Source organism: Bacillus sp. 220_BSPC, from assembly GCF_001054655.1.
In the GTDB taxonomy this organism is placed as follows: domain Bacteria; phylum Bacillota; class Bacilli; order Bacillales; family DSM-1321; genus Peribacillus; species Peribacillus frigoritolerans.
In genome coordinates, this window is sequence record NZ_JVPL01000185.1 from 57,672 (window position 1) to 108,312 (window position 50,641).

At 42.8% G+C, this 50,641-nt stretch carries 50 protein-coding genes (1 of these 50 running past the window's edge); 48 read left to right on the forward strand and 2 right to left on the reverse strand.

The genetic code is table 11. The annotated features are described in order from the left end of the window. From ADA55_RS13410 to pyrE, 27 genes are all read left to right on the forward strand, one after another. Nucleotides 1-523, forward strand: partial view of a DUF881 domain-containing protein gene (locus ADA55_RS13410; RefSeq protein WP_048684597.1) — the 3' portion only. It extends 188 nt beyond the left edge of the window; only the last 523 of its 711 coding nucleotides appear in the window; the start codon falls outside the window, past its left edge; its stop codon occupies nucleotides 521-523. Next, nucleotides 523-888: a small basic family protein gene (locus ADA55_RS13415; RefSeq protein WP_034313884.1), complete on the forward strand. Its 366-nt coding sequence runs from the start codon at nucleotides 523-525 to the stop codon at nucleotides 886-888. Before ADA55_RS13410 ends, ADA55_RS13415 begins: the two co-directional genes overlap by 1 nt. A 255-nt stretch (nucleotides 889-1,143) precedes the next feature. Continuing rightward, on the forward strand, nucleotides 1,144-2,442 hold the full coding sequence (gene ftsA / locus ADA55_RS13420; RefSeq protein WP_034313882.1) for a cell division protein FtsA: 1,299 nt from the start codon (nucleotides 1,144-1,146) through the stop codon (nucleotides 2,440-2,442). Nucleotides 2,443-2,486: 44 nt separating this feature from the next. Then, nucleotides 2,487-3,644 (forward strand): cell division protein FtsZ, encoded by a 1,158-nt coding sequence (ftsZ, locus tag ADA55_RS13425; protein ID WP_034313879.1) that lies wholly within the window; start codon nucleotides 2,487-2,489, stop codon nucleotides 3,642-3,644. Nucleotides 3,645-4,016: 372 nt separating this feature from the next. After that, nucleotides 4,017-4,943: a sigma-E processing peptidase SpoIIGA gene (gene spoIIGA, locus ADA55_RS13430; protein WP_048684599.1), complete on the forward strand. Its 927-nt coding sequence runs from the start codon at nucleotides 4,017-4,019 to the stop codon at nucleotides 4,941-4,943. 58 nt (nucleotides 4,944-5,001) lie between these two features. Further along, the gene (gene sigE / locus ADA55_RS13435) at nucleotides 5,002-5,721 is read left to right on the forward strand and encodes an RNA polymerase sporulation sigma factor SigE (RefSeq protein ID WP_034313874.1); all 720 of its coding nucleotides are present in this window, start codon (nucleotides 5,002-5,004) and stop codon (nucleotides 5,719-5,721) included. 150 nt (nucleotides 5,722-5,871) lie between these two features. After that, the gene (sigG, locus tag ADA55_RS13440; protein WP_034313871.1) at nucleotides 5,872-6,651 is read left to right on the forward strand and encodes an RNA polymerase sporulation sigma factor SigG; all 780 of its coding nucleotides are present in this window, start codon (nucleotides 5,872-5,874) and stop codon (nucleotides 6,649-6,651) included. 228 nt (nucleotides 6,652-6,879) lie between these two features. Next, a complete protein-coding gene (locus ADA55_RS13445; protein ID WP_034313870.1) occupies nucleotides 6,880-7,149 on the forward strand; it encodes a YlmC/YmxH family sporulation protein in 270 nt (89 codons plus the stop codon). A 55-nt stretch (nucleotides 7,150-7,204) separates the two neighbouring features. Continuing rightward, the gene (pgeF, locus tag ADA55_RS13450; protein ID WP_048684601.1) at nucleotides 7,205-8,032 is read left to right on the forward strand and encodes a peptidoglycan editing factor PgeF; all 828 of its coding nucleotides are present in this window, start codon (nucleotides 7,205-7,207) and stop codon (nucleotides 8,030-8,032) included. A gap of 2 nt (nucleotides 8,033-8,034) precedes the next feature. Then, nucleotides 8,035-8,706, forward strand: coding sequence for a YggS family pyridoxal phosphate-dependent enzyme (locus ADA55_RS13455; RefSeq protein ID WP_048684603.1), 672 nt, complete (start codon nucleotides 8,035-8,037; stop codon nucleotides 8,704-8,706). A gap of 21 nt (nucleotides 8,707-8,727) precedes the next feature. After that, the gene (locus ADA55_RS13460) at nucleotides 8,728-9,192 is read left to right on the forward strand and encodes a cell division protein SepF (protein WP_034313864.1); all 465 of its coding nucleotides are present in this window, start codon (nucleotides 8,728-8,730) and stop codon (nucleotides 9,190-9,192) included. Nucleotides 9,193-9,198: 6 nt separating this feature from the next. Continuing rightward, a complete protein-coding gene (locus tag ADA55_RS13465; protein ID WP_034313862.1) occupies nucleotides 9,199-9,465 on the forward strand; it encodes a YggT family protein in 267 nt (88 codons plus the stop codon). A gap of 133 nt (nucleotides 9,466-9,598) precedes the next feature. Next, the gene (locus ADA55_RS13470) at nucleotides 9,599-10,372 is read left to right on the forward strand and encodes an RNA-binding protein (protein ID WP_048684605.1); all 774 of its coding nucleotides are present in this window, start codon (nucleotides 9,599-9,601) and stop codon (nucleotides 10,370-10,372) included. An 85-nt stretch (nucleotides 10,373-10,457) separates the two neighbouring features. After that, nucleotides 10,458-10,973, forward strand: coding sequence for a DivIVA domain-containing protein (locus ADA55_RS13475; protein WP_034313857.1), 516 nt, complete (start codon nucleotides 10,458-10,460; stop codon nucleotides 10,971-10,973). A 394-nt stretch (nucleotides 10,974-11,367) separates the two neighbouring features. Continuing rightward, nucleotides 11,368-14,136 (forward strand): isoleucine--tRNA ligase, encoded by a 2,769-nt coding sequence (gene ileS / locus ADA55_RS13480; protein WP_048684607.1) that lies wholly within the window; start codon nucleotides 11,368-11,370, stop codon nucleotides 14,134-14,136. Nucleotides 14,137-14,342: 206 nt separating this feature from the next. Beyond that, entirely contained in the window at nucleotides 14,343-14,813 is a 471-nt protein-coding gene (gene lspA, locus ADA55_RS13485; protein WP_048684609.1) for a signal peptidase II, read from the forward strand. Beyond that, nucleotides 14,806-15,723, forward strand: a complete 918-nt coding sequence (locus ADA55_RS13490; protein ID WP_034313849.1) for an RluA family pseudouridine synthase — start codon at nucleotides 14,806-14,808, stop codon at nucleotides 15,721-15,723. Before lspA ends, ADA55_RS13490 begins: the two co-directional genes overlap by 8 nt. Nucleotides 15,724-15,919: 196 nt before the next feature. Beyond that, nucleotides 15,920-16,462 carry a bifunctional pyr operon transcriptional regulator/uracil phosphoribosyltransferase PyrR gene (gene pyrR / locus ADA55_RS13495; protein ID WP_048684666.1) on the forward strand — a complete coding sequence of 181 codons (543 nt, stop codon included), beginning with the start codon at nucleotides 15,920-15,922 and terminating at the stop codon, nucleotides 16,460-16,462. A 176-nt stretch (nucleotides 16,463-16,638) separates the two neighbouring features. After that, nucleotides 16,639-17,928, forward strand: coding sequence for a solute carrier family 23 protein (locus ADA55_RS13500; RefSeq protein ID WP_082162855.1), 1,290 nt, complete (start codon nucleotides 16,639-16,641; stop codon nucleotides 17,926-17,928). Nucleotides 17,929-18,125: 197 nt separating this feature from the next. Further along, nucleotides 18,126-19,061 (forward strand): aspartate carbamoyltransferase catalytic subunit, encoded by a 936-nt coding sequence (locus ADA55_RS13505; protein WP_048684612.1) that lies wholly within the window; start codon nucleotides 18,126-18,128, stop codon nucleotides 19,059-19,061. Next, complete coding sequence (locus ADA55_RS13510) at nucleotides 19,024-20,310, forward strand: dihydroorotase (protein ID WP_048684614.1); 1,287 nt, start codon at nucleotides 19,024-19,026, stop codon at nucleotides 20,308-20,310. Before ADA55_RS13505 ends, ADA55_RS13510 begins: the two co-directional genes overlap by 38 nt. Continuing rightward, nucleotides 20,307-21,413 (forward strand): carbamoyl phosphate synthase small subunit, encoded by a 1,107-nt coding sequence (locus ADA55_RS13515; RefSeq protein ID WP_048684617.1) that lies wholly within the window; start codon nucleotides 20,307-20,309, stop codon nucleotides 21,411-21,413. Before ADA55_RS13510 ends, ADA55_RS13515 begins: the two co-directional genes overlap by 4 nt. Beyond that, nucleotides 21,392-24,598, forward strand: coding sequence for a carbamoyl-phosphate synthase large subunit (gene carB / locus ADA55_RS13520; protein ID WP_048684619.1), 3,207 nt, complete (start codon nucleotides 21,392-21,394; stop codon nucleotides 24,596-24,598). The genes ADA55_RS13515 and carB overlap by 22 nt, the downstream gene beginning before the upstream one ends. After that, the gene (locus ADA55_RS13525) at nucleotides 24,595-25,374 is read left to right on the forward strand and encodes a dihydroorotate dehydrogenase electron transfer subunit (RefSeq protein WP_048684621.1); all 780 of its coding nucleotides are present in this window, start codon (nucleotides 24,595-24,597) and stop codon (nucleotides 25,372-25,374) included. Before carB ends, ADA55_RS13525 begins: the two co-directional genes overlap by 4 nt. Further along, on the forward strand, nucleotides 25,371-26,312 hold the full coding sequence (locus ADA55_RS13530; RefSeq protein ID WP_048684624.1) for a dihydroorotate dehydrogenase: 942 nt from the start codon (nucleotides 25,371-25,373) through the stop codon (nucleotides 26,310-26,312). The genes ADA55_RS13525 and ADA55_RS13530 overlap by 4 nt, the downstream gene beginning before the upstream one ends. Beyond that, the gene (gene pyrF, locus ADA55_RS13535) at nucleotides 26,284-27,000 is read left to right on the forward strand and encodes an orotidine-5'-phosphate decarboxylase (protein WP_048684626.1); all 717 of its coding nucleotides are present in this window, start codon (nucleotides 26,284-26,286) and stop codon (nucleotides 26,998-27,000) included. Before ADA55_RS13530 ends, pyrF begins: the two co-directional genes overlap by 29 nt. After that, nucleotides 26,994-27,629 (forward strand): orotate phosphoribosyltransferase, encoded by a 636-nt coding sequence (gene pyrE / locus ADA55_RS13540; RefSeq protein ID WP_048684628.1) that lies wholly within the window; start codon nucleotides 26,994-26,996, stop codon nucleotides 27,627-27,629. Before pyrF ends, pyrE begins: the two co-directional genes overlap by 7 nt. 46 nt (nucleotides 27,630-27,675) lie before the next feature. Here the strand turns inward: pyrE and ADA55_RS13545 are convergent, their stop codons facing one another. Continuing rightward, the gene (locus ADA55_RS13545) at nucleotides 27,676-29,397 is read right to left on the reverse strand and encodes an Rqc2 family fibronectin-binding protein (RefSeq protein WP_048684630.1); all 1,722 of its coding nucleotides are present in this window, start codon (nucleotides 29,395-29,397) and stop codon (nucleotides 27,676-27,678) included. Nucleotides 29,398-29,684: 287 nt separating this feature from the next. Here ADA55_RS13545 and ADA55_RS31020 point away from each other — a divergent pair, with 287 nt between their 5' ends. The 19 genes from ADA55_RS31020 to ADA55_RS29405 all read left to right on the forward strand — a co-directional run bounded on the left by ADA55_RS31020 (nucleotide 29,685) and on the right by ADA55_RS29405 (nucleotide 47,985). Further along, a complete protein-coding gene (locus ADA55_RS31020; protein ID WP_262869245.1) occupies nucleotides 29,685-29,813 on the forward strand; it encodes a hypothetical protein in 129 nt (42 codons plus the stop codon). Next, on the forward strand, nucleotides 29,813-32,491 hold the full coding sequence (locus tag ADA55_RS13550; RefSeq protein WP_048684670.1) for a calcium-translocating P-type ATPase, SERCA-type: 2,679 nt from the start codon (nucleotides 29,813-29,815) through the stop codon (nucleotides 32,489-32,491). The genes ADA55_RS31020 and ADA55_RS13550 overlap by 1 nt, the downstream gene beginning before the upstream one ends. Before the next feature lie 157 nt (nucleotides 32,492-32,648). Continuing rightward, nucleotides 32,649-33,524 carry a YicC/YloC family endoribonuclease gene (locus tag ADA55_RS13555; protein ID WP_048684632.1) on the forward strand — a complete coding sequence of 292 codons (876 nt, stop codon included), beginning with the start codon at nucleotides 32,649-32,651 and terminating at the stop codon, nucleotides 33,522-33,524. Between the two features lie 53 nt (nucleotides 33,525-33,577). Then, nucleotides 33,578-33,841 carry an extracellular matrix/biofilm regulator RemA gene (gene remA, locus ADA55_RS13560; protein WP_034313813.1) on the forward strand — a complete coding sequence of 88 codons (264 nt, stop codon included), beginning with the start codon at nucleotides 33,578-33,580 and terminating at the stop codon, nucleotides 33,839-33,841. A 10-nt stretch (nucleotides 33,842-33,851) separates the two neighbouring features. Further along, nucleotides 33,852-34,466 (forward strand): guanylate kinase, encoded by a 615-nt coding sequence (gene gmk / locus ADA55_RS13565; protein WP_034313809.1) that lies wholly within the window; start codon nucleotides 33,852-33,854, stop codon nucleotides 34,464-34,466. A 3-nt stretch (nucleotides 34,467-34,469) separates the two neighbouring features. Beyond that, nucleotides 34,470-34,673, forward strand: coding sequence for a DNA-directed RNA polymerase subunit omega (gene rpoZ, locus ADA55_RS13570; protein ID WP_034313807.1), 204 nt, complete (start codon nucleotides 34,470-34,472; stop codon nucleotides 34,671-34,673). A gap of 226 nt (nucleotides 34,674-34,899) precedes the next feature. After that, the gene (gene coaBC / locus ADA55_RS13575) at nucleotides 34,900-36,108 is read left to right on the forward strand and encodes a bifunctional phosphopantothenoylcysteine decarboxylase/phosphopantothenate--cysteine ligase CoaBC (protein ID WP_048684634.1); all 1,209 of its coding nucleotides are present in this window, start codon (nucleotides 34,900-34,902) and stop codon (nucleotides 36,106-36,108) included. A 6-nt stretch (nucleotides 36,109-36,114) separates the two neighbouring features. Continuing rightward, on the forward strand, nucleotides 36,115-38,526 hold the full coding sequence (gene priA, locus ADA55_RS13580) for a primosomal protein N' (RefSeq protein ID WP_048684636.1): 2,412 nt from the start codon (nucleotides 36,115-36,117) through the stop codon (nucleotides 38,524-38,526). Nucleotides 38,527-38,621: 95 nt separating this feature from the next. Beyond that, nucleotides 38,622-39,107, forward strand: a complete 486-nt coding sequence (gene def, locus ADA55_RS13585; RefSeq protein ID WP_034313798.1) for a peptide deformylase — start codon at nucleotides 38,622-38,624, stop codon at nucleotides 39,105-39,107. Further along, entirely contained in the window at nucleotides 39,104-40,063 is a 960-nt protein-coding gene (gene fmt / locus ADA55_RS13590) for a methionyl-tRNA formyltransferase (protein WP_048684638.1), read from the forward strand. The genes def and fmt overlap by 4 nt, the downstream gene beginning before the upstream one ends. Further along, the gene (rsmB, locus tag ADA55_RS13595; RefSeq protein ID WP_048684640.1) at nucleotides 40,050-41,402 is read left to right on the forward strand and encodes a 16S rRNA (cytosine(967)-C(5))-methyltransferase RsmB; all 1,353 of its coding nucleotides are present in this window, start codon (nucleotides 40,050-40,052) and stop codon (nucleotides 41,400-41,402) included. Before fmt ends, rsmB begins: the two co-directional genes overlap by 14 nt. Next, on the forward strand, nucleotides 41,402-42,496 hold the full coding sequence (gene rlmN / locus ADA55_RS13600) for a 23S rRNA (adenine(2503)-C(2))-methyltransferase RlmN (RefSeq protein ID WP_048684642.1): 1,095 nt from the start codon (nucleotides 41,402-41,404) through the stop codon (nucleotides 42,494-42,496). The genes rsmB and rlmN overlap by 1 nt, the downstream gene beginning before the upstream one ends. Before the next feature lie 4 nt (nucleotides 42,497-42,500). Further along, nucleotides 42,501-43,250: a Stp1/IreP family PP2C-type Ser/Thr phosphatase gene (locus ADA55_RS13605; protein ID WP_034313784.1), complete on the forward strand. Its 750-nt coding sequence runs from the start codon at nucleotides 42,501-42,503 to the stop codon at nucleotides 43,248-43,250. 5 nt (nucleotides 43,251-43,255) lie between these two features. After that, on the forward strand, nucleotides 43,256-45,289 hold the full coding sequence (gene pknB / locus ADA55_RS13610; RefSeq protein ID WP_048684643.1) for a Stk1 family PASTA domain-containing Ser/Thr kinase: 2,034 nt from the start codon (nucleotides 43,256-43,258) through the stop codon (nucleotides 45,287-45,289). 23 nt (nucleotides 45,290-45,312) lie between these two features. Beyond that, nucleotides 45,313-46,194: a ribosome small subunit-dependent GTPase A gene (gene rsgA, locus ADA55_RS13615; protein ID WP_048684646.1), complete on the forward strand. Its 882-nt coding sequence runs from the start codon at nucleotides 45,313-45,315 to the stop codon at nucleotides 46,192-46,194. Between the two features lies 1 nt (nucleotide 46,195). Then, on the forward strand, nucleotides 46,196-46,843 hold the full coding sequence (gene rpe / locus ADA55_RS13620) for a ribulose-phosphate 3-epimerase (protein WP_048684649.1): 648 nt from the start codon (nucleotides 46,196-46,198) through the stop codon (nucleotides 46,841-46,843). A gap of 102 nt (nucleotides 46,844-46,945) precedes the next feature. Next, a complete protein-coding gene (locus ADA55_RS13625; protein WP_048684650.1) occupies nucleotides 46,946-47,599 on the forward strand; it encodes a thiamine diphosphokinase in 654 nt (217 codons plus the stop codon). A 122-nt stretch (nucleotides 47,600-47,721) separates the two neighbouring features. Then, nucleotides 47,722-47,802, forward strand: a complete 81-nt coding sequence (gene spoVM, locus ADA55_RS13630; protein WP_034313769.1) for a stage V sporulation protein SpoVM — start codon at nucleotides 47,722-47,724, stop codon at nucleotides 47,800-47,802. 45 nt (nucleotides 47,803-47,847) lie between these two features. Then, the gene (locus tag ADA55_RS29405; RefSeq protein WP_153246132.1) at nucleotides 47,848-47,985 is read left to right on the forward strand and encodes a hypothetical protein; all 138 of its coding nucleotides are present in this window, start codon (nucleotides 47,848-47,850) and stop codon (nucleotides 47,983-47,985) included. 2 nt (nucleotides 47,986-47,987) lie between these two features. Here ADA55_RS29405 and rpmB read toward each other — a convergent pair whose 3' ends face one another. After that, complete coding sequence (gene rpmB / locus ADA55_RS13635) at nucleotides 47,988-48,176, reverse strand: 50S ribosomal protein L28 (RefSeq protein ID WP_034313767.1); 189 nt, start codon at nucleotides 48,174-48,176, stop codon at nucleotides 47,988-47,990. A gap of 253 nt (nucleotides 48,177-48,429) precedes the next feature. Here rpmB and ADA55_RS13640 point away from each other — a divergent pair, with 253 nt between their 5' ends. Both ADA55_RS13640 and ADA55_RS13645 read left to right on the forward strand, forming a co-directional pair. Next, nucleotides 48,430-48,792, forward strand: a complete 363-nt coding sequence (locus ADA55_RS13640) for an Asp23/Gls24 family envelope stress response protein (RefSeq protein ID WP_048684651.1) — start codon at nucleotides 48,430-48,432, stop codon at nucleotides 48,790-48,792. A gap of 18 nt (nucleotides 48,793-48,810) precedes the next feature. Further along, the gene (locus ADA55_RS13645) at nucleotides 48,811-50,481 is read left to right on the forward strand and encodes a DAK2 domain-containing protein (protein ID WP_048684654.1); all 1,671 of its coding nucleotides are present in this window, start codon (nucleotides 48,811-48,813) and stop codon (nucleotides 50,479-50,481) included. The last annotated feature ends 160 nt before the right edge of the window (nucleotides 50,482-50,641 follow it).

The following is a 50,641-nucleotide window of genomic DNA, read 5'->3' on the forward strand; positions in this document are numbered from 1 at the left end:
AATAGCATCTTATGAAACAAAGAAAAATGAGAGTAAGGAAGAAGTCTTGCGTGATACCCTGATCGAATTGAAGACTGACGCAGGTTTGACCGAAATAAGAGGTAATGGGGTAGTCATATCTATACAGCCTATCAAGGCCGATATCCTTCTCGGTGAGAAGGTCGAGTATATTTCACCAGTATTGATCATTCGGCTCATTAATGAAATGTATAGGTATGGCGCTGACGAAATTTCCATTTCAGGACAAAGGTATATATCAACATCGGTTATTCGTGATATTAATGGGCAGCCGAAAATGGACGGATATCCTCTGGTTCATTACCCGGTCGAAGTGCAGGCAATAACCGTTAATCCAAAGAAACTGAAGCAGCGCATTGAAGGTTCCGAACTTATGGATGATTTCTTTATAGACAATTTTGAAGTGCAGATTAAGGTGCCTTCCGGCGAGTTGACATTGCCGGCTTATCAAAATGCTATTAACGTGGAACATATGGAACCCATTATGAATGGGGGGGAATCGTGATGTGGCTTTCAGTTTTTGGTCTGTTGATTGGAATCACCCTTGGTTTTTTGGTGGATTTTGATATTCCCCATGAATATTCAAATTATCTCTCCATTGCCGTGCTTGCTGCTTTTGATACCTTATTTGGGGGAATACGGGCTCATTTGCAAAATCTTTATGATGAAGTTGTATTTGTAACAGGATTCTTCTTTAATATTATTTTAGCCGCAGGTTTGGCTTTTCTAGGTGTACATCTTGGTGTAGACTTATATTTAGCCGCAATCTTTGTATTCGGTGTCAGGCTCTTTCAAAATATTGCCCTGATTAGAAGGATCCTGATTGAAAAATGGTCCATTTCCCGGAAAAAGCAGAAAAAAAATCTATAATTTTAAAGGGAATTAAGTTATAAATGACGAATAGTTTATGGCAGTATCTAGTTTTTTTAGTAAATCAGTCTCGTAGAGAAGCGAACAATATACACCATAAAGTACGAGTTTTGTTCGGGAAATACAAAATGAAACGCTTATCTATGTAATTCGTCAGTTGTTGTAAACAGTTCTGTTATTCTATAATGTATAAGTCTTCGATATAAAGATGTTATTCTACTAATACATGTATAAAACTGAAGGAGGTGCCATGGAATGAACAGCAACGAAATATACGTAAGTCTTGACATCGGTACATCCAGTGTAAAAGTTATCATTGGGGAAATGGTCAATGACACATTAAATATAATCGGTGTAGGAAATGTTAAATCAGAAGGGCTCAAAAAGGGTTCGATCGTCGGTATAGATGAAACCGTCCAATCCATTCAAAAGGCTATAGAGCAAGCAGAACGGATGATAGGGATGGAGATAACAAAAGTAATCGTCGGCATAAGCGGAAATCATGTGACGCTTCAGCCGTGTCATGGGGTAGTAGCGGTATCCAGTGACAATAAAGAGATTACCGAGCATGACGTTTTCCGTGTCAGGGAAGCAGCGGAGTTAATAACGATACCATCCGACAGGGAAATCATCGACGTGGTGCCGATTCACTACAAAGTTGATGAACTTGATGAAATCAGTGATCCACGGGGCATGATAGGTGTCCGGTTGGAAATGAGAGGGATTTTAATCACAGGTCTTCGGACAATTTTACATAATACGCTGCGCTGTGTGGAAAGGGCAGGATTGGAAATAACCGATATCGCCCTTCAGCCCTTAGCCGCAGGTTCCCTTGTTTTATCCAAGGATGAAAAAGAACTTGGTGTGGCACTTGTCGATATTGGCGGGGGTTCCACGACCCTGGCAATTTTCGAACAAGGCTATTTACAATATACGTCTGTGATACCTATAGGCGGGGAAACACTTACGAAAGACCTTTCCATCGTTCTAAGGACGACTATGGAAGAAGCTGAGAAAATAAAAGTGAAGCATGGACATGCCTTTTATGATGACGCGTCTGAAGATGAAGTATTCCAAATACCGATCATCGGCAGCGATCAGCAACAGACCTGCAACCAGTTAATGCTTTCGGATATCATTGAAGCGCGGGTGACCGAAATATTCGAGTTGATTCAAGATGATTTGAAGAGACTTGGCTTCCAGGATATACCGGGTGGTTTCGTGTTGACCGGGGGCGTCGTCAAGATGCCGGGTGTCCTGGAGCTAGCTCAATATGTGTTCCAAAACCGAGTAAGGACAGCTGAACCCAATTACATCGGTGTTAGGGAACCCCAATACACCACGGCTGTTGGTTTGATTAAACACGCATGCAAGAAAGAGAGAATGCAAAAAAACACCGCTAATAAAACTCCTGTAGCAGCTGGACAAGCTCAAGAAGATAACGACCAGCGCAGCCAGAAGGTTTCTCAGAAAAATAAAGAGAACACGGCTAAAAAACAAGGTGAAAAAGGTGAATCTAAATTCAAAAAAATCCTGGGTTACTTTTTTGAATAACAATCATTAAGAATCGGGAATTTCGTCAAAATAGGAGGATTGTCATGTTGGAGTTTGATTCTAATCTAGAACAATTAGCAACGATAAAAGTAATAGGTGTTGGCGGCGGCGGAAACAATGCGGTAAACAGAATGATCGAGCATGGTGTACAGGGTGTTGAGTTTATTTCAGTCAATACTGACGCACAGGCTCTTAATCTATCAAAAGCAGAAATCAAAATGCAAATCGGTGGGAAGCTTACACGCGGTTTGGGTGCAGGTGCCAATCCAGAGGTAGGAAAAAAGGCTGCTGAAGAAAGCAAAGAGCAGATTGAAGAAGCGCTTAAAGGTGCCGATATGGTATTCGTAACGGCTGGAATGGGCGGCGGTACGGGAACGGGGGCAGCTCCTGTCATAGCGGGCATTGCTAAAGATCTAGGGGCCCTTACAGTGGGTGTAGTTACACGTCCATTTACTTTCGAAGGCCGAAAACGTGCAACACAGGCACAAGGCGGCATTTCATCCATGAAGGAATCGGTTGACACACTGATCGTCATTCCGAACGACCGCCTCCTTGAAATCGTCGATAAAAGCACGCCAATGCTTGAAGCATTCCGTGAAGCGGATAATGTACTTCGCCAAGGTGTACAAGGGATTTCAGATTTAATTGCTGTTCCAGGTCTTATTAACTTGGACTTTGCCGATGTGAAGACGATCATGTCCAACAAAGGTTCAGCTCTTATGGGAATCGGGATTTCCTCCGGGGAAAACCGTGCGGCGGAAGCGGCGAAAAAAGCCATTTCCAGTCCGTTGCTTGAAACATCGATTGATGGCGCCCAAGGCGTACTGATGAATATTACCGGTGGTACGAACCTAAGTCTTTTTGAAGTCCAGGAAGCGGCAGATATCGTGGCTACAGCATCCGATCAAGACGTCAACATGATTTTTGGTTCTGTTATCAATGAAAACCTTAAAGACGAAATCGTCGTTACGGTAATTGCTACAGGATTTAACGAGGTTGAAGCTTCAATTCGGCCTACTGGACGTCCAACACTCGGACAGCAGCAGCAATCAAGACCTCAGACACAACAAACGCCACAGTCTAACGTGAAGCGTGAAGTGAAGAGGGAAGAAGTCAATGAACAGCCTGCACGTAATGCCAATCAAGGTGATGAGGCTTTGGATATTCCAACATTCCTCCGTAACCGTAACAGACGCCGTTAATACCGACGTTATATGCCGTTCCCATTTGGGGACGGTTTTTTGTCGTTAATAAAATGCATTCCTAGACGGAATTGTGCTGGATGTTGCCTGGGCAGAAGGGAGCTTCCGTCTTTTGTTCACTTCCATTCATTAATGTAAAAAGATGAGAGAGAAATTATTAAACTTTTATAACATAAATCGACAGCAGTAAAAGGGAGCAGGATAGTCTCTAAGACAGTATTGAAAATATCAATAGCTGATTTTCTACAAAAAGGGTAAAAATGACTGAAAAACTCTTAAGTTTTCAGTACAAAAAGTGACACACTTTCTTAGGGCAGGTACGCTATACTTTTTGCTAGTGGAAGGTTAGTTCATATAAGGAGGGGAGGGTGTTTGACTTTATATTTAGATGTGATCTGGTTATTGAATTGGTTATTTGACTGCCTCCTTTTATATTGGACCGCAATCATTCTCAAACGAAGGGTAGCTCTTTGGCGGGTATGCATCGGCGGATTGATTGGTTCCTTCATTATCGTATTGGCATTCACTCCTTTTTATGCAATTGCCGACCGGGTATACATGAAGATTTTAGTATCCATGGTCATGGTGCTGGCAACCTTTGGGTTTAATAGGTTAAAACTATTCGTGAAATCGGTGGCCACTTTATATTTTGTGACATTTTTATCGGGAGGAATCCTTCTGGGACTTCACTACCTATTTGAATTCCAAATCGTGTCCAAGGACCCTGGTCAATATGCCGGAATCAATCGTTTTGGCGACCCTGTCAGCTGGATATTCGTCATGATCGGGTTCCCGCTCGCATGGCAATTTTCCAAGCGAACACTAGAAGGGATGGAAATGACCAAGCTCACACATGAACAAATGGTTTCGGTCTCGGTTAAAATTTCTGACTTTGAAGGAACGTTTCATGGATTGGTGGATAGCGGCAATCAACTATATGACCCGATTACACGTTCCCCAGTAATGATCATTTCTCTTTCAGGCGCGGAAACAGGAATTCCGAATGATATGCTAGAGCTCTTTAAAAACCCCGATACCCTGATTAGTCAGGAAGTGCAGCCTGAATATTCATGGACAGGAAGAATGCGTGTCATCCCTTATAAAGTCGTAGGGCATGAACATCAGCTGTTAACCGCAATCAAACCGGATTATATTAAAATCGTTCAAGGAGAAAAAGAATTTCATGTCAAGCAGGGTCTCATTTCGTTTACCTTTCAACAACTCTCTCCCAACAATAGCTATCAATCTATCGTTCACCCGAAGATGTTAACCGGCATACCGGTGCAAACTGCCTCCTGAACCACCGATTCACTCTTAAATTTGACCCATAATCCGTTTATTAGAAGGGAGAATTATTTTGAAGAAATTCATTCTTCGGCTTACTTACTTTTGGTACAAACTATTGTTCAAGCTCGGATTGAAAACGGACGAAATATTTTATATAGGAGGGAGTGAGGCACTGCCGCCGCCCCTTTCAAAGGAAGAAGAGGCAATACTGATCAATAAATTACCAAATGGCGATGAAGCTGCACGCTCGATCTTGATTGAACGTAATTTAAGGCTGGTTGTTTATATTGCCAGGAAATTCGAAAATACAGGCATCAACATTGAAGATTTAATCAGCATAGGCACCATAGGTTTGATCAAAGCTGTGAATACATTCAATCCTGAGAAGAAAATAAAACTGGCTACATATGCATCGAGATGCATCGAGAATGAAATATTGATGTATTTACGCAGAAATAACAAGATCCGCTCTGAAGTTTCTTTTGATGAACCTCTGAATATTGATTGGGATGGAAATGAACTTCTGTTATCCGATGTACTGGGAACGGATGATGACATTATCACGAAAGACCTTGAGGCAAACGTTGACCGTAAGTTGCTGACAAAAGCACTTACACAGTTATCGGAACGTGAAAAACAGATAATGGAACTCCGTTTTGGACTTGCAGGAGGAGAAGAAAAAACCCAAAAGGACGTTGCCGACATGCTGGGCATTTCCCAATCTTACATTTCGCGTTTGGAAAAACGGATTATTAAGAGGCTTCGTAAAGAATTTAATAAAATGGTGTAAAAAAATAAAGTGCTTGAATGTCAATCAAATCAATACTTCGGTAGCTATATTGAAAAATAATCGGGATTTTCTGTTCTAGCCATGTGCATATTTTTTCCTCCCGCGGAAATACTGTTTTTTGTACAGCGCTCCTGTGAGGAGGGAATAATTTTGTCTCGTAATAAGGTTGAAATCTGCGGTGTGGATACATCAAAATTACCGGTTTTAAAGAATGAAGAAATGAGAAAACTCTTTAAAGAACTGCAAGATGGCGATATTTCAGCAAGAGAGAAACTGGTAAACGGGAATCTTCGACTCGTTCTAAGCGTCATTCAACGCTTCAACAATCGGGGAGAGTATGTAGATGATCTATTTCAGGTAGGCTGTATAGGGTTGATGAAGTCGATAGATAACTTTGACCTAGGTCAAAATGTTAAGTTTTCAACGTATGCTGTACCGATGATTATTGGGGAAATCAGAAGATATCTTCGTGACAATAATCCGATTCGGGTATCCCGTTCTTTAAGAGACATCGCTTACAAAGCTTTGCAGGTAAAAGAAAAGCTCATAAGCCAGACCCTTCGTGAGCCGACAGCTGAAGAAATCGCCAAGGTGTTGGAAGTACCTCATGAAGAAATTGTTTTTGCACTAGATGCTATACAAGATCCAGTTTCACTTTTTGAACCGATTTATAATGATGGCGGGGATCCGATTTATGTACTCGACCAACTGAGTGATGAAAAAAATAAAGATAGTACCTGGATTGATGAAATAGCTATAAATGAAGGCATGAGACGGTTGAATGACCGGGAAAAAATGATCCTTCGCAAACGGTTTTTCCAAGGGAAGACGCAAATGGAGGTAGCCGAGGAAATCGGCATTTCACAAGCACAGGTCTCCCGCTTGGAAAAAGCGGCAATCAAGCAAATGAATAAAAATATCCAACAGTAGAAGCTGAGCATGAGAAAAAGTTAGCTGAAGCGGGCAGGGCAAAAATGTCGATACCCGCTTCATAGCTACTTATCCATTGCGGCTTTTTTATTTTGTTGAAAATCCCTTCCGGAAGGGATCGTGAATCGGGGACGTTTATTTATCGTAATCTTCATCCTTGAGCGCATCTTGTCATATACATAGGAATAGGACCTTCATCTATGATGAATTTTTGAGGAGCTGAGTGATGTGACCAGGATTTCAGAATTTCAAATAAAGGATATCGTCAATATAGCGGATGGAAAGAAGTTGGGCAATATGTCAGACCTTGAAATAAATACGGCCACGGGGAAAATAGAGGCCATCGTCGTTTCAAATGGTACCCGATTAATGGGTTTTTTTGGAAGAGAACAAGACATTGTGATTCCATGGCGCAAAATAAAAAAAATCGGTGCGGATGTCATACTTGTTGAACATCAGACGGTATTTCAAGGAGAACTGAAAGATGAACGTTTTTAAAGGTGCATGGCGCAAATATATGATACACTAGACTAAAAATAAAGAGGTTTTTAGCATGAAAGAGCCATTTGTTTTAATAAAAGACCAATATATGCTCATTGACAGCTGGAGACAAAAAAATCTCCAGCTCGTAGCGGGCTTCACCACAAAAAATGGGGGAGTCAGTACAGGTGAATTTCAAACATTGAATACCGGTTTTCATGTCGGGGATAAACTTGGTGATGTCCAGGGAAACCGCAGGATTATAGCCGATAAGCTGATGTATCCGCTTAATGAATGGATAGGGGCCGAGCAGACACATGAAACGAATATCCATCAGGTTACCAGCCGCGATTGCGGGAGAGGTGCTGCGGATTATGATTCAGCCTTTAAAGCGACTGATGGATTCTATACGAAGGACCCAAACGTTCTATTGACCCTTTGCTATGCAGACTGCGTGCCCTTATACTTTCTTGCTCCGGCACATGGTATGATTGGGGTGGCACATGCTGGCTGGAAGGGCACGGTTAATGGGATTGCACGAAAAATGGTTGAGGCATGGCTGAATGAGGGTATAAAAGCAAGTGAGATATTTGCTGTTATTGGACCTTCGATTTGTTCGAAATGCTATGTAGTTGATGATTATGTCATGGATTTAGTGCAGAATTTGCTGGTAGATATTGACGAAAAGCCCTATAATTTAATCAGTGAAGGACAATATCAGTTAGACCTTAAGCAACTTAATGCATTGATTCTTCAAAAATCAGGAATTCCAAATAGTCAGATCGACGTTACATCATACTGTACAAGCTGTGATCATGAATTGTTTTTTTCACATCGCCGTGATAACGGGAAGACAGGCAGATTGATGAGTTTTATCGGTTGGAAGGAGGATTTAGAGTAACAGTGAAAGTAGTGGACAATTTAAAAAACATCGAAGAAAAAATAAATATAGCATGTGAAAATAGTGGTAGGGACCGTGAAGCGATAAAGTTGATCGCAGTGACGAAATATGTTTCGGTCGAGAGGGCGAATGAAGCATTGGAAGCGGGAATACTTGATTTGGGCGAAAACCGTGACGAAGGTCTATTGGCTAAATATGAAGTGCTGAAGGACAAGCCAAACTGGCATTATATTGGTTCCATGCAAACACGCAAAGTTAAGAATGTCATCGGTAAAATTTCATATATCCATTCATTGGATCGAATTTCTTTGGCAGAAGAAATTCAAAAACGCGCAAATGAGCCGATAAACTGTTTAGTGCAGGTGAATGTATCTGGTGAGGAATCAAAACATGGTCTGAATCCAGAGGCGACTATTGATTTCATCAAAGGGTTATCTGCTTTTGATAAGGTGAATGTTGCAGGATTGATGACGATGGCTCCATTGACCGATGATGAACGGATTTTGCGGGAATGTTTCCGGAAACTGAAAGGCATCCAGGTCGAAGTACAAGCTTTGGAGTTGAAGCATGCCCCCTGTACTGAATTGTCCATGGGTATGTCCAATGATTTCATGATTGCCATTGAGGAAGGCGCTACAATGATCCGGATTGGTACAGCACTTGTAGGCGAATAATTTTAAGGAGGTACGCTAAAGATGTCGTTCGTATCAAAATTTAAATCTTATTTCGCGCTGGATGATGAGTATGAGTACAGGGATGAAGTGGTGGAAGAAGAGGAGGCTGAACCAAAAGTCGTGAAGTCAGCTAAACAGCAGCAGTCCGCTTCTGCAGGGAATAATACCAATCAGAATATCGTAAGTTTGCAAAGCGTACAGAAATCTTCTAAAGTAGTATTATTGGAGCCGCGTGCTTATGCAGAAGCCCAGGAGGTAGCTGATCATTTGAAAAACAGGCGCGCAGTAGTCGTGAACCTTCAACGAATCCAGCATGACCAAGGAAAGCGAATCATCGATTTTCTAAGTGGGACTGTCTATGCAATCAGCGGGGATATCCAAAAAATCGGAACAGATATATTCTTATGTACCCCGGACAACGTCGATGTTTCCGGTAATATTACCGGCTTCGCCGCCGAAGAGGAGTACGAAGAAGCGAGGTGGTAATGGTTAATGGGTCTAGTGCTTCAGGGTTTATATTATTTAATTGAAATTTATTCAATGGCATTAATCGTTTACATATTGATGTCATGGTTCCCCAATGCAAGGGAGACATCAATCGGTCAATTTTTGGAAAAAATTTGCGAACCGTATTTAGAACCGTTCAGAAAGTTCATTCCGCCACTTGGCATGATTGATCTTTCACCTCTTGTGGCCTTACTGGTTCTTAATTTTGCCAGCGGTTATGGAATCTATTACTTACAGACATTAATTGGATGATCAACAATTAACCTGACATGCATATTACTACACAGTCGGAACATTTCCGCTGTGTAGTTGCAACGCAGAATGAGTTCAATCAATTCCTTATGATCGACCATTAATTTGATAACTAAGGAGCATTTATTCAATCATGAGTATTTATCAGCATTTCAGGCCGGAGGAAAAAGATTTTATCGACCAGGCTATGAATTGGATTGATCAGGTTAAACATTCCTACGCTCCGAAACTATCTGATTTTCTTGATCCGCGTCAGCAGGAAATCCTTACTTCCTTAATAGGGAATGATCCGGAAGCGAAACTGCAATTCAATGGCGGGAGCGATTTCGTAGAGCGAAAACGTGTGCTCATTTTCCCTGATTATTACTCTCCTGAACCATCTGATTTCAATATCTCCTTATACGATATCTCCTATCCAAAAAAATTTGTAACGCTTGAACATAGGCAAATACTTGGAACCTTGATGTCACTAGGGGTAAAACGTGAAAAATTTGGTGATATAATAGTGACGGAAGAGCATATTCAATTTATAGCTGCCGAAGAGATGGATTCATATCTCACTGGGAATCTGGAGAAAATAGGGAATGCTTCCGTTTCCATCAAACGGCTTCCAATCGAGAATATCGTCCAAGTTAAGGAAAAATGGGAAGAGCAAGTAACCACCGTCAGTTCTCTTAGGCTTGACAGTGTGCTATCGGCCGTCCTGAATTTGTCCCGTCAAAAAACCCAGTCCTTGATAACGTCAGGCAAAGTAAAGGTGAATTTCAAGCAAACGGAAAACGTCTCGGAAGAATGCCGTGAGGGTGACACACTTTCCATCAGAGGTTTTGGAAGATGTAAAATAACTTCAATCGATGGGAAAACCAAGAAGGATAAGTGGAGAATCTCGTTAGGCAGACAAAAATAATTCAAGAAAAAGCAGGAATCATAAATTTATTGTCGAATATAGAGTTTTAACATACTAGAGTAGAAACCGTTCTGGAGGTGCCGTAATGCCCTTAACCCCGATAGATATACATAACAAGGAATTTAACAAAGTATTTCGAGGGTATGATGAAGATGAAGTAAATGAATTTCTCGACCAGGTCATTAAAGATTATGAACTGATTTTGAGGGAGAAGAAGGAACTTGAAGATAAACTGAACGAGACTTTCGATCGTTTGGGACATTTTACTACAATTGAGGGTACACTTAACAAGTCGATTATTGTCGCTCAGGAAGCAGCCGAAGAATTAAGGCGCAATGCCCAAAAAGAAGCGAAACTGATCATAAAGGAAGCAGAGAAAAATGCTGACAGGATCGTAAATGAGTCACTTGTGAAAGCAAGGAAAATAGCGATGGATATTGAAGATTTGAAAAAGCAATCCAAAGTATTCCGGACACGTTTCAAAATGCTTGTCGGTGCACAGCTGGATTTGCTGGACAATGACGATTGGGATCATCTTCTGGATTATGAAGTGGATGCGACTGAAATAGAATTAAATGAGAGAGTGGAAGAGGAAATTTAAACGATTCCTTGACTTTGAACACTTTTTTCGCATATAATTTTTTAACAATACAATTCATTATGAAATTAGACGATGACAGGGAAAGTAAATTCTTCACACACTTATTTTTAGCGAACCGGGGATGGTGAAAGCCCGGAATAAGCGAAGATATTGAAGATCACCCTTGAGTTCTGAGTTGAACCTGCTTTTGCAGTAAGTAAATGAAGCGTTTCATTCACGTTACGAATGCTCGAGAGGTTGGATTCACTTCGTGAATCTTTCTAGCCAGGGTGGTACCGCGGGAAGCAAAGCTTTCTCGTCCCTTTTTTAGGGATGAGAGGGCTTTTTATTTTGGCCGGATATCAAGTCATCGGTTCGAATGAATTTTTTTAAAAGACGGATGGAGGATTTTATGATGGAATACAAAGATACCTTATTGATGCCTAAAACTGAATTTCCAATGCGGGGGAATTTGCCGAAGCGTGAACCGGAAATCCAAGAAAAATGGAAAGAAATGAACATCTATAAAAAAGTGCAAGAACAAACGGAAGGACGTCCTTTATTCATTTTGCATGATGGACCTCCATATGCCAACGGCGATATCCACATGGGCCATGCAATGAATAAGGTTTTAAAGGATTTCATTGTCCGATTTAAATCGATGAGCGGTTTTCAAGCACCGTATGTACCTGGCTGGGATACACATGGGCTTCCAATCGAAACGGCATTGACGAAAAAAGGCGTGAAACGGAAAGAAATGAGCGTTGCCGAATTCAGAAAGCTTTGTGAAGAGTATGCTTATGGCCAGATTGACAATCAACGTGAGCAGTTTAAGAGAATAGGGGTCCGTGGTGATTGGGAAAATCCTTATATCACATTGAAGCCTGAATATGAAGCACAGCAAATCAAGGTATTCGGTGAAATGGCGAAAAAAGGCTACATTTATAAAGGGAAAAAACCTGTTTACTGGTCCCCTTCAAGTGAATCAGCGCTAGCCGAAGCTGAAATCGAATATCAAGACAAACGCTCTGCTTCGATCTATGTTGCTTTTGAAGTCACAGATGGCAAAGGTGTAATCGATGAAGGCGTCAAGATCATCATCTGGACGACAACTCCATGGACGATTCCGGCTAATCTTGGTATCTCATTGCATCCGCAATTAAATTATGTAGTAGTGGCTGTCGAAAATGAAAAATTCTTAATTGCTGAGGCACTGCTTGAATCGGTTACGGAAACATTAGGCTGGGAAAACCCGTCCATCCAAAAAACAGTAAAAGGGAGCGAGTTGGACCGTGCTGTTGCCAAACATCCTCTTTATGACCGTGAATCTTTAGTGATGTTAGGTGAGCACGTAACGACTGAAGCTGGAACGGGCTGTGTTCATACTGCGCCAGGCCATGGTGAAGATGACTTTATCATTGGGCAAAAATATGGCTTGGACGTACTTTGTCCTGTAGATGAAAAAGGGGTCATGTCGGAAGAAGCAGGGGAATTTGCCGGATTATTTTATGATCAAGCGAATAAACCGATTACCGAAAAATTAACTGAAGCAGGCGCGTTATTGAACTTGACGTTCATCACGCACTCTTATCCACATGACTGGCGGACGAAGAAGCCAACGATCTTCCGTGCAACAGCACAATGGTTCGCGTCAATCAAGGACTTCCGCAATGAACTTCTGGAAGCGATTGAAGAAACGAAATGGGTACCGGCTTGGGGCGAAACGCGCCTATTCAATATGGTCCGTGACCGTGGGGATTGGTGTATTTCCCGCCAACGCGCTTGGGGCGTGCCAATTCCAGTGTTTTATGCAGAAAATGGCGAGCCGATCATTACGGATGAAACCATCGACCATATTTCAAACCTATTCCGCGAACACGGTTCAAACATCTGGTTTGAGCGTGAAGCGAAAGATCTTCTGCCTGAGGGCTATACACATGAAGGCAGCCCGAATGGTATCTTCACGAAAGAAACGGACATCATGGACGTATGGTTCGATTCCGGTTCTTCTCATCAAGCTGTACTTGAAGAAAGAGACGACTTGCAACGCCCTGCTGACCTTTATTTAGAAGGGTCCGATCAATATCGCGGCTGGTTTAACTCATCACTTTCAACGAGCGTTGCCGTTACAGGCAAAGCACCATATAAAGGTGTACTTAGCCACGGATTCGCATTGGATGGCGAAGGCCGTAAAATGAGTAAGTCGATTGGGAATGTTGTCCTGCCATCCAAGGTCATGAACCAACTGGGTGCAGATATCTTACGCCTTTGGGTAGCTTCGGTGGATTACCAATCGGATGTCAGGGTTTCCGATCCTATTTTAAAACAAGTTTCGGAAGTTTACCGTAAGATCCGTAATACTTTCCGCTTCCTGCTAGGGAACTTGGATGGATTCAATCCTAAGACCGATAAAGTGGCTGTTCAAGAATTGCCTGAAGTCGATCGATACATGCTGGTTAAATTAAATAAACTGATCAAACAGTCGAAGCTAAGTTATGAAAATTATGAGTTTGCTACCATTTATAATATGGTCAATAATTTCTGTACACAGGATTTAAGTTCGTTCTACCTTGATTATGCAAAAGACATTCTTTATTGTGAAGCACCAAATGGGAAAGAGCGTATGGCCATTCAAACGGTCCTTTACGAATCGTTGGTCAGCTTGACTAAATTGGTATCACCGATCCTCTCTCATACAGCTGATGAAGTATGGGCGTTCATTCCGGGTGTAACGGAAGAAAGTGTACAGTTGACATTGATGCCTGAAGAAATTTCCATTGATGATGCTGAAGTCATTGAAGCAAAATGGACGGCGTTCATGGATGTCCGTGATAATGTTCTGAAAGCATTGGAAGAAGCCCGTAACCAGAAGGTCATCGGAAAATCACTGAATGCTAAAGTGACGGTATATGTTAATGAAGAAACGAAAAACCTGCTTGATGGCATCAAGGAAAGCTTTGAACAGCTATTCATCGTATCTGAATTTGAAATCGCTGGAGATGTGGCAAGTGCCCCAGCCGAAGCGGTTAAACTTGAGGATATAGCAATCCTTGTTACAAAAGCAGAAGGTGAAACGTGTGAACGTTGCTGGAATGTTTCGAAGGAAGTAGGTCAAGTGGAGGATCATCCAACACTTTGCCCTCGTTGTGCTACAGTCGTGAAAGAACATTACGTGAATCAATAATTCCTGCAAAAAAGCCGGTCCCTATATGAAGGGCCGGCTTTTTGTGTGAATGAAAGCTAAAGCCCCAATCGGGAATTTTGCCTTTATCCAATCTTCCCGATATTCTTAAGGAACAGTTAGCGGACTTCTGTTTTTCGGATTAGTCATTATTTCTAGTTTATGCTACAATTCAAAAGTGAAGATTTGATTAGTTTGGGGGAAAAAATGTGTTTTATTATTTGATTGCCCTTTTGGTCATAGCTCTCGATCAGCTGACAAAATGGATGATTGTGAAAAAAATGGAGTACGGAGAAAGCATTGAAATTATTGAAAACCTTCTATATATCACCTCGCATCGTAATCGTGGGGCAGCATGGGGAATTCTACAAGGTCAAATGTGGTTTTTCTACATCATCACCATCGCTGTCATTATTGGACTTGTCTATTATATTCAGAAAATGGCGAAGGAAAGCATTTTACTCGGAGTTGCACTTGGTCTCATGCTAGGCGGTGCGATTGGTAATTTCATCGATCGTGTTGTTCGTCAGGAAGTAGTGGATTTCGTTCATACCTATATTTTCAGCTATAGTTTCCCGGTATTTAATGTTGCTGATGCTGCGCTTTCAATTGGTGTCGGACTGCTCGTGATTCATATGTTTTTAGAAGAAAAAAACGCTAAGGAGAAAGATAATGGATAAAAGGTTATACAGCATCGATGAAACACTAAAAGGAGTTAGGATTGATAAGGCCCTTTCCACTTTAAATGAGGAATGGTCTCGCACGCAAGTCCAGCAATGGATCAAGGAAGATCACGTTTTGGTAAATGGCGCGGTTATTAAGACGAATTACAAAGCCGTTCCTGGCGATACAATCGAAGTGACGATTCCAGAACTTGAGGAATTGGATGCGGTAGCAGAGGAAATGGATTTGGATATCTATTATGAAGATGCAGATGTACTCGTGGTTAATAAACCGAGCGGTATGGTCGTCCATCCGGCACCGGGACATGTATCTGGCACGCTTGTAAATGGATTGATGGCTCACTGCAAGGATCTTTCTGGAATCAACGGTGTCATGCGTCCTGGAATCGTCCATCGGATTGACAAAGATACATCAGGGCTATTGATGGTTGCCAAAAATGATATGGCACATGAGAAACTGGTACAGCAGCTCGTTGACAAAACGGTTACCCGTAAGTATCAAGCTGTAGTTCATGGTGTGATCCCTCATGATTTCGGAACGATCGATGCACCGATCGGCCGCGATAAAAAAGATCGCCAAAGCATGACTGTCACAGATTCGAATGCCAAAAATGCTGTCACGCATTTCCGTGTCATCGAACGCTTCAAAGATTTCACTTTGGTGGAATGCCAGCTTGAAACAGGAAGGACACATCAAATCCGTGTTCATATGAAATACATTGGCTTCCCACTGGCGGGAGATCCGAAATATGGTCCGAAAAAGACCCTGAAATTGGATGGACAAGCGTTGCACGCCGGTCTTCTAGGTTTCATTCATCCACGAACAAATGAGTATATGGAATTCGAAGCGCCGATTCCGGAGGAGTTTGAAAATCTAATTAATCAATTACGTAGAAGTAAGGATTGACAAATTCATTTTTTTGATATATTATAATAACAACTTAATAAGAACCTTTAACACAGTTCAGAGAGACTGAGAAGGAAACGGATACGCAAAGTGGGATAATTATGCCCATGGCGATAAAATCCTCATGCCTTCTTGGCATGAGGATTTTTTTGTTGAAATTGACTTATCAGAAAAAAGAATCGGGGTGGCCGACGTGTTGAATGAGAAAGCCATAGTACTTGATGAGCAGGCCATTAGCAGAGCCTTGACGAGGATTGCCCATGAAATCATTGAGAAAAATAAAGGGATTGAGGATTGCGTCTTAATCGGGATACGTACACGCGGGATTTTCCTCGCTGACCGACTTGCAAAGCGCATCAATCAAATAGAAGGCAAGGAAATAGAGCTGGGTGAACTGGATATTACACTTTATCGCGACGACCTTTCGAAAAAGACCAATGATGGGGAACCCATCGTAAAAGGTTCGGACATTCCGGTCAATATCACTGACAAGAAAGTGATTTTAGTGGATGATGTTCTTTTCACAGGCAGAACCGTTAGAGCGGCAATGGATGCTCTGGTGGATTTGGGAAGACCTTCGCAGATCCAGCTTGCCGTATTAGTGGATAGGGGACACAGGGAACTGCCGATTCGCGCGGATTTCGTCGGTAAAAACGTTCCGACTTCCCAATCTGAAAAAATTACAGTTACTTTAACAGAAGTAGATCAAGTAGATCAAGTTACTATATTAGAAAACTAAACACCATGAAAATTTCATATTACCCTTTTAAAGACAGTCCAGAGAGGCTGGCAAAGGGGAGTCAATCGGAAGAGCTATGCCCATGTATAGGCATTTACCTTCTGAGAAACCCTCTTTGTATACTGCAAAGAGGGTTTTTACAGTTTTGATGGAATTTTCATGAGGGGGATACGGAAATGGAAGAAATGAAAAGGGACATCGTACTGGATGTCGAGGACGTGCCAAAGGCTGGACAGTGGATTACGTTAAGCATCCAGCATTTGTTCGCCATGTTCGGCGCAACGGTGCTGGTGCCATTCCTGGTAGGTTTAAGCCCGGCGGTAGCACTGGTTTCAAGCGGGTTGGGAACACTTTCGTACTTATTGATAACGAAAGGTCAGATACCAGCTTATCTCGGTTCATCTTTCGCTTTCATTACGCCAATCATCGCGGCTAAGGCTTTGGGAGGTCCGGAAGCGGCCATGATCGGCTGTTTTGCGGCAGGGTTCATATATGGGATTGTAGCTTTGATCATCCAAAAAGTCGGTTTGAGCTGGTTAATGAATATACTTCCTCCGGTTGTGGTGGGTCCGGTGATTATCGTAATCGGATTAAGCCTTGCCGGAACGGCAGTGGACATGGCAATGTATGATCCGCAAGATAAATACAGCGTCACTTATATAATTATAGCGCTGATCACTTTAGCGGTAACAATCATCTGCAACGTATTCTTTAAGGGATTCATTAACTTGATCCCCATTTTAATGGGAATCCTAGTGGGCTACGGCTGTTCGGCTGTAGCAGGTATAATAGATTATGAACCAATCAAGGCAGCAAAATGGTGGGAAATGCCTGAATTCATGTTTCCGTATGTAACCTATACACCGACCTTCTCATGGGAAGTCATTGCCATCATGGTACCGGTTGCCATCGTAACTTTATCAGAACATATCGGTCACCAGATGGTACTGAGCAAAGTAGTCGGCAGAAACTTTTTGGGAAAGCCAGGTTTGCATCGCTCGATTTTAGGAGATGGCGCAGGAATCATGATTGGGTCCTTCATCGGTGGGCCGCCGCTGACTTCGTATGGTGAAAATATTGGGGTCCTGACTATGACGAAGGCGTACAGTGTCTATATCATCGGAGGGGCGGCATTGACTGCAATCATCTTTGGCTTTAACGGTAAGATTTCAGCAGTCATCAGCTCGATACCTACAGCTGTGATGGGCGGCATTTCCATCTTGCTCTTCGGTATCATCGCCTCAAGTGGATTGAGGATGCTAATTGATAATAAGGTCGACTTTGACAAGAAAAGAAACCTGATGATAGCTTCAGTCATCCTGGTGTTAGGAATCGGAGGGGCGTTCGTACAACTATCGGAAACGGTATCGCTTTCCGGAATGGCACTTTCAGCCATCGTCGGAATCCTTCTTAACTTGATTCTTCCTGACAGGGAAAAAATATCCGGAGATATATTTGGAAAATAAGATATTGCATCAAAACAATAGATCACCTTTTAAAAGAAGTCCAGAGAGGCTTAAAAGGGTGTTGCTGTAAAGATGAATGAGAACGGAGAAAAGTGTAAACCATTCCGTGTCCTCACAATCTTTATGACCTACACCCTGTCCTTAATGGCGGGGTGTTTTTTATGCCCCGCATCACAAATGTGAGAGGAGCAGGATCGATGAAAAAATTATTGACCATGAATGAATTGACAATAAGTGAGATTGAAGGGATTTTACATGAGGCAGAGTGTTTTGCCAACGGAACCAGCTGGATTCCAAAGCAGCTGACCACAGTTGCCAATCTCTTCTTTGAACCAAGTACACGTACAAAATCAAGCTTTGAAATGGCTGAAAGAAAATTGGGACTTGAGGTCATTCCTTTTGATGCGGGTACATCATCCGTGTTAAAAGGCGAAACCTTATATGACACAGTTAAAACGTTAGAAGCGATAGGTGTAAATGCCTTGATCATCCGTCATGAACAGGATAATTATTTTGACGAATTGAATGAGAAGATCGGGATTCCAATAATCAATGCAGGGGATGGCTGCGGAAATCACCCAACCCAATCATTACTGGACTTATTGACGATTAAACAAGAGTTTAAAAGTTTCAAAGGTCTGAAGATTGCGATAATCGGTGATGTAAGGCATAGTCGGGTTGCGAATTCGAATGCAGAAGCACTGACTCGTTTAGGAGCGAATGTCGTATTTTCGGGTCCGCCTGAATGGTTTGACAGAACAAACAGTTTGGGAAGGTATGAAGACATCGATCATGCGGTAGCTACATCGGATGTGGTCATGCTGCTCAGAATACAGCATGAAAGGCATATTGATAAATACGATCAGGCAAATGGAGATTACCTGGAAAAATTCGGCCTGACCAAACAACGTGAAAAAAATATGAAACCGGATGCGATCATCATGCATCCTGCACCAATAAACCGCGGTGTTGAAATAGACAGTGATTTAGTCGAATGCAGCCGCTCGAGAATTTTTAAACAAATGGAAAATGGCGTGTTCATTAGAATGGCCGTATTAAAAAATGTGCTTGAACAAACCGAAGGGGGAAACATCCATGAAAACAGTAATCAAAAATGGAGTATTGCTAGATAATCAAAACTCATTCAAAAAAGCGGACATTGAGATAGAAGGCAAGGTCATCACAAAGATCGGCGAGAACTTGGCGACGGAAAATTGTAACGTAGTTGACGCTGGAGGATTACTGATTACACCTGGGCTTGTTGACCTGCATGTCCATTTACGCGAACCGGGCGGTGAACATAAGGAAACAATCGCAAGCGGGACGCTTGCAGCGGCAAGAGGCGGTTTCACTACGGTAGCGGCGATGCCTAATACAAGGCCAGTTCCTGATACAGTGGAGAACCTAGAAGCGCTTAACAGGAAAATTGAAGAAACGGCTCATGTCAGGGTACTCCCATATGCATCCATTACGATTAGGGAAGCTGGCAAGGAGCTGACCGACTTTGCTTCACTAAAACAAACGGGTGCTTTCGCCTTTACAGACGATGGCGTAGGAATTCAAGAAGCCGGGATGATGCTGGAAGCGATGAAACGGGCAGCCGCTCAAGATATGGCCATTGTTGCTCATTGTGAAGACAATAGCTTAATCAATAAAGGCTCCGTCCATGAAGGAAGATTCTCAAAAGAACAGGGGATCAATGGAATTCCGTCGGTATGTGAAGCTGTACATATCGCCCGGGATATACTTCTTGCCGAAGCGGCAGACTGTCATTATCACGTGTGCCATATATCCACAAAGGAATCGGTAAGGACGGTAAGGGATGCAAAGCGTGCAGGTATCCGCGTTACCGCCGAAGTAACACCGCATCACTTATTATTATGTGAAGATGATATACCGGGACTTGATACGAATTATAAAATGAACCCGCCATTAAGGGGCCGTGAAGATCGGGACGCGTTGATTGAAGGACTGCTTGACGGAACCATCGATTTTATAGCAACAGACCATGCCCCGCATGCGGCAGAGGAAAAGGCGCAGGGAATGCAGCTGGCTCCTTTCGGAATCGTAGGATTGGAAACGGCCTTCCCGCTGCTTTACACCGAATTGGTTAAAAAGGGCGTCATAACATTAAAGCAATTGATCGATTTCATGACAATCAAACCATCCGAAAGCTTCTCCCTTCCTTATGGAAAGCTAAAAGAAGGTGCTACTGCGGATATCGTACTCATCGATTTGGAAACGGAAAAAGAAATCAATGCTGAAGAGTTTGCTTCAAAAGGGAAAAATACACCTTTTAATGAAAAGAAATGTTATGGCTGGCCGGTCATGACGATTGCAGAAGGAAAAATAGCTTGGGAAAAAGGACGTGTTCAAGGATGAAAAGACAGCTAATTTTAGAAGATGGGACAGTATTCCTTGGGGAAGCATTCGGCGGGGACGTAGAAAAAATAGGTGAAGTCGTTTTTAACACAGGAATGACCGGTTACCAAGAGATTCTATCCGATCCATCGTATTGCGGTCAAATCGTTACACTTACGTATCCATTAATCGGGAATTACGGGATAAACCGTGATGACTTTGAATCCATCAATCCAGCCATAGCAGGATTCGTCGTTAAGGAAACAGCAGAACTTCCTTCCAACTGGCGAAACCAATTATCACTAGATGAATATCTGAAAATGAAGAACATACCTGGAATAAGCGGAATCGATACGAGAAAGCTGACAAGAATCATCAGGAAATCAGGTGCACTAAAAGGGGCGCTTTGCAATATCAATAAAGATGCAAGTGAAGTGGTTTCCCAATTGAAGGCAACAGTGATTCCTTCTAATCAGGTAAAACAGGTTTCAACAAAAGCACCTTATTCCAGCCCGGGCAGAGGCCCGCGGGTTGTTCTTGTAGACTACGGCATGAAGCATGGGATTTTACGTGAGTTGACGAAGCGCGGCTGTGATGTCGTGGTTGTCCCTTATAACGTCACGGCCGAAGAAGTGATGCAATACCATCCGGATGGCGTGATGCTTTCAAACGGCCCTGGAGATCCGAAAAGTGTTCATGAGACGCTCGAAATGATCCGTACAATCCAAACGCAAGTACCGTTATTCGGAATCTGTTTAGGACATCAATTATTCGCACTTGCAAACGGGGCGGATACGGCAAAATTAAAATTCGGCCATCGAGGTTCGAATCATCCGGTTAGGGACCTTCGTACCGGAAAGGTATCCATCACATCTCAAAATCATGGATATACAGTTGAAGAGCTTTCCATTGAAAGTACAGATCTTATTGTGACACATACAGCATTGAATGACGATACGATTGAAGGTCTGCGCCATAAAAAGTATCCAGCTTTCACCGTACAATATCACCCGGAAGCATCACCAGGTCCGGAAGATGCCAACTACCTATTCAATGAATTCTTACAAATGATTGAAGCTGCAACCAACAAGGGGGAAAAAACATGCCAAAACGCAATGATATAAAAAGCATCCTAGTAATTGGTTCCGGTCCGATCGTCATCGGACAGGCCGCCGAGTTCGATTATGCAGGAACCCAAGCGTGTATAGCCTTAAAAGAAGAAGGCTATCGAGTGATCCTGATTAACTCTAACCCTGCGACAATCATGACAGACACTGAAATGGCTGACGCGGTTTATATCGAACCGATCACATTGGAATTTGTCAGCAAAATCATTCGTAAAGAGCGCCCGGATGCACTGTTACCTACCTTGGGCGGACAGACTGGCTTGAACATGGCAGTTGAGCTTGCCGAATCAGGAATCCTGGAAGAATGCAATGTCCAAATTCTTGGGACCAAACTTTCGGCTATCCAACAAGCGGAAGACCGTGACCTTTTCCGTACGCTAATGAACGATCTGGGGGAACCAGTGCCTGACAGCGACATTATTCATAACCTGGAAGAAGCTTATACATTCGTTGAACGAGTCGGCTATCCGGTCATTGTTCGTCCAGCCTTCACGCTTGGCGGAACAGGCGGTGGGATTTGTGATAACGAAGAGCAGCTTATCGAGATCGTTGAGGGTGGCCTGAAAAGCAGCCCGGTTCACCAATGTCTGCTTGAGAAGAGCATTGCCGGTTTCAAAGAAGTGGAATATGAAGTGATGCGTGATTCCAATGATAATGCAATAGTTGTTTGTAATATGGAAAACTTCGATCCTGTCGGTGTCCATACAGGCGATTCAATCGTTGCGGCCCCAAGCCAAACATTAAGTGACAGAGAGTATCAAATGCTTCGAAATACGTCTTTGAAGATTATCCGCGCCTTGAAAATTGAAGGTGGATGTAATGTTCAGCTTGCGCTAGATCCAAACAGCTATCAATATTATGTCATTGAAGTGAACCCAAGGGTCAGCCGTTCTTCGGCACTTGCTTCAAAAGCGACTGGGTATCCAATTGCAAAGCTAGCAGCAAAGATAGCCGTTGGTTTGACGCTCGATGAAATGATGAACCCTGTCACTGGCAAAACCTATGCCAGCTTTGAACCGGCACTGGACTATGTCGTTACGAAAATTCCGCGCTGGCCTTTCGATAAGTTCGAAAGCGCCAACCGTAGGCTCGGTACCCAAATGAAAGCGACAGGAGAAGTCATGGCAATCGGCCGTACATTCGAGGAATCAATCTTAAAAGCTGTGCGTTCCCTTGAAGCGGGTATATTCCATCTTAATTTGAATGACGAGTTTGAGGATGGAAAGATAGAGAAACGGATCAGAAAAGCCGGAGATGAACGGTTATTCTATATCGGTGAAGCGTTAAGAAGGGGAAAAACGATCGAAACCATCCACGAATGGAGCCAGATCGATTTATTCTTCTTGCATAAGTTGAAAAAGATAATCGACTTTGAAAAGCAGCTTAAAGAACATTCTTTTGATTGTGAAGTATTGCAAAAGGCTAAAGAACTAGGGTTTTCTGACAAAACAATCGCAGAAATATGGGGAGTTCCCGAAATTGATGTCTATGAATACCGGAAACAGCAAGGAATCATCCCTGTTTACAAAATGGTTGATACATGTGCTGCCGAATTCGAATCGGAAACTCCGTATTTTTATGGGACATACGAAGATGAGAATGAATCCATCGTCACTGACAAGAAAAGTGTCATTGTTCTGGGATCAGGCCCAATTCGGATCGGGCAAGGAGTAGAGTTTGATTATGCGACCGTACACTCGGTATGGGCCATTAAGGAAGCGGGATATGAAGCGATCATCATCAACAACAATCCAGAAACAGTTTCGACGGATTTCAGTATCTCCGACAAACTTTATTTCGAACCATTGACTATTGAAGATGTCATGCATGTCATCGATTTGGAAAAACCGGAAGGGGTCATCGTCCAGTTTGGCGGACAGACAGCAATCAACCTTGCAGATGGTCTTGTTGAAAGAGGAGTGAAAATCCTTGGTACTTCACTTGAAGACCTGGATAGGGCGGAAAATCGAAATAAATTTGAAAAAGCACTTAAGGATTTAGGCATCCCTCAGCCAAAGGGCAAAACTGCAACATCGGTTGATGAAGCGATCGTCATCGCTGAAGATATCGGGTACCCGGTTTTAGTAAGGCCATCGTATGTCCTCGGAGGAAGAGCGATGGAAATCGTCTATAAACAAGAAGAATTGCTGCATTACATGAAAAATGCCGTGAAAATAAATCCGGATCATCCTGTCCTGATAGACCGCTACTTAACGGGTAAGGAAATCGAAGTGGATGGTATTTCCGATGGCGAAACGGTCGTTATCCCTGGGATCATGGAGCATATTGAGCGCGCCGGCGTCCATTCAGGTGACTCGATTGCAGTCTATCCGCCACAAAACTTAACGGAGAAACAAAAAGAAGTAATCATTGATTATACGACCCGATTGGCAAAAGGCTTGAATATAATTGGTCTCTTGAACATTCAATATGTCATCAGCAATGAAGAAGTGTATGTGATTGAAGTAAATCCACGTTCCAGCCGAACCGTTCCATTCTTAAGTAAAATTACGAATGTGCCGATGGCTAACTTAGCCACGAAGGTCATCTTGGGCCACACGCTTGAAAGCCAAGGTTACAAATCGGGGTTAGTGCCAGAACAAACTGGGGTCTATGTGAAAGTGCCGGTCTTCTCATTTGCGAAATTAAGAGGTGTGGACATCTCACTCGGACCTGAAATGAAATCGACCGGTGAAGTAATGGGGAAAGATAGCACCCTTGAAAAAGCTTTATATAAAGGGCTGGTCGCTTCCGGTTTCAAGATCAAGGGGCATGGTTCGGTGTTATTGACGATATCGGATAAAGATAAGCAAGAAGCGCTGCTTTTAGCAAGGCGTTTCCATAATATCGGCTTCAAGCTGATAGCCACCAGCGGAACTGCTGCCCTATTGGAGCAATCAGGAATCCCGACTGCGATTGTCGGAAAAATTGGCGAAGAAGGTACAAACCTGCTGGATGTCATCCGGAACGGGGATGCGCAATTTGTCATAAATACTTTGACAAAAGGTAAGCAACCGGCACGGGATGGTTTCAGAATCCGACGTGAATCGGTTGAAAATGGAGTGACATGCCTAACATCACTTGATACGGCAGAAGCCATTTTAAGAGTGATAGAATCCATGACCTTCTCGGCAGAAGCAATGGGAAAAACGGAAAAAAGTCGTGAGGTGAGCTATATATGATCAAGAAGGAAAGAATGAAGGTGTTAAATCATAAGGAACTGGCCCCATCCATCTTTGAACTTACCCTGCAAGGTGAATTGGTTTCAGAGATGAATCAACCAGGCCAGTTTGTCCAAGTCAAGACAACAGAAGGCACTGAGCCATTGTTAAGACGCCCGATTTCGATTTCTTCTTACAACAGCAGTGAAAAACAGTTCACGATGATATACCGGGCTGAAGGTAAAGGAACGACATTGTTATCGCAGCGTAAAGAGGCGGAAGCGGTCGATATCCTTGGACCCCTTGGCAACGGATTTCCCGTTCATGAGGCTAAACAGGGTGAAACGGCATTATTGGTTGGCGGCGGGATTGGTGTCCCGCCCCTGTATCAATTATCACAAATGTTGGTTGCGAAAGGTGTTACGGTAATCCATGTATTGGGCTTCCAGACCAAGTCAGCCATCTTTTACGAAAAAGAATTCAGTGAATTAGGTGATACCTATATTGCCACTGTGGATGGTTCATACGGGACAAAAGGATTTGTTACGACTGTAATAGACAATCTGGAGCAAGAGTTTGCAACGATCTTTTCATGCGGGCCTACACCAATGTTAAGAGCCTTGGAAGCGGGCTATCGTGAGAAAAAGCTTTTCCTGTCCCTTGAGGAAAGGATGGGATGCGGCATCGGTGCATGCTTTGCTTGCGTGTGTCATACAGGGGATGATCCAACTGGTTTCAGTTATAAAAAGGTTTGCAGCGATGGACCCGTATTCCGGGCAGGAGAGGTGGTATTATGAGCAGGCTTTCAGTTGAATTACCAGGATTACACTTGAAAAACCCGGTCATGCCAGCATCTGGATGCTTTGGATTCGGCCGTGAATACAGTCAATTTTTCGACTTGGATATTCTTGGGGCGATCATGATCAAAGCGACCACTCCTGAGCCGAGGTTCGGTAACCCGACTCCGCGAGTTGCGGAAACCTCTTCGGGAATGCTGAACGCCATCGGTCTGCAGAATCCAGGCTTGGAAAAGGTGATCAGTGAAGAACTGGCCTGGCTAAGTAGGTATGATGTTCCCATCATTGCCAACGTTGCAGGTTCGCAAATAGATGACTATGTAAAAGTTTCCAGTGAAATAAGTAAGGAGGGGAATGTGAAAGCACTTGAATTGAATATCTCTTGTCCGAATGTAAAAGAAGGAGGCATAGCTTTCGGTACGGTACCGGAAGTTGCCAAAGAGGTAACCAAGGCGGTAAAGGAAGTATCTTCCGTCCCAGTCTATGTGAAGCTTTCACCGAATGTCAGTAATATTGTGGATATGGCCAAAGCGGTTGAAGATGGCGGGGCCGACGGGTTGACAATGATAAATACATTAGTCGGCATGCGATTGGATTTAAAAACGGGCAAACCGATCCTTTCTAACAGAACGGGTGGATTATCTGGTCCTGCAATAAAACCTGTAGCGCTCCGGATGATTTATGAGGTTAGCCAGCAAGTTTCTATTCCAATAATCGGAATGGGCGGCATCGCTACGGCGGAAGACGTCATTGAATTTTTCTATGCGGGTGCCAGTGCTGTTGCGGTGGGAACCGCGAATTTCGTGGATCCCTTTGTTTGCCCGACCATCATCGAAGAATTACCAAAATTGTTGGATGAGCTGGGATTTGACCATATTTCAGAATGTACCGGAAGGAGCTGGAAGCAAAATGAAACAGTCACTAATAATCGCTCTTGATTTCCCTGACCTCCTTCAAACGGAGACATTCCTAAAACAGTTCCATTCGGAAAAACTGGCTGTAAAAGTGGGGATGGAATTATTTTATCAAAATGGTCCATCAATCGTTTCTTTCGTAAAGGAGCAAGGCCACGATGTGTTTTTGGACTTGAAGCTTCATGATATTCCAAATACCGTTAAAATGGCCATGACTGGATTGGCAGCTTTAGGCGCTGACATGGTCAATGTACATGCGGCAGGTGGACAAAAGATGATGGAAGCAGCCATGGAAGGTCTGGATAAGGGGACGTCCGCTGGTAAAAAACGTCCATTATGCATTGGGGTTACCCAACTGACGAGTACGTCACAAGAACAAATGAATGCTGAGCAAAACATTGCCGGGTCTCTGGAAGATTCGGTTCTCCATTATGCAAACCTTACTAGACAGGCAGGATTGGATGGCGTCGTCTGTTCTACCCATGAAGTAAAGAACATACATGAACGCATCGGTCATGAATTCTTAACCGTCACACCTGGAATCCGAAGTGCAGGTGGACAGACGCATGATCAAAAGAGAATTGCCACGCCTGAACAAGCTAGGGATTTTGGAGCGGATGCCATCGTTGTAGGGAGAGCCATTACGGGGGCGGCAGATCCATTAAGGGCGTATTTGGATATGAAAGCAGCTTGGGAGGGAATATCATGTTAAATAATAAGATAGCTGAACATCTATTGGAAATAAAAGCAGTGTACCTACAGCCGAATGACCCCTTTACTTGGGCATCTGGAATTAAATCACCCATTTATTGTGATAATCGCTTAACCCTTTCATACCCAGAGGTTCGCAATGAAATAGCGGAAGGATTGAAAGGTTTGATTGAACAGCATTTTCCTGAGGCTGAACTGATTGCAGGCACAGCAACTGCCGGCATTCCGCATGCAGCTTGGGTGAGTGAAAAATTAAATGCACCGATGTGCTATGTTCGATCCAAAGCCAAGGAGCACGGAAAGGGCAATCAAATCGAAGGCCGCGCAGTTCCAGGACAAAAAGTGGTGGTTGTAGAAGACTTGATTTCAACCGGCGGAAGTGTGATTACTGCTGTTAACGCGCTGAAAGAGGCTGGATGTGATGTTCTAGGAGTCGTTTCGATCTTTACTTACGAATTGGAAAAGGGAAAAGAAAAATTCGAAGCTGAGGGCATTATTAACCATTCGTTGAGTGACTACTCTACTTTGATAAAAGTCGCTAATGATAAAGGGTACATCACGGCAGAAGAATTGGAAAAGCTAAAAAAATGGCGGGAGAATCCGGCTGATACAGCTTGGATTTTGGCATGAAAATAGAGGGGGCCCAATCACTAAGGACTGGGCCCCCTCTATTTTTTTACTCTTTTACCGCTTCCTTTAAGCGTATGACAGTATCGGCATCCGGTGTAATATAAACGGTCTGCTGCTGGTCATAGATTACGAACCCGGGCTTGGAACCATTCGGTTTCTTAACATGGCGAACCTGTGTGAAATCAACGGGCACTGAACTCGATTGCTTTGCTTTACTGAAGAAAGCTGCTAATACGGCTGCCTCTTTTATTGTTTTTTCACTTGGCGATTCATTTCGAATCACAACATGTGAGCCGGGTATATCTTTGGTATGAAGCCATATTTCATCACGGCGTGCAAACTTATTCGTTAAATAATCATTTTGTTTATTATTCTTCCCGACAAAAATGAGATCTCCATCCGTAGCATAATATGTTTCAAGCTGCGGTTTTGCATTTGCAGGCTTTTTCATGCCTTTTTTCTTTTTTTGCCTAATGTATCCTTCTTCCTGAAGTTCTTCCCGAATCTCCTCTATATCCCTGGGTGACGCTGATTGGAGCTGCTGATGCAAGGCTTCGAAGTAGGCCAATTCCAATTTTGTTTTTTCGATTTGTTCTTGGACCACTCCAACTGCATTTTTGGACTTTTGGTATCTGGAGAAGTACTTTTGTGCATTATCTGACGGATTTTTTAATGGGTCAAGCGGGATGGTGACCATACTTTGTTCTTCATCATAATAATTGACGACTTCTATTTCCTTCATGCCTTTTTTCATTTGATATAGATTAGCTGTAAGCAGCTCACCGAACAACTGATACTGTTCTCCGCGTTCCGTATCTTTCAATGTACGTTCGAGCTTGCCGATTTTTTTTGAGTTCTTTTCGATTTCATTAGTAATGAAACGTTCTACATCCTGACTCTTTTGCTTAACCCGATCTCTTTCTGCCTTTCCGAAGTAATAGCGGTCCAGCATCTCGCTCAATGAAGAAAACGTACGTTGATTCCCAGACAGATGCTCTAGTGAAAGCATATAAAAAACTTCTTTATTTCCATCTTGTTTGATCGTGGCAGCATATTTCTGTTCCGAGATTTCCTGGATAATCTTTAAAAAGGCTGTTGGAAGGGTCGTGCTGTTGGCAAGTCCGGCCCGGTAGACGGCTTCCTTTGCAACTAATGGTGAAACTCCTGAAAAATGGGCAACAAGCTGTCGATCCAGCTTTCCTGAATTGAAGTCAATATTCTTCCTGATATCGTCCTCGGTAGCCTTGAAGGGATCATTCTTTTCCTGTGCGGGTGGAGCCTTATATTCCTGGCCGGGCAATATCGCCCGATAACTGTTGACGGCATGTGAAACATGCTTAATACTGTCCAAAATCATATTTCGTTCTTTATCTACTAAAACAATGTTGCTGTGTCGCCCCATGATTTCGATGATTAACTGCTTTTGAGAGACATCGCCAAGCTCATTACGGCCCTTCACTTCAAAAATGATCATCCTATCAAGTTCATATTGATAAATATTTTCTATCGTATAGCCTTCGAGGTGCTTCCTAAGAAGCATGCAGAACATGGGTGCCTCTTTGGGATTTTCATAACTTTCTTCGGTCATTTGCACCCTCGAATAACTTGGATGGGCTGATAATAAGAGCTTATGGTTCTTACCTCCAGCACGAACAACCAGTATTACTTCATTTTTATAAGGCTGATGTACCTTATTGATTCGTCCACCTTCTAATAAAGAAGCGATTTCTTCCGTCATCGCTTTTGTAAATAATCCATCAAATGACATTCTATTTTTACTTCCTTTACATAAGATTTTCTAAGAACTCATTTTTGCCGGGCGTTATAAATGCATCACGGCTGCCCATTTTAGTTAATCACAATTACTTTAGCGAACTGGGTGAAAGCAGCAGTTCAGGTACAGTGAATGGATGCTTTTTTTATTTCCTGATATTGAATAAAAAATTGGTCCATTCATCATGATTACAGTTCGTTCATACAAAAAATTATCCGGATCGTTCTTCTTTCCGCAATTCTGTTTAATTATAGCATTATTTTGGACGAGTCTGAATAATCATGGAAGAAGAGCAGGTTGTTTTATGTATCGGTAAGCAGGCAGGTGTTGGAAGAGTAAAGCAAAAAGCGCCTGTTGAGATGTATACAGGAGCCTATTTCATTCTATTCAAAGGGATGTGTGATACTTGATGGAGTTCAGGGAAATGAATAATCAAGAAATGGAGAAAGCGCTTCAAACAAACGTTACACACGGTTTGGACGATGATGTAGTAAAGGACAGGCTGCGAAAGAACGGTTTTAACGAATTGAAGGAAGGAGAAAAACAGTCAGCCATTCTTTTATTTTTCGCCCAATTCAAAGATTTCATGGTCATAGTTTTACTTGCCGCGACATTGGTTTCAGGGATATTGGGTGAATATATCGATGCGATTGCCATCATGGCGATTGTTTTTTTGAATGGATTACTTGGTTTTTTTCAAGAACGGAAGGCAGAAAAATCCTTGGATGCCTTAAAGGAAATGGCTGCACCGCAAGTTAACGTGCTTCGAGATGGCCAGTGGATGAAAATCCCATCGAGAGAAGTGGTTGTAGGGGATATCCTGAAGTTTTCGAGCGGTGACCGTATTGGTGCCGATTTACGGATCATCGACCATTCAAGCCTTGAAATAGAAGAGTCGGCACTTACCGGCGAGTCACTCCCGGCCGTTAAATGTTCTGATCCATTGATGAATGAGGTTGAAGGTATCGGTGATCAGGAAAATATGGCTTTTATGGGAACGATGGTGACAAGAGGGAATGGAGTCGGAATCGTAATCGCTACAGGAATGAATACGGCGATGGGAAAGATTGCGGATCTCCTGCAGACTGCAGAAACAAAAGAAACACCGCTTCAACGGAGGTTGGAGCAGCTAGGCAAAATCTTGATCGTCACGGCCTTAATATTAACTGTAATCGTGGTCCTGACTGGTGTCATTCAAGGACATGATCTTTATACGATGTTTTTGGCCGGGGTATCTTTGGCTGTTGCGGCGATTCCCGAAGGCTTGCCAGCCATTGTGACCGTAGCCTTGTCTTTAGGTGTTCAGCGTATGATCAAACAAAAAGCAATTGTCCGTAAGCTTCCTGCCGTAGAAACGCTTGGCTGTGCAACAGTGATTTGCTCAGATAAAACAGGTACACTGACACAAAACAAAATGACGGTGACGAAGGTTTGGAGTGGAGGAAAAACTTGGGATGTGGGCGGTACTGGTTACAATCCGGTCGGAGAATTTTCTTTAGAGGGAGTTTCAGTTGCCCCGAAAAACCATAATGCCTTGCTTCAAATAATTACATTCGGCATGCTCTGTAATAAAGCTGAGTTAAAGGAGAATGGTAAACAATATATTCTAGACGGTGATCCGACAGAAGGGGCGATGTTGGTCGCGGCAATGAAAGCGGGATTGACGAGGGAACACCTATCTAAGAGGTTTACGATAGTAAAGGAGTTTCCATTTGACTCGAGCCGCAAAATGATGAGTGTCATAGTGAAGGATGATAAAGATAATCATTTCGTTATCGTAAAAGGTGCCCCGGACGTATTGATTGCCCAGTCCGACACGATTCTTTGGGAAGGAAGGTCGGAAATATTAAATCGGGAGAGTAAGGAAAGGGTGCAACAGGACATGAATGGGCTTGCTTCGCAGGCACTTAGAATGATTGCTGTAGGTTATAAACCTCTTTCAAAAGGAACGATTTTGCTGCATGAAACCGAAGCTGAGCGTAATTTGACCTTCATGGGACTGCAGGGCATGATCGATCCCCCTCGTCCGGAGGTGAAACAGGCAGTTAAGGAATGCAGGGACGCCGGGATCAAAACTGTCATGATTACAGGCGACCATGTGATAACCGCAAAGGCAATTGCTAAAGAGCTTGGAATTTTAAAAGGAAAAGACCGTGTACTTGAAGGACGGCAATTGGCGGACATGGAAGTCGGGGAACTTGAGGAAGTTGTTGAAACTGTTTCGGTATTTGCCCGAGTTTCCCCGGAACATAAGTTGAAAATCGTAAAAGCCTTGCAAAATAAAGGACATGTCGTTGCAATGACAGGGGATGGTGTCAATGATGCCCCTGCGATAAAATCAGCGGATATTGGTATATCCATGGGCATCACGGGGACTGATGTTGCTAAAGAAGCTTCTTCCTTGATATTGGTTGACGATAATTTTGCCACAATAAAATCGGCCATCAAAGAAGGCAGGAATATTTACGAAAACATCAGGAAGTTCATCCGTTACCTGCTTGCTTCCAATGTTGGGGAGATTTTGGTCATGTTTTTTGCGATGCTATGCGCCTTGCCATTACCATTGATACCAATCCAGATCTTATTCGTGAACCTTGTAACCGACGGACTGCCCGCGATGGCATTGGGACTGGATGCCGCAGAAGAAGATGTAATGAAAAGGAATCCAAGAAATGCCAATGAAGGTGTTTTTGGAAGGGGGCTTGGCTGGAAGATCATCTCACGCGGTTTTCTGATAGGGGTTTCCACATTGATTGCATTTTATGTTGTATATCGTGCAAATCCGGATAACCTTGCTTATGCACAAACGATTGCTTTCGCTACCCTGGTCCTGGCTCAGCTTATACATGTATTCGATTGCCGAAGTGAACGTTCGATCTTCTCGAGAAATCCATTCGGTAACCTTTATCTAGTGGGGGCGGTACTATCCTCCCTATTATTGATGGTAGCCGTCATGTATGTGCAGCCTTTACAAACCATCTTTCATACGGTACCGATTTCGGGAAGGGATTGGCTATTAGTAATAGGAATGGCATCCATACCAACTTTTTTACTGGCTGGAACCTTTTTAGCAAGAAAAGCACAATGATATATGGTATAATCTTTAAGGTGGTAGAGTCTTGCTCTATTGCCTTTTTATTTTTGTAGTATTTTATTTGTAAGCTAATGTTTCCGTACTTTAGCTAATATATAATGAATGTTAAAAGACCAAATTACTACATTATGTTTTGATAGGATGTGGAACCATGGTTACCAGTATGACGGGCTATGGAAGAGAAGAAGCGGAAAACGAACAGGTCAGGGTTTTTGCTGAAATCAAGACCGTTAACCATCGTTTTTGTGAATATACGATTCGAATGCCGCGCCAGCTTTTGGTTTTGGAAGAAAAGGTAAAAAAGAAGGCGAATCAATACATAAGAAGGGGACGGGTGGAAATCTTCATTACAGTGGAAGGTGAGAGCCTGGTTTCCAAAAAGGTGAAGATCGATTGGGATCTTGCTGATCAATATGTGGGATTGATGGATGAAGTCAAGGGAAAATACAATCTGGAAAGTTCAATTACATTACAGGATATGCTGCAACTTGATTCGATTTTCGTGACGGAAGAAGTACCTGCGGTTCCTGCCGATTTGGAATCCCTGTTAATGAAGGCTGTCACGGGGGCATTGGAAAATCTGAAAAAAATGCGGGATCTGGAAGGTCAGGAGCTTGCCTCGGACATGAAACGCCAGCTTGAAAAGTTTGGTGAGATAGTAGCAGGGGTCAAAATGCATGCACCTTCAGTCGTCGAAAAATATAAAGCCCGATTGGAAATCAAACTGGCCGAGTTGACTGATGGATTGATTGAAGATAGCCGTATTGTGACAGAAGCGGCCATTTTTGCTGATAAATGTGATATAAATGAAGAACTGACCAGACTCGATAGCCATGTACAGCAATTTTCAAGGACCCTTACCCTCAGTGAACCAATTGGAAGGAAACTTGACTTCCTTGTCCAGGAAATGAATAGGGAAGTCAATACGATTGGATCAAAGGCAAATGATTCGGCCATTACGAAAGAAGTGGTGGAAATGAAAAGTTTGCTTGAAAAATTAAAGGAACAGGTTCAAAATATCGAGTAGTCGGTTTATGATGAACCTAACAAGGTGACAATATATATGAATGGGGGACAAAAATGTCAATTAAGCTCATTAATATTGGTTTTGGGAATATCGTTTCCGCGAACCGGATCGTATCCATCGTGAGCCCTGAATCGGCTCCGATAAAAAGGATCATCCAAGACGCCCGAGATCGCGGATCCTTAATAGATGCTACATATGGTAGAAGAACCAGGGCCGTTATAATTACAGACAGCGACCATGTTATCTTATCTGCCGTTCAACCGGAAACGGTTGCTGCACGGCTACAAGATAGAGATGACAGCGTAGAAGAGGGGTAACTGAAACAATATGAGAGAAAAAGGTTTATTAATCGTTTTGTCCGGACCATCCGGTGTTGGTAAAGGAACTGTTAGGAAGGCGATTTTTTCTCAGCCAGGAACGGCATTCGAATATTCAATTTCGATGACGACAAGGCTGCCTCGCCATGGTGAAGTGGACGGAGTGGACTATTTCTTCAAAAAACGCGAGGAATTCGAAGCACTGATCGAAGAAGGAAAATTGCTGGAATATGCTGAGTTCGTCGGTAATTATTATGGAACACCCGTGGATTATGTCCGTGAAACAATCGATTCCGGAAAAGATGTATTTCTGGAAATAGAAGTTCAAGGAGCTAAACAGGTCCGGGAGAAGTTCCCTGAAGGACTTTTCATTTTCCTTGCTCCTCCGAGTTTGACTGAACTCGAAAGCCGCATCGTTACTCGCGGAACCGAGACGGAGGAAGCGATAAAAGGCCGGATGAAAGTGGCCAAGGAAGAAATAGAACTTATGGATCTATACGATTATGTTGTTGAAAATGATCATGTGGATGCAGCATGTGCTAGAATTAATGCAATTGTAATTGCCGAGCATTGCCGTCGGGAAAGAGTTGCAGTTTTATATAAAAAAATGTTGGAGGCGGAATAAATCATGTTATATCCATCAATTGATTCTCTATTACTTAAAATCGATTCTAAATACTCACTTGTATCGGTGGCAGCTAAACGTGCCAGGGAAATGCAAATTAAAGATAATTGCCTTATAAAACCGGTTTCCCATAAATCGGTAGGTCGTGCCCTTGAAGAAATTCATTCCGGTAAATTGACTTACGATAATTCTTACGAGGAAAACTAAGAGAACACAGAGCTTGACCTATCGGGCCTGACACCCTAAAGCAAACAGGAGCGTTACATTTGGAAAGTGCTTCCTTCCTGCGGCCAAGGTGTCAGGCCTGTTTGTATTGATTTTTTTAAAAGTAATGTTTGGGGGAATCCATAGGTTATTGCGCATTTCAAATGAAATTTCTTCGGTTTTCCGTCATAATTAGAAAGAATAGAATGTATAGTTAGGGGAAATTTGCATGCTTATCGATAAAAAAGTACTTCTTTGTGTCACCGGCGGGATTGCTGTATATAAGGCTGCTGCCCTGACAAGTAAATTAACTCAGGAAGGTGCGCATGTTAAAGTGATCATGAGTGAATCGGCACGTAAGTTCGTGACGCCGCTCACCTTTCAAGCACTTTCGAGAAATGATGTGTACACAGATACTTTTGATGAGAAGGATTCTTCAGTCATTGCCCACATCGACTTGGCTGATTGGGCTGATATCCTCCTGTTGGCTCCAGCTACAGCCAATGTCATTGGCAAAGTAGCCAATGGAATCGCGGATGATATGATCACGACCACCCTATTGGCAACGGAAGCACCTGTTTGGGTTGCGCCGGCAATGAACGTGCACATGTACGCACATCCAGCGGTTCAGAAAAATATGGAGACACTTCGGGCGTTTGGATATCAATTCATTGAACCGGGTGAAGGGTATTTGGCCTGCGGATATGTAGGGAAAGGACGATTGGAGGAACCTGAAACAATCGTAGAACATCTTAATCGATATTTCAATGAACGCAAATTACAGCAACAGCCTCTTAAAGGAAAGAAATATTTAATAACGGCAGGACCGACACGTGAAGCGATTGATCCGGTGCGTTTTGTGACGAATCATTCCAGCGGCAAAATGGGTTATGCCCTAGCCGAAGCGGCAATTGAAATGGGCGCTGAGGTGACATTGATTACCGGCCCAGTGAACTTGACGCCACCTCCCAAGGCTAGTGTAATACCAGTGGAATCAGCTGCAGATATGTATGATGCGGTATTCGATCAGTTCGCTACCAGTGATGTCGTAATCATGACGGCTGCAGTGGCGGATTATAAACCGAAGGTCTATCATACTCGAAAGATGAAAAAGCAGCCAGGGGAAAATGTGATTGAATTTGAACGGACAAAGGATATCCTAAAGGAACTCGGTGAAAATAAAACTCATCAGATTTTGGTGGGCTTTGCGGCTGAAACGAACAATGTTGAAGAATACGCAAGAGGAAAATTAGTCAAAAAGAATGCAGATATGATCGTTGCCAATAATGTTACCGTCGCAGGGGCAGGATTTGGAACGGATACGAACATCGTGACCATTTACGATAAAGATGGAAGTGCTACCGAACTTCCAAAAATGAGTAAAGCGGATATAGCTAAAAGCATCCTGGCAGAAGTATCTCGCAAGCAAAAGGAATGATGTCTTATGGATATAGCATCCGTCATCGTGGATGTACCTGCTAAACAAACGGATCGAGAATTCGACTATCGCATCCCTGAAAAGTGGAACCAAGTCATCAAGCCCGGAATGAGAGTCATCGTCCCATTCGGTCCAAGAATGGTGCAGGGGTTCGTCACAGGCTTAAAAGCTAAAAGCGACTTTGCGAAATTACGCTTTATAAAGGAACCAATGGATTTGGAGCCCATCCTTAATGATGAATTGCTTCAGCTCGGTGACTGGTTGACCAATGAGGCGATGTGTTTTAAAATTTCAGCGCTACAGGCCATGCTTCCGGCAGCAATGAAAGCAAAGTATGAAAAAGTTATTAAAGTCGTTGACGATAAAAAGGATCAGCTCCCTCCCTCCATTCAAAACCTTTTCGGAAAAAATGATTCACTATCTTGGAAAGACGTGATTGAAGGGGAAAATGCCTCCCTGGTCCAAAAGGAAATGCAAAATGGCAATCTTGAGCTCGAATATAATGTGAAAAACCGACTTAACAAGAAGACGGTCCGAGTCATAAAATCTTTGCTTTCCCCTATGGAACTGAAAGAAATGGCATCAGCCATATCCAGCCATGCAAAAAAACAACAGGAACTCCTTCATTACTTTATTGAACATCAAGAACCCATCCCGTTAAAGGATTTGCTTGAATTGATGAACACATCAAGCGGTACCGTCAAATCCCTAGTGTCAAAAGGGGCCTTGGCTGAAATGGATCAAGAAATATACCGTGATCCTTATGAAAACCGTGTGTTCGAAAAATCCATTCCCTTTACACTGACAGCTGAACAAACCGCTGCATTGAAGCCGATCCAAGAGAAAATACATCATGATGAACATGATGTCTTCCTTTTATATGGTGTAACCGGCAGCGGGAAGACGGAAGTGTATCTGCAGGCAATTGCCTCTGTCATTGAAAAAGGGAAGGAAGCCATCATGCTTGTACCTGAAATCTCCTTGACGCCACAGACTGTGAAGAGGTTTAAGGAACGATTTGGGGAGCAGGTAGCTGTCATGCATAGCGGTTTATCCGTAGGTGAAAAATATGATGAATGGCGGAAAATTCACCGCAAAGAAGTAAAAGTGGTGGTCGGGGCTCGTTCTGCCGTGTTTGCTCCTTTTGAAAACCTGGGGCTGGTCATCATTGACGAAGAGCATGAATCCAGTTATAAGCAAGAAGAAACGCCAAGATACCATGCTAGGGATGTTGCCATTGAAAGAGCAAAATCATATGGTTGTCCGGTTATTCTTGGCAGCGCCACACCTACACTTGAATCTTTTGCGCGAGCCAAGAAAAATGTCTATAAATTATTGACCCTTAGCCAGAGGATGAATAAAAATGCTTTGCCAGCAGTGGATATTGTAGATATGAGGGAAGAACTAAGAACGGGAAATCGTTCCATGTTTTCGGAGCTGCTCTTTACCAAGCTGAAAGACCGGCTTGATAAGGGGGAGCAAACTGTCCTGATGCTAAATAAAAGGGGACATTCTTCCTTTGTGATGTGTCGAAGCTGCGGATTGGTCATCAACTGCCCTAATTGTGACATTTCACTTACATATCATCGCTTTAATGATATAATGAAATGCCATTATTGTGGGTTTGAAGAGGGAATGCCTTCCGTTTGCCCTGAATGTGAAAGTGAACATATAAGGTTCTTTGGAACAGGCACTCAAAAGGTTGAAGAAGAGCTTGCAAAAATCCTCCCTGAAGCAAGGGTCATACGAATGGATGTTGATACGACGAGTAAGAAGGGTTCACATGAGCGATTGCTGAATGCCTTTGGTGAAGGAAAGGCGGATATATTGCTAGGCACCCAAATGATAGCCAAGGGCCTTGATTTTCCTAATATCACTCTGGTTGGAGTCCTTTCAGCCGATACGATGCTACATCTGCCTGATTTCCGTTCTTCGGAAAAGACATTTCAGCTGCTGACGCAGGTCAGCGGAAGGGCGGGACGTCATCAGCTTCCGGGAGAAGTGGTCACCCAAACCTATACGCCTGAGCACTACAGCATCGAGCTTTCTGCCCTGCAGGATTATGATGCTTTTTATGAACGGGAGATGTATCTAAGGAGGCAAAGTCATTACCCTCCATATTATTATGTTGTCCTGATAACCGTTTCACATGAAGATTTAATGAAGACGGTGAGTGTTACTGAGAAAATCACCAATTATTTAGGCTCGCGATTGAATCGGGATTCTGTCGTACTAGGTCCGGTTGCTTCGCCCATTAGTCGAATCAACAATAGATATCGCTATCAATGTCTGATAAAATACAAACGAGAGCCTGACCTGAATCAGCATTTACGCACACTTTTAGAGCATTACCAAAAAGAAACCGCTCAGAATCATTTGCAGATTTCAATAGATTTAAATCCACAGATCATGATGTAATTATTTAAGAGATGGATGATTACCGCGAGCTGTTACAGCTTGCGTTTTTATATAATGAAGTGTTGTTTTTCATATCTAGGAGGGTACCTTTAATTTTGGCTATTTTACCGATTGTTTTGTTTCCTGAAAAAATTTTACAACAAAAATGCGATAAAGTAACAAGTTTTGATAAAAAGTTGGCAAAGCTGTTAAATAACATGTATGAAACGATGGTGGAGGCTGATGGCGTTGGACTTGCAGCACCTCAAGTTGGCGTGAAAAAGCAAGTGGCCGTCGTTGAAATAGAGGAAGGATCAGGTGCAATCGAACTGATTAATCCGGAAGTGCTGGAATTGGAAGGAGAACAGACAGGTGTTGAAGGATGCTTGAGCTTCCCGAGTTTATATGGTGAAGTAGTGCGTCCTTACCGTGTCAAAGTCCGGGCACAAGACCGAAAAGGATCTTATTTCGAGATAGAAGCGGAGGATTTCCTTGCACGGGCCCTTCTACACGAAATCGATCATCTGCAAGGAGTCTTATTTACAAGTAAGGTTTCCCGGTATATTTCGGAAGAAGAGTTAGAAAGGTATGGAGAAGAATGACAAAAATAATTTTTATGGGTACACCGGACTTTTCGGTGCCGGTATTGAAAAGAATCATTGATGAAGGGTATGATGTGATCGCTGTTGTCACACAGCCCGATCGTCCAGTGGGTCGCAAAAAGGTGCTAACGCCGCCGCCAGTTAAAGTTGAAGCCGAAAAGCATGGGATACCCGTTTATCAGCCTGATAAAATCCGGGAAAAAGAAGAACTTGAAAAAATCATTGCATTGAATGCTGATTTAGTGGTGACGGCGGCATTCGGACAAATTCTTCCGAATGAATTGTTGGATGCCCCTAAGTACGGTTGTATTAATGTACATGCCTCCCTGCTTCCCGAACTGCGTGGAGGGGCGCCAATTCATTATTCCATTTTACAGGGGAAAGAAAAGACTGGGATAACCATCATGTATATGGCAGAAAAATTGGATGCCGGTGATATATTGACTCAGGCTGAAGTTACTATAGAGGAAGAAGACAATGTTGGTACACTGCATGATAAATTAAGCAAGATAGGGTCGGATTTACTTGCGGAGACACTTCCAAAACTTATAAATGAAGAGTTACAGGCAATCAAGCAAGATGATGCTAAAGCATCTTTTGCGCCCAACATCAAACGGTCGGAGGAAAAAATCGACTGGTCGAAATCAGGGGAAGACATCTATAATCATGTACGCGGCCTGAATCCTTGGCCTGTTGCTTATACAACCTTAGACGGTTCCATTATGAAAATATGGCAAGTTATGAAACTTGAAGCTGGCAAGCAGGCCTTGCCGGGCACGGTCATTGATGTACAAAATGATGGTTTCATCGTTTCGACAGGCAATGAGACGGCAATACTAGTAACAGAACTGCAGCCTTCAGGAAAGAAAAAAATGCCGGCGAAAGATTACTTGCGCGGAGCCGGATCGTTCATTAAAGCAGGCATGAAGTTAGGAGAACAGAATGAAGCAAACTAAAAAGGGAGTACGTGAAATCGCTCTCGATATTTTGGAATCTGTAGAGAAAAACCAATCCTACAGTAACCTATTATTGAACAACTTGATTAAAAAGCACCAGTTATCCGCCGTGGACAGCGGTTTGCTTACAGAGATAAGCTACGGTACCATCCAGCGGAAAATGACTTTGGATTATTTTTTGAACCCGTTTATTAAACAACCTAAAAAAACGCAAAGCTGGGTCATCAATTTACTTAGACTTTCCGTTTACCAAATGGTCTATTTAGATAAAGTGCCTGATCATGCAATCATTTTCGAGGCTGTAGAAATTTCCAAAAAGCGCGGACACAAGGGCACCTCTTCAATGGTCAATGGTGTGCTTCGTAATATTCAAAGAAATGGTGTTCCTTCTTTAGAGGAAATTAAAGATGATCTGGAACGGCTTTCCATAGAGGTGAGTCATCCTATTTGGCTGGTCCAGCGTTGGGTAGAGCAATTTGGTTATGAAAAAACCAAGGAAATGTGTGAAATCAACTTAACTGCGCCATTACAGACAGGACGTGTTAATTTAAAGAAGATTTCACGCCGTGAACTGATCAGCATATTAACGGAAGAAGGATATGATGTTGAAGCGAGTGAAGTCGTTCCCGAAGCAATCGTCAGCTATAAAGGGAATCTTGCCCATTCAGAAAGCTATAAAATGGGGTATTTATCGATTCAGGACGAGAGTTCAATGCTAGTTGCCCATGCATTGGGTGCGAATGAAAATGATGCTGTGCTCGATTGCTGTGCTGCACCTGGAGGGAAAACGACCCATATCGCAGAAGGCTTGACCACAGGACAAGTATATGCGCTCGACCTTCATGAGCATAAGGTCAAGCTCATTAAAGAGCAGGCGGAGCGCCTAAAACTCAGAAACAATATTAAGACAATGGCCCTTGATAGCAGAAAAGTGCAAGAGCACTTTAATAAGGAAGGGTTTGACAGGGTCCTGATCGATGCACCATGTTCCGGGTTGGGAGTCATGCGCCGGAAGCCTGATGTAAAGTATACTAAAACAAAAGATGATATAATGAAACTCTCAAGTATACAACAACAATTATTGGAATCGGCTGCCCCGCTTGTTAAGCAAGGCGGACGGTTAGTATATAGTACCTGTACGGTGGATAAAGAAGAAAATGACAAAGTCGCTGCAGCATTTTTGGAAAGCCATCCGGATTTTGAAAGCGATGCAACCTTGTCCACAAGAATGCCTGAAAGCGTTCAGCCATATATCGAGGGTCATACGCTGCAAGTTTTTCCGCAATATTTTAGCAGTGACGGATTCTTTATTGCGAGTTTTAGAAAGAAGGTGCTGTAATGGCAGAAATCACTAAATCATCTAGAATAAGAAAAGACACGACACCAGAAAAACCATCGATCTACTCATTGGAGCTTCACCAAATTAAAGAATGGCTTCTACAAAATGGCGAGAAGGCATTCCGGGCCGAGCAAGTATATGACTGGCTTTATAAAAAGCGTGTCTCCAGTTTTGAAGATATGTCCAACCTTTCGAAATCATTACGGGATAAGTTGGAGTCGCAATTCACCTTCACAACATTGAAGACTTTGATTCAGCAAACGTCCAATGACGGAACGATGAAGTTTTTATTTGAACTCCAAGATGGATATTCGATTGAAACGGTGCTGATGCGTCATGAATACGGAAACTCCATTTGTGTGACAACGCAGGTAGGATGCAGAATTGGCTGTACATTCTGTGCTTCGACACTAGGCGGTTTAAAGCGGAATCTTGAATCAGGGGAAATTGTTGCCCAGGTCGTTAAAGTTCAGCAAGCACTTGACGAGTCGGAAGAGCGTGTTAGTTCCGTCGTTATCATGGGAATCGGTGAACCGTTTGATAACTACGATAATATGATGTCATTCTTGAAGAATATAAACCATGAAAAGGGCTTGAACATCGGGGCGCGTCATATTACCGTTTCCACAAGTGGAATCATTCCTAAAATCTATAAGTTTGCCGAAGAAAGCATGCAAATAAACTTTGCTGTTTCCCTTCATGCACCGAATACGGAATTGAGAAGTAAATTGATGCCGATCAATAAAGCCTACAAACTTCCAGACCTGATTGAGGCCATCAAATACTATACAGAAAAAACAGGCCGCCGTGTAAGTTTTGAATATGGTCTATTCGGTGGCGAAAATGATTCAGTGGAGCACGCTGAAGAATTAGCAGCTTTAATAAAAGGGATAAAATGCCATGTGAACTTAATACCGGTTAACTATGTACCGGAACGCAACTATGTACGAACACCTCGGGACCAGATTTTTGAGTTTGAAAAAACATTGAAGAAGCGCGGCATTAATGTAACGATCCGAAGGGAACAAGGCAGTGATATTGACGCAGCCTGCGGCCAGCTTCGGGCCAAGGAGCGCAAAGAAGAGACGAGGTGACCCTATGAGGGCAATATTTAAGACAGACCGTGGAAAAGTCCGCCAGCATAATGAAGATAATGGCGGAATCTTTAAGAACTCGGAAGGCGTTCGCCTTGCCATCGTTGCAGATGGCATGGGCGGCCACCGTGCCGGGGATGTAGCCAGTGCAATGACGATAGACCTTCTGAAAAAGGGCTGGGAAGTATCCACCGGAATCGAAACGGCAAATGATGCCGAAGATTGGCTTAAGCAGCAAATCTTCACGGTCAATCAGTTGCTTTTTGAACATGCAGAAGCGAATACGGAATGTAAGGGCATGGGGACCACCATTGTTGCAGCCATTTGCACCGACAAATTTGCTACCATTGCCAACATCGGGGACAGCCGGTGTTATTTGTATAATGAGAGTGGTTTTAAGCAGGTCACGGAAGATCATTCACTCGTTAACGAATTGGTCCGTTCCGGTCAGATTTCGAAAGAAGATGCCGAAAACCATCCACGGAAAAATGTTTTATTACGAGCCTTGGGGACAGAAATGCAAGTGGAAATGGACATTATGACGGTCATCTTCGAAGAAAATGATTTACTATTGCTTTGTTCGGACGGATTGACGAATAAAGTGAGTGAACTGGAACTGGAAGAAACGGTAACCAATGCACAGTCACTTGAAGAAAAGGCGAATTCATTAATAGATAAGGCCAATCACTACGGTGGGGAAGATAATATCACCCTTGTGCTTGTTCAATTTACTGAAGAAAGTGAAAGCAGGTGAATTGAATGTTGATTGGCAGAAGGATCAACGGCCGTTATAAACTGATCCAGATGGTCGGCGGCGGCGGTATGGCTAATGTTTACCTTGCAAGGGATATGATCTTGGATAGGGATGTTGCATTGAAAATCCTTCGCATGGATTTTAATAATGACGAAGAGTTCATCAAGCGCTTCAATCGGGAAGCCCAATCGGCAACCAGTTTGGCCCATCCCAATATCGTAAGTATTTATGATGTTGGTGAAGAAGATTCCATCTATTATATTGTAATGGAATACGTTGACGGTTTTACACTTAAGCAATACATACAAAAATATTATCCAATTCCAGTTGATGAAGCCTTGGATATCATGAGGCAAATCACGGCAGCGATTTCCCATGCCCATCATAATGGGATCATCCATCGTGACATCAAGCCACAGAACATTTTGATTGATAAGGAAGGAACCGTCAAGATTACGGACTTTGGGATTGCATTGGCCCTAAGTGCAACAAACATAACGCAGACCAACGCAGTCTTGGGTTCGGTTCATTATTTATCTCCGGAACAGGCCAGAGGCGGTATGGCCAATAAGAAATCGGACATTTATTCACTTGGCATCGTCATGTTTGAATTGTTGACGGGGAGATTGCCTTTTTCGGGTGAATCAGCCGTGTCGATAGCTCTTAAACATTTACAATCGGAAACTCCTTCACCAAAACGCTGGAACTCTGAAATCCCCCAGAGTGTGGAAAATATTATCTTGAAAGCGACAGCCAAAGATTCATATTACCGCTATGAGAGCGTGGACTCGATGGAAGATGATATACGGACGTCGCTTAATCCGGAGCGTTCCAATGAACCTCCTTTTGCGATTCCCGAAGATCATGATGCAACAAAAGCCATCCCCGTCATAACGGATGATCAGCTTTCAAGCATCGATGAGACAATCATTAGGGGTCCTGAAAAAAATACGTTAGTTTATGCGGACGATGAGGAAAGTGAATCAGAAGCAGAGAGTAATTCAAAAAAGAAACAGAAGAAACAAAAGAAACAGAAAAAACAAAAAAACAAGTCGGAACACAAAGGTAAAAAACGAAAGAACATGCCAGCGATCTTGGTGACCACCTTTTTAGTTCTCGCACTGCTTGCAGTTTTATCTGTTACAGTTTTACCTCCCCTCCTTGTCTCGAAGGAAGTGACGATCCCTGACCTTAAAGGGGAAGAATTGGATGACGCCATTACTGAATTGCTTGAACTGGATTTGGAAATTGGAGATACGATCGAGATTGAAGATGAAGAGGTTGAAGCTGGTCTTGTGATCAAAACCAATCCTAAGGAAGGTAAGACGGTCAAGGAAGGTGCAGTGATCGATATTTATCAAAGCGTCGGTAAAGAGACGATTTCATTGTCCAGCTATGAAGGTCGAGATTACTCTGATGTTAAATCCCTGCTTGAAAAAATGGGATTCAAAAACATAAGCGTGACTGAAAAGTATGATGACAGTGCTCCCGGCACGATCATAGAACAATCGCCTTCTGGTGCTACTGAGGTCGTACCATCCGAAACGGAGCTTGAGCTGACGGTCAGTAAAGGGGCAGATCTCATGAGCTTGAAGAACTTAACGGGGTTCAATGAGGCTGGCCTTAATGATTATTCAAGCGAGAGTGGAATAAAGGTAGAGATCGAAGAAGAAATCTATGATGATTCCGTAGCGGAGGGGCTTGTCATTTCCCAGTCACCGGAACCTGCTACGAAGGTGGAAAAGGGCAGTACTGTGAAAGTGGTCATTTCAAAAGGGAAAGAAGAGATTCCGCCCAAGAGTGTAACGGAGGAAGTCAACATCGAGTATGATCCGGTTGAGCCAGGCAAAACACAAAAAATACAAATCTTCATCGAGGATATCGACAATAGCATGACGGAGCCTCAAGAAACATTCTATATATTGGAAGATGCGAAGAGAACGATCGAATTAATGGTATCCCCGGATAAGAAAGCAGGATATAAAGTCATGCGGGACAATCAGGTCATCATTGACGAATCCGTCTCATATCCAGAATAAATTTAAGAATTAGGAGTGTGGTTATGCCAGAAGGAAAAATAATCAAAGCATTAAGTGGATTTTATTATGTCCTTGATGGTGAAGAGGTCTATCAATGCCGTGGAAGGGGCCTGTTCAGGAAGAATAAGGTAACCCCGCTCGTTGGTGATTATGTTGTTTTTGAAGCGGAAAATAAAACGGACGGGACCGTGACCGAAATAAAACCGCGAAAGAATGAATTGATACGTCCGCAAATCTCGAATGTAGACCAGGCAATCCTTGTCTTTTCGGCAGTGGAACCTGATTTCAGTCCAGCCTTGCTTGATCGATTTCTCGTATTGATCGAAGATAACGAAATCGAACCGATCATCGTCGTGACGAAACTGGACTTGGTTACAGCTGAAAACCAAAAGAAATTGTCTCAGTATATCAAGGACTATCAGAAACTTGGCTATACTGTACTGGAGACATCTTCCGTCACCGCTGGAGGGATTGAAGAACTAGTGCCGTATTTAGAAGGAAAGACCAGTGTATTTGCGGGGCAGTCCGGTGTTGGGAAATCGTCTTTGCTGAATGCGATCAATCCGGAATTGGCTTTAAAGACGGATGATATTTCTTCACATCTGGGACGCGGGAAGCATACGACCCGGCACGTTGAATTGATCCATATTGGCTCCGGACTTGTCGCGGATACTCCAGGGTTCAGTTCACTTGAATTCATGGAAATGGAAGCTGAACGGCTTTCCTATTGCTTCCCGGAAATGCATAAGCATGGGGAAGAATGTAAATTCAGGGCCTGTCTGCACGATAAAGAACCGAAATGTGCAGTGAAGGAAGCGGTGGATTCCGGGGAAATTCCCCGTTATCGATACGAGCATTATATGCAATTCTTAGAAGAAATAAGAGATAGAAAGCCGAGGTATTAAAATGGTTAAAATCGCACCATCCATTTTATCAGCTGACTTTGCAAAATTGGGAGAAGAAATTCTTGATGTGGAAAGGGGCGGAGCGGATTTGATCCATGTGGATGTCATGGATGGGCATTTCGTGCCGAATATAACGATAGGCTCACTAATTGTTGATGCTATCCGCCCAGTAACGAAGCTTCCGCTTGATGTTCATTTAATGATTGAACAACCTGATTGTTATATCGAGTCCTTTGCGAAAGCGGGAGCCGATTATATAACTGTACATGTAGAGGCCTGCACACATTTGCATCGAACGGTTCAATTGATTAAATCTTTTGGTGTAAAGGCAGGCGTGGTGCTTAATCCAGCCACTCCGGCTTCCTTGATACAACCTATAATCGAAGATATTGACATGGTATTGTTGATGACGGTTAATCCGGGTTTTGGCGGGCAAAAGTTCATTAAATCCGTTCTTCCGAAAATTGCCGAAGTGAAGGCGATGGCAGGAAAGTATAATCAAAATCTCGAGATAGAGATTGATGGTGGAGTAAATGAAGAAACGGCTAAACTATGTATTGAACAAGGGGCGACAATCCTGGTGGCCGGTTCGGCAATATATGATCAGGAAGATCGACACGCAGCGATTCAAAAGATTCGGGGAAAGTGATATAAGCCGACACTATCATATTCATATGATGGTGATCGGCTTTTTTTATCAATTAAACTAAGGCACCTTGGATATGATTATATATGGAAAAGGATGATTTCGATGATTATCAGTATAATGGCTGGAGGTCCGGAATGTTTTTGGCCGGATTTGACATGGTATAAGGAGAAGACAGATCTTTGGGTCGGGGTTGACAGGGGAGTATGGTCTCTGCTTGAAAAAGGTATCGAACCTAAGTACGGTTTTGGGGATTTTGATTCGGTTTCGGAAGGTGAATACGAAAAGATTGAGCAAATGCTGCAAGAAATCAATCTATATTCCTCGGAAAAGGATGAAACGGATTTAGAAATCGCATTTAAATGGGCAATGGGGCAAAAGCCAAGAGAAATTCACATTCTGGGCGCAACAGGGGGAAGAATGGACCATTTTCTCGGGAATATCCAGCTGCTCCAAAAAGAAAGTGTCCTCCCTCATCATGGCGATATGGATATATACATAGTCGATCGGCAAAATATAATCACAGTAAAGACAGCCGGTTCTTATGAGGTCACTGCTTTGAAAGATAAGAAATACTTGTCCTTGCTCCCAGTAAACGCTGAAGTCACCGGCATTACTCTTTCGGGTTTCAAATATCCGCTGGACGATGCAAGCTTGGAAATGGGTTCGACGCTTTGCATCAGCAATGAACTAATTTCCGAATCTGGGAATGTTTCATTTGAGAAAGGCATATTAATGGTGATAAGAAGCAGTGATTAAAATTCATGCTTAGAGCAGATTCGGATATAATTACGATCATCCTATATCCGCTTAAAAGCTTATGTTGTAATAGAAAAATTCCACTTCATCTTTAATTGTGGGATGCAAAGAGGAGGGGCATGATGAAATTTTATACGATTAAATTGCCAAAAGTTCTGGGCAGTTTGGTAAGGGCTATGCTCGGAGCGTTTAAAAAAGGCTGATACTTATCTCCATGACACCTCTCAAAATAAGGGAGGTGTTATTTTTTGGTAAATATGGGCGGCCATCCATTAATGGGTGAAGGCATCCTTCTTGATGCAGACTGGACTGGTCAAAGATTTGAAACCATCCCCATTAAATACCGGCCATTACAAGTAAAAAGGCATCCTAAGAGGATGCCGTAACATTATACGCGTTCTACTTTGCCCGATTTAAGAGCTCTTGCAGAAACGTATACACGTTTAGGTTTACCGTCAACTAAAATACGTACTTTTTGAAGGTTAGCGCCCCATGTACGCTTGCTAGCGTTCATTGCGTGAGAGCGGCTGTTACCAGAACGAGTTCTTCTTCCAGTGATTACACATTTACGTGCCATGTCAAATTCCCTCCTAACTACAACAAGCTTAAGTTTTTCGCAGTCGTCTTAAGTCTTTGTAAAATACTTTAATAATTTATCATACCTACCGCTAGAATGCAATACTTCAGTTAATTACTTTCAAGAAAAAAACCTTGACATACATACTTCGAAATTGAATTATATAGAGTGCCGTAAGACATTTACTTTTAAAACCAGAGACATTATAGTAAAATGTCTTTAGTTGATTTGATTTTTTGGGAGGGAAAAGAAAATGTCTATCGAATTACAAACGAAGTATGGACAAATTGATATCTCTAATGATGTTATCGCAACTGTAGCAGGCGGCGCAGCCGTGGATTGCTATGGAATTATAGGAATGGCTTCCAAAAAACAATTTAAAGACGGCATTGCCGAAATTCTAAGAAAAGAAAACTTTACTAAGGGTGTAATTGTACGTCAAGAAGAGGAAGAAGTTCATATCGATATGTATATTATCGTAAGTTATGGAACGAAAATCTCGGAAGTTGCACATAATGTGCAATCAAAGGTAAAGTACACTCTGGACAAAACTGTAGGATTAGCTGTTGATTCCGTTAACATTTTTGTACAGGGAGTTCGTGTGACGAACCCTTAAGTATAGGAGGAAAGTTTTGTGTCAATTACAAGTTTGAACGGAAAGCGCTTTGCAGAAATGATCATTCAAGGTGCCAACCATTTAGCGGCTAATGCCCAAATGGTTGATGCATTGAATGTTTTCCCTGTTCCGGATGGAGATACAGGAACGAATATGAATTTATCGATGACTTCGGGAGCGAAGGAAGTGCAAAATAACGTCCAGGAACACATCGGAAAAGTGGGTGCGTCCCTTTCAAGAGGATTGCTTATGGGCGCACGCGGCAATTCGGGAGTTATCCTTTCGCAACTGTTCCGCGGTTTTGCTAAAGCGATTGAACATAAATCGGAAATCAATAGTGAAGAATTTGCCCAAGCTTTTGAAGCAGGGGTTCAAACAGCTTATAAAGCCGTTATGAAACCTGTTGAAGGAACCATTTTAACGGTTGCAAAAGATGCAGCCAAGCAAGCGGTTTCATCAGCAGCAAAGCATATAGACCTTATTCAGGTAATGGAAGAAATCGTTACGGAGGCAAATGCTTCATTAAAACGCACACCTGATCTTCTTCCAGTCTTAAAAGAAGTGGGTGTCGTTGATAGCGGCGGACAAGGGTTGGTGTTCGTATATGAAGGTTTCCTTGCTGAGCTGAAAGGTGAAGCCCTTCCAGTCCGATCCGCTAATGGTCCAAGCATGGATGACATGATCAGTGCCGAACATCACATGAATGTACAAGGACATATGAACACGGAAGATATCGTGTTTGGCTACTGTACGGAATTCATGGTCCGATTGGAAAGTGAAAAACTTGCCAATCAATCATTTGATGAAGAAAAATTCAGAAATGATTTAAGTGAATACGGAGATTCTTTACTAGTCATCTCAGATGATGAAGTCGTCAAAGTACATATTCACTCTGAACAGCCTGGCACGTGCCTGAATTATGGACAGCAATATGGTAGTTTAATAAAAATGAAAATCGATAATATGCGTGAACAGCATACTGCGATTGTAGGTGAGACGAATACACCGCTTCAAACTAAACCGCCCACCAAAGAGAAATACGCTGTAGTGTCAGTGGCGATGGGCGCTGGCATCAGCGAATTATTCAAAAGCATCGGCGCTAAGTCCGTCATCGAAGGCGGGCAAACGATGAATCCTAGCACGGAAGATATCGTTAAAGCTGTCGAAGGGGCATATGCAGATCATGTGATCATCTTGCCTAATAATAAAAATATCATCATGGCCGCCAATCAGGCTGCTGATGTACTTGGGGATCATGTGACTGTCATTCCAACGAAAACAGTACCGCAGGGAATGGCTGCATTGTTGGCTTTCAACCCATCACTTGATGCCGAAGAGAATAAAAAAGCGATGATCGAAGCCCTTTCCCATGTGAAAACGGGCCAGATTACTTATGCTGTCCGGGATACCAACATTGACGGTCTTGCAATCGAGACCGGGGACTTCATGGGAATTGCTGAAGGCACCATCAAGGTGAAGGATAAAGACATGACTAAAGCGGCAAAAGATCTTCTCTCCGATATGATTGACGAAGATTCAGAAATCCTTACCATTTTATATGGTGAAGATGCCACTGCTGAAGATGTCGAAAGTCTTGTTGCGTTTTGTAATGAGAATTTCGAAGACGTTGAAGTTGAAGTCCATAATGGGAAACAACCTTTATATTCTTTCATTTTTTCAATTGAATAAGTAGAGAACATGAAAATAAGGGAAACCTATCCGTCATAATGTTTGGAGGATCCCGAAAAAAATAAAAGGCAATAAACTGCATATGTCATTAGGCTATGCAGTTTTATTTTGGCTGTTTTCACATACTTTGTTGCTATTTACCAGGTAGTGAGTTGTGGTT

What these genes read in the sequence shown, in the direction of transcription:
- ADA55_RS13415 (WP_034313884.1), top strand. Translation starts at nt 523, where the DNA reads ATGTGGCTTTCAGTTTTTGGTCTGTTGATTGGAATCACCCTTGGTTTT.
- ftsA (WP_034313882.1), top strand. Translation starts at nt 1,144, where the DNA reads ATGAACAGCAACGAAATATACGTAAGTCTTGACATCGGTACATCCAGT.
- ftsZ (WP_034313879.1), top strand. Translation starts at nt 2,487, where the DNA reads ATGTTGGAGTTTGATTCTAATCTAGAACAATTAGCAACGATAAAAGTA.
- pgeF (WP_048684601.1), top strand. Translation starts at nt 7,205, where the DNA reads ATGAAAGAGCCATTTGTTTTAATAAAAGACCAATATATGCTCATTGAC.
- ADA55_RS13460 (WP_034313864.1), top strand. Translation starts at nt 8,728, where the DNA reads ATGTCGTTCGTATCAAAATTTAAATCTTATTTCGCGCTGGATGATGAG.
- ADA55_RS13465 (WP_034313862.1), top strand. Translation starts at nt 9,199, where the DNA reads ATGGGTCTAGTGCTTCAGGGTTTATATTATTTAATTGAAATTTATTCA.
- ADA55_RS13470 (WP_048684605.1), top strand. Translation starts at nt 9,599, where the DNA reads ATGAGTATTTATCAGCATTTCAGGCCGGAGGAAAAAGATTTTATCGAC.
- ADA55_RS13475 (WP_034313857.1), top strand. Translation starts at nt 10,458, where the DNA reads ATGCCCTTAACCCCGATAGATATACATAACAAGGAATTTAACAAAGTA.
- ileS (WP_048684607.1), top strand. Translation starts at nt 11,368, where the DNA reads ATGGAATACAAAGATACCTTATTGATGCCTAAAACTGAATTTCCAATG.
- ADA55_RS13490 (WP_034313849.1), top strand. Translation starts at nt 14,806, where the DNA reads ATGGATAAAAGGTTATACAGCATCGATGAAACACTAAAAGGAGTTAGG.
- ADA55_RS13500 (WP_082162855.1), top strand. Translation starts at nt 16,639, where the DNA reads ATGGAAGAAATGAAAAGGGACATCGTACTGGATGTCGAGGACGTGCCA.
- ADA55_RS13505 (WP_048684612.1), top strand. Translation starts at nt 18,126, where the DNA reads ATGAAAAAATTATTGACCATGAATGAATTGACAATAAGTGAGATTGAA.
- ADA55_RS13510 (WP_048684614.1), top strand. Translation starts at nt 19,024, where the DNA reads ATGAAAACAGTAATCAAAAATGGAGTATTGCTAGATAATCAAAACTCA.
- ADA55_RS13515 (WP_048684617.1), top strand. Translation starts at nt 20,307, where the DNA reads ATGAAAAGACAGCTAATTTTAGAAGATGGGACAGTATTCCTTGGGGAA.
- carB (WP_048684619.1), top strand. Translation starts at nt 21,392, where the DNA reads ATGCCAAAACGCAATGATATAAAAAGCATCCTAGTAATTGGTTCCGGT.
- ADA55_RS13525 (WP_048684621.1), top strand. Translation starts at nt 24,595, where the DNA reads ATGATCAAGAAGGAAAGAATGAAGGTGTTAAATCATAAGGAACTGGCC.
- ADA55_RS13530 (WP_048684624.1), top strand. Translation starts at nt 25,371, where the DNA reads ATGAGCAGGCTTTCAGTTGAATTACCAGGATTACACTTGAAAAACCCG.
- pyrF (WP_048684626.1), top strand. Translation starts at nt 26,284, where the DNA reads ATGAAACAGTCACTAATAATCGCTCTTGATTTCCCTGACCTCCTTCAA.
- pyrE (WP_048684628.1), top strand. Translation starts at nt 26,994, where the DNA reads ATGTTAAATAATAAGATAGCTGAACATCTATTGGAAATAAAAGCAGTG.
- ADA55_RS13545 (WP_048684630.1), bottom strand. Translation starts at nt 29,397, where the DNA reads ATGTCATTTGATGGATTATTTACAAAAGCGATGACGGAAGAAATCGCT.
- ADA55_RS31020 (WP_262869245.1), top strand. Translation starts at nt 29,685, where the DNA reads ATGGAAGAAGAGCAGGTTGTTTTATGTATCGGTAAGCAGGCAGGTGTT.
- ADA55_RS13550 (WP_048684670.1), top strand. Translation starts at nt 29,813, where the DNA reads ATGGAGTTCAGGGAAATGAATAATCAAGAAATGGAGAAAGCGCTTCAA.
- ADA55_RS13555 (WP_048684632.1), top strand. Translation starts at nt 32,649, where the DNA reads ATGGTTACCAGTATGACGGGCTATGGAAGAGAAGAAGCGGAAAACGAA.
- remA (WP_034313813.1), top strand. Translation starts at nt 33,578, where the DNA reads ATGTCAATTAAGCTCATTAATATTGGTTTTGGGAATATCGTTTCCGCG.
- gmk (WP_034313809.1), top strand. Translation starts at nt 33,852, where the DNA reads ATGAGAGAAAAAGGTTTATTAATCGTTTTGTCCGGACCATCCGGTGTT.
- rpoZ (WP_034313807.1), top strand. Translation starts at nt 34,470, where the DNA reads ATGTTATATCCATCAATTGATTCTCTATTACTTAAAATCGATTCTAAA.
- coaBC (WP_048684634.1), top strand. Translation starts at nt 34,900, where the DNA reads ATGCTTATCGATAAAAAAGTACTTCTTTGTGTCACCGGCGGGATTGCT.
- priA (WP_048684636.1), top strand. Translation starts at nt 36,115, where the DNA reads ATGGATATAGCATCCGTCATCGTGGATGTACCTGCTAAACAAACGGAT.
- fmt (WP_048684638.1), top strand. Translation starts at nt 39,104, where the DNA reads ATGACAAAAATAATTTTTATGGGTACACCGGACTTTTCGGTGCCGGTA.
- rsmB (WP_048684640.1), top strand. Translation starts at nt 40,050, where the DNA reads ATGAAGCAAACTAAAAAGGGAGTACGTGAAATCGCTCTCGATATTTTG.
- rlmN (WP_048684642.1), top strand. Translation starts at nt 41,402, where the DNA reads ATGGCAGAAATCACTAAATCATCTAGAATAAGAAAAGACACGACACCA.
- ADA55_RS13605 (WP_034313784.1), top strand. Translation starts at nt 42,501, where the DNA reads ATGAGGGCAATATTTAAGACAGACCGTGGAAAAGTCCGCCAGCATAAT.
- pknB (WP_048684643.1), top strand. Translation starts at nt 43,256, where the DNA reads ATGTTGATTGGCAGAAGGATCAACGGCCGTTATAAACTGATCCAGATG.
- rsgA (WP_048684646.1), top strand. Translation starts at nt 45,313, where the DNA reads ATGCCAGAAGGAAAAATAATCAAAGCATTAAGTGGATTTTATTATGTC.
- rpe (WP_048684649.1), top strand. Translation starts at nt 46,196, where the DNA reads ATGGTTAAAATCGCACCATCCATTTTATCAGCTGACTTTGCAAAATTG.
- ADA55_RS13625 (WP_048684650.1), top strand. Translation starts at nt 46,946, where the DNA reads ATGATTATCAGTATAATGGCTGGAGGTCCGGAATGTTTTTGGCCGGAT.
- spoVM (WP_034313769.1), top strand. Translation starts at nt 47,722, where the DNA reads ATGAAATTTTATACGATTAAATTGCCAAAAGTTCTGGGCAGTTTGGTA.
- rpmB (WP_034313767.1), bottom strand. Translation starts at nt 48,176, where the DNA reads ATGGCACGTAAATGTGTAATCACTGGAAGAAGAACTCGTTCTGGTAAC.
- ADA55_RS13640 (WP_048684651.1), top strand. Translation starts at nt 48,430, where the DNA reads ATGTCTATCGAATTACAAACGAAGTATGGACAAATTGATATCTCTAAT.